This is a genomic window from Pedobacter petrophilus, assembly GCF_009674725.1.
Classification (GTDB): domain Bacteria; phylum Bacteroidota; class Bacteroidia; order Sphingobacteriales; family Sphingobacteriaceae; genus Pedobacter; species Pedobacter petrophilus.
In genome coordinates this window covers 1-57,671 of record NZ_WKKH01000030.1, presented here as the reverse complement: position 1 = coordinate 57,671, position 57,671 = coordinate 1, and the positions used below count along the sequence as shown (strand labels likewise).

Below are 57,671 nucleotides of genomic sequence, written 5' to 3'. Positions count from 1 at the left end.
CTGGGCATTCTTATTGTGCGGGGTTGCAAATGTAAAAAATGAATGCGTAAATCACAAGAATATTTTTACTTTCATTTAAAATATTCTATAACCTGCTTACAAACTGCTGTTTACAGTTCCAGGCCGTTCGTCTTTTAGTCTTCGATCAACAAGAAAAGGTGCAAATGGCAATAATGAAGCTAGAAAAATTAACACTGCCTTACCAAATTTCCACTTTTGCTCTTGCCAGGCCATAACTAAAGTCGCACCATATAGCACAAACAATAAACCATGAGCCCACCCGGTATACTTCACATACAATGGCAAATTAGCCCAGTATTTTAAAGGCATAGCTACAAATAATAACAGCAGGTAGGAGATTCCCTCAGCAACGGCAACTTTACGGAAAATAGATAGTGAACTCATGAAACTTCTTTTTTTCCGAAAGTAAATCAAAGTGTCTCAGAATCAAAAAGTAATAAATGATTTGACATTGCAGTGTTTTGTGTGAGTTTCGTTTACTGTTGCTCGTTTATTGTTTTAGCCATTCGCTTTAGTTTCTGGACCGTTGGTCGTTGCTCGTTTATCGTTTGTCATTGCTCGTTTATCGTTGCTCGTTGGTCGTTTATCGTTTATCGTTTCAACCCTTCGCTTTAGCCTTTCAGCTTTGCCCCTTCAACTCTACCCCACAAGCTTTTCCTTCAATCTCGCCACGTATTTCTGACGGTAAAAAATATCTTTTATCGCTGGGAACAATTCTTCAGATGATTCTGGATTTACATCAAACCGGTTAATCAATTCTTCGAGTTCATTAGTCAGTTGTTTTTCTATGGCACCTACCTCCTCAGCAACCTGTCTTAGTTTTTCAGCATCCGGATCGAATTCCAAATCCATCAAAGCCTCATTAACATCCATCATCTCCATCAAAAAAGCCTGAGGCAATTGATAACCTTCATCTGTTGCAACGATGCCTTTCAGTTCCAATACATATTTCAAACGCTTCCCGGCATTGCTTAGGATTTGATAGGCCTTATTATTCAAGGTAGATAATTCCAGCACTTCTTGTTGTTTCTCTTCGCTTTCATTGGCATAAAAATCCGGGTGAAACTTCTTACTGAAAGCGTAAAATTTAGATTTCACGATATTCTGATCAGGATTAAACTGAACAGGTAACTCGTAAAACTCAAAATAATCTGGTTGTTTTTGTGCTTCGCTCATGGTGGGTATTAAATTAAAAAGCCGCAGTTGTTCAGATTGATTATTCAAATCTGCGCAACTGCGGCAATAATATAAATTTGATTTTACTTACCGAAAGATTTTAATATATCATTACCGAAAGCAAACACCATTAAACAAATCAGGATGACAAAGCCAACAACCTGAGCCTTTTCCAATACTTTTTCGCTTACAGGCTTCCGTTGTACCATCTCAATCAATAAAAACACCACGTGGCCTCCGTCCAGTCCCGGAATTGGCAATAAATTCATAAAGGCCAGTGCCATGGAAATTAAACCGGTTAAGGTCCAGAATTTTACCCAATCAAAAGTACTTCCGTAAACTTTCGCAATCCCTATCGGACTACTGATATTTCGTGCACTCAGCTTGCCGGTAATCATTTTACCAATACCCTTCGCATTATCTACGAACGTACTCCAGGCCATCCCTGCGCCAACCGGCAGCGACTCTGCAAAACCAAAATCTACATGCGCCGTTTCCGGAAAAATGAAATTAGGTGCAATACCGATGGTTCCTTCTGGTCCCACTTTCAAATTAAAATCAACTGGCTTGCCTTTACGCAAAGCCTGAATAGAAATCTGTTTATTTTTATGGGCAGACACTTCATCTTTAAACTGGTCAAAGAATGTAATGGCCTTTCCGTTTACGGCTAAAATACTATCACCGGCTTTAATGCCTGCTGAATAAGCCGGGTAAACCGGCTTCACAAACTTACGTCCGAAAATCTTATCTAAGAATGACTGCTGATCAGCTTTTTCATCAGGTGAAAGCACCGTTGCCACACTTGCCATTCGGTAACGCGGACTAATAAAATTCTCCTTATCGTTTTTAGATAATTTATTTAAAATCGTATCCGGAACAGAAACGTATAAAGTCTGGCTCCCCCTTAAAATGGTAAGTTGTGCACCGTCGAACAGTACTTTGCTCGAAATAGCATCTTCAAAGCGAATCAATTTATTACCATTAATGGCCAGAATTCTATCACCATTTTTTAATCCGATTTCTTTACCAAGCGTACCTACTGAGATTCCATCAGTTAATTTTTCGTTTACGGTATAGCTTTTCCCAACATTGAAAGTGAGCATCCAAAAAATGAAAATACCCACAATTACATTTACAATAATACCGCCAAGCATTACAATTAAACGCTGCCAGGCTGGCTTAGAACGAAATTCCCAGGGTTGAGCGGGTTGAGACATCTGCTCGGTATCCATGCTCTCATCAATCATTCCGGCAATTTTTACGTAGCCACCAAGCGGTAACCATCCAACGCCATATTCTACATCTCCTCTTTTGAAACTAAAGAGTTTAAAACCCCATGCGTCAAAAAATAAATAAAACTTTTCCACTTTAATACCAAATGCCCTGGCTGCCAGAAAATGCCCTAATTCGTGTAATATTACCAATAAAGACAATCCGAGCAGCAGTTGCCCCGCCATAATCAATCCATTCATATGCTCTACTAAATATTTTTATATTAGATGTTAAATGCTACTTTTTGTTACTAATTCGCCGGCTAAGATACGGCTATGTTTGTCAGTTTCTAAATAATCGGTCAATTGTGGTTGATCAACAAAGGTAATTTCTGCCATACACTGCTCAATAACGTCGCTCATTTGCAGGAAACCGATTCTATCTTTCAGAAATGCTTCAACAACAATTTCATTTGCCGCATTCAAAATACAAGGCATGTTTCCTCCCTTTCTCAACGCTTTAAAAGCCAGATCCAGATTTCTGAATGTTTCCAGATCAGCTTTTTGAAAACTGAAATTTGGATAATCCAGAAAATTAAAACGTTTAAAATTGTTTTTTAGCCTGTCGGGATAATTTATTGCATACTGAATGGGCAATTTCATATCCGGAACGCCCATCTGGGCCTTCATAGAACCATCGGTAAATTGAACGATGGAATGAATAACCGACTGCGGATGCACAATCACGTCGATCTGATCTACATCGAGGTTAAATAACCATTTTGCCTCAATTACTTCCAGGCCTTTGTTCATTAAACTTGCAGAATCGATCGTTATTTTAGCGCCCATTACCCAATTTGGGTGCTTTAAAGCTTGTTCTTTTTTTACAGTAGCAAGAAAGTCTTTTTCTTTACCTAAAAAAGGGCCACCTGATGCAGTGAGGTAAATTTTTTCAATTTCATTTTGCTCCTCTCCTGCCAAACATTGAAAAATAGCCGAGTGCTCAGAATCAACTGGAAGAATTTTTACCTGATGTTCAGCAGCTAAAGCCGTAATGTATGCTCCGGCAACAACCAAAGTTTCTTTGTTTGCCAGCGCAATATTTTTTCCAGCTTTAATCGCCGCTACCGTAGGTTTTAACCCTACCGAACCCATTAATGCCGTTAACACTATATCACTTTTTGGATAGGCGGCGACTTCAGAAAGCGTAGCTTCCCCGGCCAATACCTCTATTGGTAAAGATGATAATGATTCTTTTACGTACAGATACTGACTTTCATCGCAGATCACTACGAGTTCAGGTTTAAATTCCCTGGCCTGCTGAATCAGCAGTTCCGAGTTTTTTAATGCAGATAAAACAGTTATGTTGAAAACATCAGGGTTATCCCGAACAACTTCAAGGGCCTGAGTTCCGATGCTTCCTGTAGAACCTAGTATGGTTATGTTTTTCAAATTTAATTCTTTTTTGTCCAATTCTTATAGACATCATTTATTATAATATTGCATTCCGCCCAGCTAGGCCTAAGCAATGTTTCTTCGTTCAGCTTTAATCCGGCCTAACAAATTTTTGGGAATGCACAATTTAAGCCCATGCAGAAACTTTAATACAAAAATTTTCAGCCGGTGTTTTTTGTTTCTTTTTGACATCAAAAAGAAAAAAGCCCGTCCGGCCAGGACAACCTTAATGAGATTGCCGCGTCGTGCCTCCTCGCAATGACGAATTAGTGAACGATATACCGTTCCAACCCATCCGCCAGCTTTCGGTCATTGCTTAGCCGTGGCACTTTATTCTGTCCGCCTAATTTTCCTTCACTTTTCATGTAATTTACAAAGGCATCTTTTTGCAACGTACGTATAATTAATGGCTGAAGGATGTTTCCTTCTATTAAATCAAAGTAATAAATATTTTTCTTCTGTAAGGCCTCATCCACCTTTTGACTAAATGCAGCTAAGTCTTCAGGTAACGTAGAGAACTCTACGAACCATTCGTGGTAAGGCAACAAACTGTCTGCAGGATTTACCTGTGGCGCAACGGTAAATTCCGTAATTTCTATCTTTTCCTCATTCGCCACACTTAACAAAGCCTGTTCTACCTCTTCGCCAATTACGTGTTCTCCAAATGCAGAGATAAAATGTTTTATTCGTCCGGTTACCACGATCTTGTATGGATCTCTGGAAACAAATTTCACCGTATCGCCAATGCTATAGCCCCATAAACCTGCGTTGGTGTTTAAAACCAATGCATAGTTAATATCTAATTCTACCTCTCCGAGTGATAATCTGGTTGGGTTTTCATTATGATATTCATCCGCCGGAATGAACTCGTAAAAGATCCCCGCATCAGCCAGCAACAACAAACCTTTATTACGTTGTGAATCCTGGTAAGCAATAAACCCCTCAGACGCCGGATAGGTTTCAATCGAATCAATTTTCCTGCCAATGCTTTGTTCGATTTTAGCCCGGTAAGGTTCAAAATTTACACCTCCATAGATAAACAAACTAAAATTTTTAAAAATCCCGCCAATTTTCTTTCCATTTGTCTTTTCAGAAAGCTTGTCGAAATACATTTGTACCCAGGGTGGAATTCCTGAAATGAGGCTCATGTCTTCATGCAAAGTTTCCCCTACAATTGCGTCCACCTTTTCTTCCCAATCTTCGATAATATTGGTTTCATAAGATGGCAAGCGGTTTTTCTGTAAATATGCAGGCACGTGATGGGCTACAATACCAGACAAACGACCTATATTAATGCCATTTTTTACGCTCAGCACAGGACTTCCCTGCAAAAAAATCATCTTTCCATTCACAAAATCAGCTTTACCTGTTTCGTTAATGTAGGTAAGAATCGCATTACGGGCAGCTTTAATGTGCTCAGGCATAGACTCTTTTGAAAGCGGAATATATTTTACACCAGAGGTAGTGCCCGAAGTTTTGGCAAAATAAAGTGGTTTGCCTTTCCAAAGTACATCAGCTTCGCCGGCTACTACACGATCTACATAAGGCTTTAATCCTTCATAATCCTGAACGGGAACATTTTTCTTAAAATCGCTGTAGTTTTTAATTTCAGAGAACTGATGGTCTTTCCCAAATGCGGTATGTTTTGCCTGGGCGATCAGATTTTGAAGAATTTTCTGTTGGGCGGCAACGGCATTCTTCTTCCATTTGTTGATTTGCCAAACTGCAAATGCTGCAAAGGGTTTACTTAGTGCTGCCTTGAATCCCATATCTAAATGACTAAATTTTGAATTATAGAATGAATTGGATCGTAAATTAAACGATATTATGTAAAATATCCGGGTGCTCATCACCCTTATATTCACCTGCGATTTTACGATAAGCCACGGTTAACGCTACGCTTGATAAAGGAACAATAATAAACGAACTTAAAATATTCACAACAAAAGCCACAAATGGCCAATGTAAAAAGTTAAATAAGAGATAGATCAGGTAACCACCACCCAAAACCAATAACAACAACAAAATTTTAGTGAAATTTCCTTTGGTAATGGCTAAACTAAGCTTGATGGATTCGAATGGGCCAACGTTTTTATCGATGATGAAAAACGGAAAAAAAGAAATTCTTAACCAGGTAATAAATAATGCCAGAATACCAATACCCACGGCTACTTGCGTAATAATAATCCCGGTGGCTTTAAAACTTTCTACCCATCCAATTCTAACCAGATATCTTAAAACGGGATCGAGCACATACAAAACCGGAAATAAAATAAGGCCAATAAATAAGATACAGCCAATAAAATAAAGGGTAGCAATTAAAAAGCGGATAATTTGTTGTCTCGTTGGCAATGTACCAACAATGGTAACATCTTCATCCTCATTATCAATAAGATGAAAAATATATTTAAATAAAGAAAGGTTGAGTGTAAAATAAAGCATGATGAAAATAATCACCATAAAAAAACTCAACACCCGACTTACATCCTTAATAAAAAAAGCCATCAGGCTGGATGCACTTGCGGTGATAAACATCAGAAAGCATAGCGTTGCAATCGAAAAATAATGTCTCGTCATGATGCTCCATGCTTTTCGGATAACATCATTAACAGCAAATGTACTTTCTTTTAAATAGTTGATCATTTTAATTTCCCGATTCGATGTTTATTTTATTCTCTGGTTCGTTCATGCTGCCGACATTTATTTTTTCACTCCCGATTCCTTACTTTTTATTTCCTTACTCTCTATTTCCTTACTTTCTATTTCCACCAAATACCACTCTTTTAAATAAATCCTGTATAAATCCTAAACCGTAGGCCGTTAACTGGATGAATGAAGATATAATGCTCAAAAATGCAACTTTTAAAAATTTATTTACAGACCAGGAGTGAAAAAATATCAACATAAAATACAATAACACCATGAAATCTAAAATATAAGCCAAAGGCGGATAGATAAAATTCATGAGTATTGTTCCAATCATGCCTACAGTAGCAATTGCAGGGAAGAAATGAACTAATTTCAATTCTTTTGGAAAATGTTTGTAAATATTAATTCTGGCCCTCCCAAAGAAATGCAGTTGCTTATAAAACTGGCTGAAACTTGTTCTTCTTTTGTGGTAAACTTTTGCTTCTGGAATTAAACCTATTTTAAATCCATTTTCGTGGATACGGATACTGTATTCAATATCCTCACCTAGCCTGGTTAAAATAAAACCTCCTACTTTCTCCCAGGCCTTACGTGAAACACCCATATTGAAGCTTCGGGGATGAAACTGACCAACATGCTTTTTATTCCCACGAATTCCGCCGGTAGTGAAAGGCGATGTCATGGCATAGCTGATTGCTTTTTGAACCGGTGTAAAACTTTCATGAGCAGCATCCGGACCTCCGTAGGCATCCAGCTGGTGTTCATGAAGATAATTCCTTACCGTCTCCAGGTAATCTGCCGGCACTAAAATATCCGAATCGAAAATGATAAAATAATCGCCCAAAGCCCGCTCAAAGGCATAATTCCTTGCGAAACCCTGCCCGGCATTCTCCTTAAAATAATATTTAATGTCTAGCCTGTCTGCATAAGTCTCCACTATAGCTTTTGCATCGTTAACAGAGCCGTCTTCGATTACCAAAACCTCAAACTGCGAATAAGTTTGCCTGGTTAAGGTATCTAAAAGCTCATCAATTTCTTGCGGGCGATTGTAAAGCGGAATGATGATGGAGAAAAACATGTCTTGGAGCTGAAAGCGGAAAGACTAAAGACCAAAGCGCTTTTTGCTTTAAGCTTTAGGCTTTCACCTTATTTAAGTTCTTTTTCGATTAAATACTGGTTTCTTTCTGGTGCATTTCTGGATAACAGCTCGGCGATAAAACCGGCCAGAAACATTTGCGACCCCACAACGATCGCTACCAATGATAGATAAAAAAGTGGCTGCTGGGTTACATCCCGATAGGCCAATCCATTCCAGATTAAATATTGCTTTTCGATTAAGGTATAAAGCGACATGATAATGCCTAAGAAGAAACTTAGCACCCCCAACGAACCAAAGAAGTGCATTGGCCGTTTACCAAACTTACCTACAAAGAAAATGGAAAGTAAATCTAAAAATCCGTTAATAAACCGGCTGAAACCAAATTTAGTGGTGCCATATTTTCTAGCCCTGTGCTCTACTACCTGTTCTGCGATTTTATTAAAACCTGCCCATTTAGCGATTACCGGGATGTAACGATGCATTTCACCATAAACCTCGATTGTTTTAATCACGTCGCTTCTGTAAGCTTTTAAGCCGCAATTAAAATCATTTAATTCTATTCCACTCATTTTCCGCGTAGCCGCATTAAATAATTTGGTAGGAACCGTTTTAGTAATGGGATCGTATCTTTTCTTTTTCCAGCCAGAAATCAGGTCTAATTTTTCTTCTTTTATTCTGCGGTAAAGTTCTGGTATTTCATCCGGGCTATCCTGTAAATCAGCATCCATGGTAATCACTACGTCGCCCTGAGTGGCCTCGAAACCTACATTTAATGCCGCAGATTTACCATAATTTCTTCTGAATTTTATCCCTTTTATGGCCGGGTTCTGTAACCTTAGTAATTCTATAACTTCCCAGGATTTATCGGTACTTCCATCATCAACCAGCACAATTTCATAACTGAACTGATTATCGGTCATTACTTGATCAATCCATGCCGTTAATTCTGGCAAAGATTCATCTTCATTAAATAAGGGTACTACAACTGATATATCCATTTATAAGTATCAAGAATTAAGTATCAAGTATCAAGACTTGAACTTGAACTTGCATTTAAAATAAAACGTGCAAATTTCATCAAATTAAATGATAAAACCTGCACGTTCAAAATATTATGAAGTGATTAAGCTTCTGTTGGAAATGTATTAAAAGTAACCGGCGGATTTTTTTTCAAAATCGCTGCTAAAATCAACGAGATTACACCATAAGAGGCGATTGAAACACCGAAACTGGTAAAAGTATTTTTGAAACTTGGTTCAAGTTTCTCCTGCATATTGCCCGCCTTGGCCATCGCTTCATCAATTTCATCATTTCCTAAACCAAATTTAGCCATCATTGCCCTCTGTGCATCTTCAATCGCTGCCGCAGCCTTAGCCGGAAGATCGGGATCGATAAATTTCATTAATATAAAATTGTAAAGTGTTGCGGTTATTGCCAGGATTAAAGAGATGATAAGAAAAGCTTTAAAAGCTTCACCAAATGTCCAGAAACCTCCTATTTCTTTACGAATATTAATACCCGAAACCACTAAAAGGGCAATAAAAACAACAAAGATGCCGATTGATGCTGCTACATTGGTGTAAATTAAAACCGGATTGATGAAATGCATGGTTAGCGAGATGGCCACTGAAATAGCGGCTAATATAAAACCATACTTAAGGGATAACTGGGAGATGTGAGCACTTTTGTCCATAATAATGAAGGTTTAATTTAGCTATTAATTGTTGTGATTAATATATAAGTCGCAGAATCGAAAGATTTGTTACTGCTAAATTGAATTATTTCTTTTGTTGTGGTTGCACTTCCTTCTACATCAAGGAAAAATATCATAAAAGGAACGAATAAATCCTGCATTTCTTCGCTGATGTTCAAAGTTGGTGCGGTGTTACAAATTTCTTCTACACTGCTTTCAGCCAGTTGCTGGTTGCTGATCATTTCTTCATAGATTTCGAATTCATCCTGAAATTCATCGTCCTCTACCAGTAAAAATTCTTTTAGGAAATCACCCAATTCAGGGTCAATATCTTCATCCTTACATTCTTTAATATAAAGTAAAAGGTTCAATAACTCGGTTCCGCGGTCGATTGTTTCTTCCTCAATGTTTGCCCATTCATCGCTCTCCAGGTAATCATCTTCCAGTTTCTGAACGTCACTGCTGAAGAAATTCACCATTAGTAAATCGAAAAATACTTCGCGTAATTCTTCAAATTTTGGATGCGAATCGAAAACGACATCAAATGCAGTCGCTTTATCTAAAAAATTGGTATCCAGTTCGAATGCTGCCAATAATTCCTTTTCGAAACCTTCAACATTGATTGCCGCAACTTCTGCGTATTTATTTAACGATGCGACCAGCGCTTTTTTTACTCTGTTATCCATATTGTTAGTATCAAGTATTTAGTATCAAGTATCAAGCCCTGGAAAATTGCTTAACCTTTTTATTTTAATCTTTTTAGCTTTAGTCTTTTAGCTTTAACCTTTCAGCTCTCTTTAAACTGATTATTATTATATATCAAAACCACTTTTCCTGTAAGCTCAGTCCCTAAAAGCGGACTATTAGCAGATTTTGAAAAATTAGTTTTCGCATTGTAAAGCCATTTCTCTGTTGGGTTAATCACGGTAAAGTTAGCTTTTTCACCTTCAGCGATAACCGGAACGGCTAAATTTAGTAATTTACGCGGATTAATGGATAATTTCTCTGCGATTAAACTGGCATCTAATCCTGCCCTGAGCAATAGCGGAAGAACGGTTTGTAAGGCGATGATTCCGTAGTGAGCAATCTCAAATTCTACATTTTTAAATTCAATTTCTTCCGGACGGTGTTGCGAAGTAATCGCATCAACTGTTCCATCTTTTAACCCGGCAATAAGTGCCTTTATATCAGCTTTGCTGCGTAGCGGTGGTTTAACCTTATAATTGCTATCAAAATCGACCAGCAGTTCTTCTGTAAAAACCAGGTGATGCGCAGTCACATCACAAGAAACCTGCACGCCATCTTTCTTTGCTTTTCGAATTAAAGCCACCGAACCAGCGGTAGAAATATTGCTGATGTGGATTTTAGTTTCATTATAGGTAGCCAGAAAGAGATCGCGGGCAATGTGCATTTCTTCTGCTAAAGCTGGTAAACCCTTCATGCCCAGCAGCACAGAATTTTTACTTTCATTAATCTGAGATTTCCCGGCGATGGATTTATTTTCAGGATAAACCATTAATAGGGCATCGAAACCTTTGGCATACTGAAGTGCCCGACTCATAAAACCATCATCTTGCAGTGCCCTGTCGCCATCAGAAAAGGCAACCGCACCTGCCTGTTGCATATCAAACAGTTCCGCAAGTTCTTTTGCTTCCCTATTCTGGCTAATTGCACCCACAGGCAAAACATCAACAAGGTTATTTTTGGCCTTATTGATAATATATTCTACCTGAGATTTTGACTGCACCACCGGATTTGCTTGTGGCAATAAGGCTAAACCGGTAAATCCGCCTGCTTTTGCGGCGTTGGTTAGCGTTTGAATGTCTTCTTTTGTTTCGAAGCCCGGATCACCAGCCACACAGTTCAAATCAAAAAAACCAGGTGTTAAGAAAGCGCCATCTGCTTTAAAAACGGTTTCATCTTGATTAGCTGTTAATTTACCTATGTTTTGAATTTGACCATCAACTACCCTGACATCGCATTCTTGTTTGTTGAAACTGCTTTGCGGATCGGCAATGATTACATTTTTAACCAGGAGATTCATATTGTTTTTTTATTGTTGTTAAAAAATCGGATGAGCAGGATTTCTGCGGCAATAAAAATCAGCGACAAAACTAAGCAAAGTTTCCATAAGGTTTGTCCGATTTTATCTGCACCAGCAGTGAGCTTTACAGCATCTTGATCTGTATCAAATACTTTAAAATTACTTTTTTCGGCCAGGTTATCTAACTCGGTCTTGCTTAGATAATGCATATCCGATTCTGTTCGGCCGCTGTTAAAAGCGTAAACAGCAAGCGTAGTGTCTGCCAGATTGAGGTTGTAGAAACCGGCATTTTTAACCTGATCTGCAGTGTAAATCAATGTTTTTCCATCAGCCTGACGGATTTCAGGAATACTTTCGAAGTTATTCGCCGTTAGTTTTAATGTTTGATTTTTACCTAAGGTGATTTTCTTTCCTGATAAAACATTTTCACTACCTAAATAGTAATATAGCGAACTTTCTGTACCACCACTCAACGCCATACGATACATCAAAGGTACAAAAACCGGATGACGGGCAAAGTTTCCATCGGTTGCATTTAAGCCTGCAGCAGATAAAAACACCGATCCATTGCCTACGCCATACTTGGCGAAGAAAAGTTTTCTGCCAGGAAGCGATAAAATGTTTTCCTTACTGGCCGCATTGCTTTCAGTGAAAGAAAAGTAGCGACTCACTGCTGGCAAATCCAGATTTTTAGGGATTTCCTCAAAAACCGTTTTGAAAATTGGATTTTGAAAATCGATCTGATCAACTTTGGTTTCTTCTTTATTTAAACCCTGGATAGCTGGTAAGGATAAAGCTGCTAAAAATGAATTGTAAACTTTAATATCTGCATCCAAATCTGGAAATACAACCACGGTACCACCAGCATTTAAATAGGTTTTTATTTGCTGTGCTAAACCTGTAGATGGATTTTGTAATCCGTTAAGCACAATCAGACCATAATTTGAGAACCCATTGTAATTAATATTCTGTTCTGAATTCTCGGTGAGCACATAATAACCATCGGCTCCAAAAAGTGCTTTGATGTAGTTCCCTGCAGTTAAACCATTAATACTGAGCACAGGCAAACTTTTATCAACTTTAAAACTGAAAGACAAAGTATCATCAAATGTTACCGGAAAATCTTTAATGCTGATAATTCCTTTCTGCCAGCCAGCCGTTAAACCAGAAAAGTTCAAGGTATCGCGAACGCTCTTTTCTGCCGGAATTGAAACTGCTCCCAAGCCTTTTTGCTGATTGTTAATGGTTAATTTCAGTGGAACATTATCAGCGGCTTCCTGCGAATAATTTTTAAGCTGAACCACTAATCTTTCGTTTGCTCCAGGCTGATGATTTGGCGATAACATCCACACGCTATCTACGGCAATATTAGCCAGTGCAGTTGCATTTAATTTAAGAAAAGAATACTGAATATCAGGATCTGTGGTGAGCTTTTTAGCTGAAGCGATATTTTTTTGAAAGTCTGATATAATGAAACTGTATTTATTGGCTGGTCCACTCAACACGTTTCCCTGCCTGTTTAAAATTTGCTGGAGATTCCGCGCAGTGGCCGAGATCTTCACATCATCAAGCGCTTTCAGAAATTCTTCTTCATTCAACAGGCGCTGATGTTTTCCTTCAAAATCATTGGTCAGTAGCTGGAAACGATCATTTATCCCGAAACCTTTAACCAGTTCTTTTGCATTCCGCTTCGCTTCATCCAACAGACTGCCGTCTTTGTTCACGGCTTCCATGCTGTAAGAATTGTCGATATAAATACTTACTGCATTATTGAGCAAACTTGTTTTTTTCGAACTCACCGGGATATAAGGCTGTGCAAAAGCCAATACCAGGAAGATAATTGCCAGCATCCTGGCGAAAAGAATGAGTAAATTTTTTAGCTTTTCTCTGGATGAATTTTGCTGTTCTACTTCTTTTAAGAACTGAACATTGGAAAAATAAACCTTTTTAAATTTTCGAAAATTGAATAAATGAATGATGACCGGAATTGCAACCGATAATAGTGCGAAAAGAAAGCCCGGGTAAAGGAAATTCATTAAAAACCAAAGATAGAAAAATTATGGAAGCGGGTGTAAAATTCCCTATTTATTTTATCAATGTTACTTGTGGTGATTACATTTTAATAAGCAAAGCCCGGAAACTCGATATTTACAATTTTCCAATGGCCGTTTTGCAATGCAAAGTACAATTTGAACGGACCGCTTACGATTTTTGATTCTTTCTTTAGCACCGCCCTGAAACCTGCCACCCCCTCTACAAAACCCATTCCCTTTCCGCCACTAAGCAATTCGAAATGCGTATCGATAATATCATATCTACCGCCCACATATTCATCAGACTGCCCAAAAATACCTTTAAGCCTGGAAATGATCACCTGTTTCTCCACTATCTTTCCTCCCGGAAGAATGAAAAAATCACTCAGTTCTTCTATAATCGCTTTAGATTGCTTAAACCATGCGCTAGTAAATCTTATCGCACTGCTTACGATATCGGCTCCATGGTTGAAAGTTGAGTTTTCCTGCATTTTTAAAAGGTGTCGTCCATAAGTTAACCGGTCAACACCAATGCTGACCGGTTAAAAACTTGGCGAAGTTAACTATTCTTTAGCCTTTCTCTAACTTCAGCAAGAGAATAATCGATCAATAAATTACCATCTCTAAAAACTTCTTTTAATTCGCCCTGCGCTTCTTCTTCCCAGCTACACTGATCTTTCAATTCATATTCGCCACTGGCATTTTTAAAGATTTGCAATAAACCTTTTGCAGATTTTTTGGTACCATCATCTGTAATCGGATCTTTAAAAATTTCCCGGCCAACACCAGCCACTTCGCCATAGGTAGCTTTCATTGCAAAACCGAAGGTGTCGCGGGTATTGTATTGGTAGGTGAAAGAACCGACGCCGAAAACCACATTGGTAGAGGCAAAACCTTTCGCTTTTAATCGTTCACAAATCTGAGTTGCACGTTCAGTTGTAATGCTATCACCGTAAATGGCACCTATCTGCGGAACCAGTTCTTTATAACCTTTATCGTTCGTTTTTCCGCCGAAAACGTCCCAAAGCAACTCAATTACCCCTTTTTTCTCATTTTCATCTTTTCCATCAGGGTTACCACAGATGATATCTACCGGGTCTCCGGAATCTGGCCTGATTACCACCTTTCCTTCCCTTGCAATAATATCATCTTTCAATGCTGGTAAATAAACGGTGAGTACTTTCCATAAATCCCAGGTATCTGATACGATTGAGACGATCCCTTTTGGATAAACTTCTACAATTAATCTTTTAAAGGTCTCCAGTTCACCGGTATTCGTACCCATACACATTACAGAGTGCTCGGTAGCGGCAACTGAGCCGCCAATTAATTCCTGATCTGAATCTGCATTGTAATATTCTTCGAGAAAATCGATTGCCGGGATCGTATCCGTTCCGGTGAAACTTAATAAGTGGCCAGCTGCTGAGGTTACCGCGGCTTCAATTCCGCCCATTCCGCGCATCGAAAAATCGTGTCCCTGCCAATCTACAAATTCTGGCACAGAGGAAGTTTCTGCAGCATATTTATCCATAATTGCCCGATATTGTTTGGCAATGGTAGCAGAATTACATGGCAACCACACCACGGCTGATAATAGGGTTTCAAAATAATTGGTCAGCCAGAAAAACTCTGGTAACGTATTGTACATGGTAAACATTGGCACACGAAGTGGCACTTCGGCGCCTTCCGGTAATGACTTAAAGACCATCGGGATATAACCAAGGTCGTGCAAATCTGCAATATGCTGCGTACCAACTAAATTTTCACCCAGATAATTGTTGATCCTGCGGGCATATTTTTTCAAAATCTCATCTTTCGGTTGTCCGAAGAAATTCTGATTAAAATCTTCAATAATGTATTTTTTGATGAAGTACTGTAAACCGAAAAGAACAACATGGCTTACATTATCCAGCCTGCTTTTCCTTGGTGTCCAGTTTGAATAAACCAGTGTGGTATCATCAGGGTATTGCCTGCGGTGGTCTACTTTGTATCCGTCTGTTAATAATAATGGGTTCATGATATTTTTATATTTATGGTTTAATTGTATAATGGTTAATTTTTATTTCTTCCTTTTTCATTTGGATAGAGGGATGGCAATGAATCACTTTGCCAAAAATTTTTGGTTTGAAGATCCAGACAGGAAAGTTTACCAGTAAAAGCGGCACCAGTGTCTATATTCCAAACATTGCAGCCCTGCATGGGCACATCAAAACCGTAATAAAGTGTTGGCGTATGGCCGATGTATATTTCGTGGTAAAGCAATAACCGTTTTGGATAGCGAAGCGAATCCTTTTCAATCTTGCTGTCTACCGTTAACGCCATTTCCCAAAGCGTTCTATCCCAAGAATAATTTGAAGAATAACGTTCTTTCTCCGGACCATGCATAGACGAAAATCCGGCGTGAATAAATAAGTTAGCCTGTTCATCTACGTAATAATCATGCATTTTTTCGAAAAAATCTAAATGCTTTTGTTTGGTAGATTCGTGCATTCCGCTATAACTTTCCATTGTTGATTTTCCGCCGTGCGCAAACCAGACTTTATCAACAATTCCTTCCGAAAGCCAATCGATACACCATGCATCGTGGTTTCCTTTGATGAAAACACAGGAATGAGTGTCATTCAACTGCATCAGATACTCAATTACCTGCGCAGATTCACTCCATCCATCCACATAATCACCCAGAAAAATCAGTTGATCATCTGTTGATACTTCAGCACGTTCGAATAACTGAATTAAGGCTTTTAATCCGCCGTGTATATCTCCTATCACCAATATTCTGTTCATTTTTTTATTCTATATTTTGAAGGCTAATCCTCAACAACAAACGTTCTATCTCAATTGCTTTAAAATTGATCAATTAAAATCTAACTGACCCCGCACTTCCATTAATGCGAAACCGAGAAGATTTAATCCCTTCCACTTATCAAAGTTTCTGACCTCAGGATCATCTTCGGATAAACCTATGCCCCATATGTTATCCACAGGACTCGCCTCTGCCAAAATTTTATTGCCCGTATTAATTAAAAATTCCCTTAGCGCTTTATGCTGGCTAAATTTATGAAAATTACCTTCCCGCACTATTTCATATCTGTTTTCCGACCAAACCGCTTCGTTATAATTCTTTACTTGTCTGCCCAGGCTTTTGACTTCCTCTGGTAAGGTAGCGGCCAAAATCTTCATCAATATTTCCTGATCATTAAACAACTCTGCCTTCTTACTCATCATCCAATGTTCGGCGGTTTTATATTCAATTTGATTGACAATAAAGGGAGCATCCCACCACTGGGTTAAACAAGATTTAGTGAGCACTCCGCCATCTGTAGCCTGATGTTCCCAAAAGAAAAAGAATTCGTCGGTTTCTTTAATCGCTGAAATATTGTATTTCTGCTTCTTCACAAACTTTGCCTCCATTTGTGCACAAAGCTTTTCAATTTCTGTTCTTTTCACCAGTACGTTTACCCATGTTGCCGGAATAGATTCAAATCCGTAAATCAAACCAGCTAACCCGCCAGCGATAGCAGCTGTTGTATCGGTGTCTTCACCCAGGTTAACGGCTTTCAGAACTGCATCTGCGTATGATTGAGTGGTGAGAACAGACCAGAGGCTTGCTTCCAGACTATGCAATACGTAACCGGATGAATAAATTTCATCTTCAGAAACTGTTGAAATATCACTTTCCAGAACTCGTTTAAAAAGATTTGTTTCGCTGCTTTCGAAGGTATTGCTTGCAATAAACTTTTTCACCGCAACCTGCATATTTAGATAAGCCGCCTTTTTATCGCTACCCTTCAAAAGTTCCAGGCCATAAACGATATAAATAAAGCAGGCAAAAACAGAACGGAAATGTGCGTGCGTAATGGACGAAACTTCTTTAATCCTGTCAAATATCACCTGATGATTTGTTTCATGCTGAAGATAAAATATCATCGGTAAAATCCGCATCAATGATCCGTTTCCATTATCTGCTTCGCGATTACCACCACAAAGAACAGGATCAGTTCCCTTTGCAATTTCATTGATCGCCTTACTGGTTGCAATTCCAATATCAAACACTTTGCCATGCGGTGTCCAGGTCTCAGCATTATACCATTTCAGAAATTTTTGAGCAATATCTTCAAGACTATAGCCATTACAAAGGCTTTCTGCCAAACAAAAGGTGAGTGAACTATCATCACTCCAGGTTCCAACCGGTTGATTGTGGGTTCCATAACCTTCCATCTCTTTTACAGGATTTTGCTTTAAATAAGTTCTTGATTTAAATTCAGCAGATACACCTAATGCATCACCAACGGCTAAACCCAACAAGGCACTATGAACATTTTTATTTTTCATTTTTATAAGGCTTTAACTTCCGGGCAATTCAGCTTAGCAGATATCGCGTAATTTTATTTGGGTAACGCCGCTATGCTCCACTTCTTTGATTGCGTCTGTGGTAAAAATCTGTTCAAAATATTTACTTAAGTCGTCAAATCCTTTACTAAAAATACCATGACTGATGGCCAGGTAAAGTTTACCTGCATTTTTAGCTTTAAGTGCTTCGGCTAAACCATTAAATGTTCCCCCACCATCACAAATATCATCTACAATTAAACAATCAGCACCACCGAGATCCTCAGCATACACCTTAAAACCAGACAGTCTTCCGGTTTTAACATCCCGGCTTTTTGAACACTCTACTACTTCAGCACCGCCTAAAAATTCAGAAACTTTATAAATTTTCTTCAAGGCTCCACCATCCGGAGAAATGAGTTTTACATCTGTTCCGATTTTAGCCATAACCTGTTTTATAAATTCGTGATTGGAAATGGTAACGCAGTTGTTAAGCAATGCAGGTGTTACTTCGCTATGTGGATCGAAAACGGTAACACTTGCTAAGTTCATGGCATTAATGATATCTGCATATACCTTTACGGATAAAGGCTCTCCGGGAATCATCACCCGATCTTGCCTGGCCGCCGGGAAATATGGAATAAAAAGGTTAATTTCCTTTACGCCCATTCTTTTTAAGGCATCAACAGTGATGCAGATTAATCCTAAATCGTTAAAAGAATTTATTCTTTGCGTAACGGTTACAGGTTCATCCTTATCAAAATCAGCCTGTATTTTGATATGCGGCTCGCCACCTGCGAATAAGAAAGACTGGTGTGCTATTGAGTTATTTTCGCCTAGCGGAGTAAAACTCGGATCTAAATTCAACATATATTTGCGTATTATTTACACAAATATAGAAATGATTTTTAAAATTCAAAAAATAATTTGTGTTTATTTTACGCAAACCTAATCTCAAACTGGAAATTCTCCTTCAAAAGCTGTTGGTATTTTGGCTTATCAAACATAAAAAGCTTTCCTGGTCTGCCGCTAGCCCCTATTTTAACTACCTTATTGGTTTCTTTCACAATCTCAAAACTTAAAATTTTTTTTCTGAAATTTCTTCTGTCAATATCTCTTTCGAGGATGGAACAATATAAATTTTCGAGATCTGAGAATAAAAACTCCTGGTCGAGTAAATCAAAACCGATGGGTTGATAAGTGAGTTTACTCTTTAAGCGTTGGTGTGCCAGGTTAACCATTTCGTTATGATCGTAACCTAACTGCGGCACTTCCCTTACCGGGAACCACCGGGCATCTTTCGCATCGGTATCGGCTTTTAACACAAAATTTTGGGGGTTAACCAATGCAAAATAAGCTACCGAAATAACCCTGAATCTTTCATCTCGATTTACATCATCTCCAAAAGTACCTAGCTGCTCCAAATAGTTTACCGTTATGCCGGCTTCTTCTTTAAGCTCGCGCTCCACAGCAGTTAATAAGGGCTCATCATCTTTTATGAAACCACCAGGCAAAACCCATCGATCGGCCAGTTCACCAAAGCGCTGCTGTACAGCCAGCACATAAAGCGTTCCTTTTTCATAACCGAAAACAATGGCATCAACAGCGATTTTGATATTTTGATTGATCATTCTTAGTTTGTGTAAAAACAACACAAAGTTAAGAAAATTCTTTATTTTGAATCATAAGCAACAACACTAACTATTGTTGGTGACAAAACTGCTATGGCTTTTAGTGAGATTCTTGCTGTAAAGATCCTGAATCAAGTTCAGTAAAAATGATTCTCTGAGCGTATCTTATCTGAATTTCTTCATCGCCACCCAAAGCTTTTCATCCATCTGGTAAACATCAGGGCGATACTCAATTTTATCATTTTGTGCCCAGGCAGTAAAATAAGTGATCAATAAAGGCACTGCTTTTTTTGGCCCGAACCAGGCTGGCTTTAACTGAAATGCTTTGGTAGTATCCGCCTTTGCAGCAAGTCTTTTTTTGTACCATTTAACATGTGCACTGTCGATAGGAGGCAAGTCAACTTCAGCTCTTAATTTATCATAAGTATAACTATCTCCCACTAACTTTTCTGCAAATTCTAACGGCTTTTCTATTCGCACACAACCATGACTAATTGCCCGGTTACTTAAGTTAAAACCGTTCTTATTATTGGTATCATGAAGGTAAATACTGGAGCCATTATCGAAGATAAATTTGAACTTTCCAAGTGCGTTTCCATTACCCGATCCCTGCTTAAATTTAAAGGGTAATTTATCTCTGGAATACCGGTTCCAATTGATGGTATCAGGCTCACCAATCAACCTGTCTTTATAGTAAACTTTAATGTTGCTATTTGATAAATAATAGGGATCCTTTCTAGCCATCCAATAGATCTCACTTTGCGCAATACTTACCGGAATATTCCATACCGGATTGGCCTGAATTGAGTTAATTTTACTGAACAATAAAGGCGTCTCATGGTTCTTTGGCTTATCATCTAAATTACCCGATTTTGCAAATGCTTTTAGCTTATCTTCATAACCATTTTCACGCTTTCCACCAACACAAACTTTCATGCTGATTACGGTATCGGTTTTATCAAACCAGGTAAGTTTAAAATCAGGGATATTCACCTGAACGTAATTTGATCCTGTTTCGGGCATTTTCCATCGAAAACGCTCCATATTTAACAGTAAGATCCGCTTTTCGCTTTCTGTGCTGGCATTTAAATAAGCCCGCTGCAAGCCTTTATATTGTGCAGAATTTGGCTGAACGGCTTTTAAGGTATCCAGCATACTTTCAGAAGCCAATAATTTAATCATCCCTGTACTATCCGGACGTTTAACCTTAATATAATAGCGTGAAAAGATGTTCCGAGGATTGACTACTCCATATTTAAGAAAATTGTTGTAATTTAAATAAGCATTGGCAGAAAGTGCTTCAAGCCTGGCAATTACAGGGTATGTCTCTTCCACTTTCTTAAATTGATTATCAGAAAGTTCTTTCAACAGGGATTTAAGCTGCTCAACTTTAAATATTTCGGGATTAAAACCATGCACTTTGCTATTTTGCAGATAGGTAATTAGTGAATCTAATTCCCCGTTAGTGTAGAATTTTGTAACCAACCTGGGCTCGCGACCGTTTTCCTCATAAAAAGCCTTCACCGTTTTGGGATTAATAAATCCTGATGATAAACTGTCTAATGTTTTTACGAAAACACTGTCGTAGGCAACAGTATCGAAATCTTTGTAAATCTTGTTCTTAAAGTGCTCTGAGAGTACTTTTCCAATTTCAGGTGGCGATTTAAACCAGTTACAAGCTGAAACACATATAATAAAAGGAATAATAAGAAAGCGAAAGTTTTTCAACACGTTATTTTTAGGCAAAAATAGATTTAATTATCTAACGAAATATAAATGGCAAATTAAGTGCCATTATTTTTTGATTTACGGTTTCAAACACTATATTTGCCAGCGCTAGTCAGCTAAAGCATTGATATTGGCAGAAATATATTTATGAACTTAACTTTGAACCATCACTTACATTTACATCATCGCCGTTAGGCGATATGATATGTTTGTTTTGTACTTCAAAACTTTTTTTCCGTAAAATACTTTCTTGTTCACTCTATATTCAATACTTTGAAAACACTTAAAATTGCTATCCAGAAATCGGGTAGGTTAAACGAAAAATCCGTTGAAATCTTAAAAAACTGTGGTCTTTCATTCGAAAACTACAAAAGCTCACTAATCTCAACGGTGACCAACTTCCCTTTAGAAATCCTTTTCCTTCGTGATGATGATATTCCCGAATATGTACAAGATGGCATCGCCGATCTGGGTATTGTAGGTGAAAATGTAATCGTAGAAACCAAGGCAGAAGTAAGCTATTTACAAAAACTAGGCTTTGGAAAATGTACACTTAAAATTGCTGTTCAGGCCACAAGTAATATTCAAAATCTGGAAGAACTAAACGGCAAAGCTATTGCCACTTCTTATCCGGTTATTCTGGAAAACTTCTTACAGGAAAAAGGAATAAAATCCGATGTGAGAACCATTTCCGGTTCGGTAGAAATTGGTCCGGGTTTAGGCTTAAGCGATGCGATTTTTGACATCGTTTCTACAGGCGGAACATTGAAAAGCAATGGACTAAAACCCTTCGCAGATGTAATGCAATCTGAAGCCATTTTAATTGGTAATAAATCAATCGCTGACAATCCTGAGGTGGCAGAATTGCTGCAAAGAATCCGCTCCGTACTGAGTGCAAAATCGAATAAATATGTGGTACTAAACGTATCAAAAGATAACCTCCAAAAAGTTGTTGATTTGTTGCCAGGTGTTAAAAGTCCAACCATAGTTCCGTTGTTTGAACCTGATTGGGTTGCCGTTCATTCTGTAATTGCCGAAGAAGATTTTTGGGACAAAATTAACAGTCTGAAAGCGGCAGGTGCCGAAGGTATTTTAGTGATGCCAATTGAAAAAATAATCACCTAAAATCGGTCGAAATTACATTAATCAACATTAACTAATAGTTAATTTAAAATGATAAGCAATTGAAAGTCTACAACTACCAGGATTTATCTAATCAAAACATTAAATCACTCTGTTCGCGACAAATTGAGGATGATAAATTGATCGAAGACCGCGTTATTAACATCATAGAAACGGTAAAAAAAGAAGGAGATAAAGCGCTGTTAGATTTTGCAAAAGCATTTGACAAAGTCGATCTAACCAGACTGTTTCTGGATGCTGAAGAAATAAAAACTATTGCATCCACTATTCCGGCTGATGCGAAAAGTGCGATCGATACCGCACATCAAAACATCTTGAAATTTCACCAGTCGCAGGTTAAAAATGAAGAGAAAATAGAAACAATGCCCGGTGTGGTTTGCTGGAGAGAATCCAGGGCAATTGAAAAAGTTGGTTTATATATCCCTGGTGGAACCGCAGTGTTACCCAGCACCTTTTTAATGCTTGCAACCCCGGCAATTATTGCAGGCTGTAAAGAGATCGTAATATGTTCGCCACCGCAAGCCGATGGTAAAACAAACTGCTATCTTGCTTACTGTGCTATTCTTTTGGGGATAGATAAAATCTATCTGGTGGGAGGCGCTCAGGCCGTTGCCGCAATGGCCTTCGGAACAGAAACCGTACCGCAGGTTTATAAGATTTTTGGTCCTGGCAATCGCTATGTAACAATAGCAAAAACGATGGTGCAAAATAAAGTAGCTATTGATATGCCAGCTGGTCCTTCCGAGGTTTTAGTGATTGCCGATGAGACTGCCAATCCGTCATTTGTAGCTGCAGATCTACTTGCACAGGCTGAGCATGGTATTGATAGTCAGGCTATTTTAGTTTCCACATCTAATCATATCATAGCTGAGACACTAAAAGAAGTTGAAAATCAACTTAGTATCTTGCCTAGAAGGAAGATTGCAGCCAAAGCGATCAAAAATTCTTATACTATTTTGGTGGATAATTTGACCCAGGCAATGGATTTTTCAAATGAATATGCCCCTGAACACCTGATATTGGCTACGGAACATTTCGAAAACCTTATCCCGCTGATTATCAATGTAGGATCTGTATTCTTAGGTAACCTTACGCCAGAAAGTGCAGGCGATTATGCCTCAGGAACGAACCATACATTACCTACGAGTGGGTTTGCAAAGGCTTATTCGGGCGTATCATTAGATGCGTTCATTAAAAAAATCACCTTTCAGCATTTATCAAGAGCTGGTTTATCGAATATTGGCCCAACCGTTGAAACGCTGGCAGCAACTGAAGGTTTGGAAGCACACAAGAATGCAATTACTGTTAGATTAAAAACCGTAGAAGATGTAAAATAGAAGGTTTTAGGCAACATGCCAATCCCTTTTACCTTTTACCTTTTACCTTTTACCTTAAAAAATGGACATTAACGAATTAGTAAGAGAAAATATAAGAAACCTTAAACCCTATTCTACCGCCAGAGATGAGTTTAAAGGTCAGGCATCAATATTCTTAGATGCCAATGAGAACAGTTATGGTTCTCCCCTACCCGCAAATTACAACCGCTATCCTGATCCATTACAACTGGATCTGAAAGATGCCATCAGCAAAATCAAAGGTGTGCCTATCGAAAATACTTTCCTTGGAAACGGAAGTGATGAAGCCATCGACTTATTGTATCGCGCCTTCTGTAATCCGGGAAAAGATAACGTGATTATTTTGCCACCCACCTATGGAATGTATGAAGTTTCTGCTAACATTAATGATGTAGAAATCCGCAAAGTAAATCTGTTGCCAAACTTCCAATTGGATTTAGAAAAGATTGCAGAAACGATTGATAAAAACACCAAAATAATTTTCATTTGTTCGCCAAACAATCCGACAGGAAACTCAATAAACCGAACGGATATTGAAACGATCTTAGCCAACTTTAAAGGTATCGTGGTGATCGACGAAGCATACATTAATTATGCAAAACAAAAGACCTTTATTCAGGAGTTAACCGAGTATGGAAACCTGGTTGTTTTGCAAACTTTTTCAAAGGCCTGGGGGCTCGCAGCTTTGCGTTTGGGAATGGCATTTTCATCGACAAAAGTAATCGATGTTTTAAACAAAATTAAGCCACCTTATAACATCAATCAGGCAACACAAGATTTAGCTTTCGAAGCAGTAAAAAATATTGCAAAAGTGAACGATTGGATCAGAGAATCTGTCGCAGAAAGAGCACGACTTTCCACCGAACTAAACACGCTAAATATTGTTACAAAAGTTTACCCATCTGACGCGAATTTTATCTTAGTAGCGGTAACAGATGCAAACAAAATTTATGACACTTTAGTAGGTGATGGAATCATCGTTCGGGATCGTTCTAAAGTTACTTTATGTGAGGGATGTTTAAGGATTACTGTTGGCACAAAAGAAGAGAATGACAAACTGTTAAATGTTCTAAAAAATCTATCATGAAAAAAGTATTATTTATAGACCGGGATGGCACGTTGAACATTGAGCCGGATGATGAACAGGTAGACAGTTTTGCCAAACTAAAATTCTATCCACGTTCGATTTATTACCTTTCGAAAATTGCGAGCGAAATGGATTACGAACTGGTAATGGTAACGAATCAGGATGGATTGGGAACCCCATCGAATCCTGAAGAAAATTTCTGGCCTATCCATAATTTCATGTTAGATACTTTTGCTGGCGAAGGTGTGAAATTTAGTGAAATCATCATCGACAAAACTTTTGCAAAAGACAATGCCCCTACCCGTAAACCAGGAACAGGCTTATTGACAAAATATTTAACTGGTGATTACGATTTGAAAAACTCTTACGTAATCGGAGATCGGTTGAATGATGTAGTGTTGGCAAAGAATTTAGGTGCAAAGGCAATCTTCCTTCGCCAGAATGATGCACTTGGTTCTACTGAAGCATTAGACAAGCATGAAACTTTATTAGATATTATTATCTTAGAGACGCAGAAATGGGAAGACATTTATAACCTGCTTAAGGCCGGAAGCAGAAAAATTAACCATGTCCGGAAAACCAATGAAACAGATATTACCATTAACCTCGACTTAGATGGAACGGGAAAAGCTAAAATTGAAACGGGATTAAACTTTTTCGATCACATGCTAGACCAGATAGCCAGACATGGAAGTGTAGATCTGGAAGTAATTGCCAAGGGCGACCTTCATATTGATGAGCACCATACGATTGAAGATACTGGAATTGCGCTTGGGGAAGCTTTTGCAAAAGGTTTAGGGAACAAATTAGGCATTGAACGTTATGGCTTTTGCCTGCCAATGGATGATTGTTTAGCACAGGTTGCCATTGACTTTGGTGGCAGGAACTGGATTGTTTGGGATGCTGAGTTTAAACGTGAAAAAGTTGGAGATATGCCTACAGAAATGTTTTATCACTTCTTTAAATCCTTCAGTGATGCAGCAAAATGCAATTTAAACGTAAAAGCAGAAGGCGAAAACGAACACCATAAAATTGAAGCCATCTTTAAAGCTTTTGCAAAAGCCATTAAAATGGCGATAAAGCGCGATGCAGAGAAAATGGTTTTACCGAGCACGAAAGGAATGTTATAAATGAAAAAAGAGCAAGGATTAAGGATCAAAGATTTGGTTTCACATCTTTGATCCTTGCTCTTTTTTCTTTAATCTACAAGAAATGATTGGAATAGTGAATTACGGGGCTGGCAATATTTTTTCCCTTACCGCAGCTTTAGCGCGTTTAAACGTTGAATACGGCATGGTAAATACTGAAGCCGATTTGGAGAAATATAGCCATATTATCATTCCAGGTGTTGGCCATGCAGGCACTGCGATGGAAAAACTAAAGCATACTGGATTAGTCGCCGCCATAAAAGCATTAACAAAACCAGTTTTGGGTATTTGCGTGGGCATGCAGTTGATTACCGAGCATTCTGAAGAGGGTGATGCAGAACTGTTATCCATCGTTCCGGTGAAGACCAAAAAATTTGATAAGTCATTGAATATCAAAATCCCTCACATGGGCTGGAATGCGGTAAATCCTCAAAACAATCCTTTATTTGAGGGTGTTGAAGATAATACACAATTTTACTTCGTGCATTCGTACTTTATTGAATATAACCCTACTTTTGACATTGCGTCGGCGGGATACGGATTAAAGTTCTCAGCGGCAGTGCAAAAAGATAACTTTTATGGCGTTCAGTTTCACCCGGAGAAATCTGGCAAGGCTGGCGAACAGATATTAAAAAATTTTTCAAACTTAAGTTTATAAAATGTACATAATTCCTGCTATTGATATATTGGATGGTAAAGTAGTCCGTCTCCGCGAAGGCGATTACAACCAGAAAACTGAGTACGATGTTTCTATCGCCGAAATGATTGAAAAATACCGTTCTAACGGAACAGACTTTATTCACATCATTGATTTAAATGGTGCAAAAGGCGATTTCAGTAATCAGAAATCTCTTTTCGAAATCATTAAAAAAACCGAGATGAAGGTACAGTATGGTGGAGGCATCCGTACAATTGAGCAAGTAACCAATTTGCTTGATGCAGGAATTCAACGGGTAATTGTAGGTACCCAGGCCATTACTAACCCTGATTTTCTGCAACAACTGAGTGAGGCTTTTGCTAAAAAAGACGATTATGCAAACCGCATTATAATTGCCATAGACGTATTGGATGAAGTAATCAAATATTCGGGCTGGATGGAAAGTTCGCCAATCAAATTAATGGATTATGTAGATAAATGCCTTTCATTAGGCTTTTTCCGCTTCTTATGTACTGACATTAGTAAAGATGGAAAGTTAGGAGGCGCAGCTGTTGAGTTATATAAAAAACTGCTTGAGCATTCTCCGATGATTAAACTGATCGCCTCAGGCGGCGTAAGCTCAATGGAAGACATTCATGATCTTGCCAAATACCCGATTAGAAGTGTGGTGGTTGGAAAGGCGATTTACGAAGACAGGATTACAATCGAAGAAATTAAAGACTGGAATTTGAAGGCTTTGACCTCAATCTAGCGCAAACTTTAAAAAAGTCGTCATTGCGAGGCACGAAGCAATCTATTTTGCAAGAAAGATTGCTTCGTGCCTCGCAATGACGAAAACCGAAATTAAATGCTTAGCAAAAGAATTATCCCTTGCCTGGATGTAAAAGACGGTCGTACCGTAAAAGGCGTAAACTTTGTTGATTTACGAGATGCAGGTGACCCGGTAGAATTAGCAGCCCAATATGCACAACAGGGTGCAGACGAACTGGTTTTCCTGGATATTACAGCCACTCATGAACGTCGTAAAACGATGATTGAGATGGTAAAATCCGTTGCCCGTCAGCTGAATATCCCCTTTACCATTGGGGGCGGAATTACGGAACTTGCCGATGCCGAAGCGTTGCTGAATGCTGGTGCAGATAAAATCAGCATTAATTCTGCAGCTGTAAGGAATCCAAAACTCATTGAAGAACTGGCGAGAGCCTTCGGTGTTCAGTTTGTGGTTTTAGCGGTAGATACAAAATATGTTGATGGCAAAAACAGGGTTCATTTGAACGGTGGCCGTTTAATCACCGAACTGGAAACGGAGAACTGGATTAAACAGGCGGAAGATTTAGGAGCCGGAGAAATCCTCCTAACCTCAATGGATCACGATGGCACTAAAGCGGGCTTCGATTGTGGATTACTTGGTAAAATCAACCAAATGATCAACATTCCGATTATCGCTTCTGGCGGTGCCGGAAGCATGGAACATTTTACAGAGGTTTTCCAAAAGGCCAACGTTGATGCTGCACTCGCTGCATCAGTTTTTCACTATGGTGAGATCCTGATACCAGATTTAAAACAAGAATTAAAAAGAAATCATATTCCGGTAAGGATATAATTAAATGTGGAGTCGGCAGTCTTTAGTCATGAGCCGACTTTGCGAAATAAAAAAATAAAATGAATATCGATACATCATCTCTTGATTGGGAAAAAACGGCTGGCTTACTTCCTGTAATTATTCAGGATTATAAAACACTGGAAGTATTAATGCTGGGGTATATGAATGCTGAAGCTTTAGAAAAAACCCAAGAAGAGGGCAAGGTAACTTTCTTTTCGCGTTCTAAAAACCGCCTTTGGACTAAAGGTGAAACCAGCAATAATTTCCTTTACGTAAAAGAACTTTTTGTTGATTGCGACAATGATACCATCTTGATAAAGGCAGATGCAGTAGGTCCAACCTGCCACACCGGGAGCCGCAGCTGTTTCAAGACTGATTTTAACCAGAACTTCATTTTTGAGCTGGAAAACATCATTAATGACAGGTATGAAAACCCTGTAGAAGGCTCTTACATCAACAAAATGCGAAGCAAAGGTTTAAACAAAATTGCTCAAAAAGTTGGTGAAGAAGGTGTAGAAACTGTTATTGCTGCATTAGCGGAGAGTGAAGAAGAACTAATCGGAGAAGCATCTGATCTGGTTTTTCACTTACTATTCTTATTAAAAGAAAAAGGTTTGTCCATTCAGGATATTGCAAAAAATTTAGAGAAAAGACACAAATAAGGTAAAGGGTTGGAAGGTTTAAGGCGATTTGCCAAACCTTAGCCCTAAATCTTAAAATCTTAAACATGCTTAAACACCTAAAAACCTTTTCCGGCCATCAAAATCCTGTTTATGCACTTGCTCATTCAGATAAAGATGAAATTTTCTTTAGCGCCGGGAACGACAAAGGCATTGTAGAGTGGTCATTATCAGAAATGGCTTTTGTTAAGATAAAAATGCCCGTTCAAAGCTCTGTTTATTACCTGCACTATTTCAATAATCTTTTATTTATTGGAGAACGTAGCGGTGCATTTAGCGTTTACGATTTAACACAAAACAAAGTAGTTGAAAGAATTAACGCCCATACCAAACCAATCTTCAATATTCAGACGGTTAAAAGTAAAAACGAATTGTTAACCACTGGCGAAGACGGCTCTGTTGCAGTTTGGTCGCTTAAAGATTTCTCGGAAATTTATCGCTTTCAGGCCGCTTACGATACCGTTAGGGCGATCTCAATCTCGCCAGATGAAACTGAAATTGCTTTTGGATGTAAAGACCATTTAATCAAAATCTATAATCTGGCCGACTACAGTTTAAAGCAAAATCTGGAAGGTCATTCTTTGCCCGTAACCGCGTTAGCTTATCATCCCACAGGAAAATATTTGATTTCTGGCAGCAGAGATGCGCAATTAAAAATATGGAATTTGCCCGGCTATGACCTCAGAGAAACCATTCCAGCACACCTGTTTACGGTTTACGATATTGCTTTCCATCCTACCCTGCCCTACTTCGCAACGAGCAGTCAGGATAAAAGCATTAAACTTTGGGATGCAGAAAACTTTAAACTATATAAGATTTTAAGCCTGGAAAAAGCCGGAATTGGTCATACACATTCCATCAATAAAATCATCTGGAGCAATGATGGAAAGTTTTTAATTTCAACAGGAGATGATCGGAAAGTGATGGTTTGGGAAATGGGAGGTTAAGACTTTTTTGTTTTCAAAGCAGCAATCAACACTATATGCATTTAAGAGTTCAATAAAATCTTGCTCAAACATTATAGTTTCCTTCTATTTACAGCCTTAACTATCTTGTCTGGGAAAGAGCCATTAAGCCATGTAAAGTAATTTTTACGCAATGAAACTACAGTCTCCAGACGTGCTAAAACAGGTTGATTCAACCAAAAGAGAACATCAAGTTCATCTTCATCTTCCATTTTAACTCTATTGACAACCATTGCCATTTTTCTAACTTTAGGCTCCATAATCTAAAATTGATACTAACAAATATAACGAAATTTACAAAGATTTTTCTACAGTTTAGGTTCAAAAAGCTATTCCACAAACCTTTTAATAATCCTTAACTTATGGCTATAAACACCTAATTCTCTGTTAAAAATCCCCTGGTCATCAATTGGATCGATCTTTACCTTTGCTGATGCATGGATGATTTCATTCGGGTTTAACATGATCCCAACATGCGTAATCTTTCCTTCTTCATTATCGAAAAAAGCCACATCTCCAGGCTTGCATTCCGCTAAAAAGCCCACCAGTTCACCTTGTTCTGCCTGCTGCGAAGCATCTCTGTTTAATTTAATATTCAGCATTTTGAAAATCGTTTGCGTAAAGCCAGAGCAATCCATGCCGAACAAATGTCTTCCTCCCCACAAATAAGGAACATTCTGAAAGAATTTCGCAGTTGCTTCCACCTGCTGAACGAAATCGCTCTTCGAACTATCGTGAGGTTCAAAGTTCAACCTGAACTTTTCTTTACCAACAGAGCAGTGTCCGTCAGCGAAGTAAGGAATATTACTTCCCGGACTCAAGTGATAAAGACTGCCATCGGCCGCCAGAAGTTCATTATTAATACTGAGCGGAGACAATAATTTACAATCCTGCAGTTCTACAAATTGATCTTGAGTGATGGCTGCCAGCTGCCTGAAATCCATCCAACCCTGATAGCCATCGTAACCGTTTTGAATTAACCACCAACGCTCATCTTTCTGAAGAATCTCCACATGTTCGCCAAATAAAAGTTGCGAAACTATTTCTGCCCGATCTGAAGGTTCTGCTCTTAAAGGTGCCACGGCAATCCTGCAAATCCCGTATTGATTTTCCATCTGATTATGCTCGTTAAAGATTGAGTAAAACTAATAAATTACATCTATTGCATAACATTTTGAGTGTAAAATTGTTATTTTTATGATGATCATTTAAACTACCCATTATGCATTTTAAGAAAATATTAATTGCCGTTGATAACAGTACCTGCTCAGAAAAAGCAGCAAAAACAGGTTACGACATGGCTGAAAAATTTCAGGCAGAGGTAGCACTTGTGAATATTATTGAACCTGTTCCGGCAAATGTAAATCCCGACCTGACGCTGGCACCTGTGTTTTTAGAAACTTACGATAACAGCGAAGAAAACAGCCACGTTCTCTTAAAAGAAATTGAAAATAAATATGGTAATGGTATTCCGACAACCTACCTGAGTGTAGTTGATACTGCAGCTCACGGCATTATTCAGCAGTCTGATGAATGGGGTTCTGACCTCATTGTAATTGGAACTTACGGAAGAACAGGCTTATACCACTTTTTAATGGGAAGTGTTGCAGAACACGTGGCAAGAAAATCTGCCTGCCCGGTATTGATTATTCCGAACAAATGGGATATAGCCGAATAAATAAATTTAAATGAAAAAACTACTTCTCTTGCCGGTATTGTTTGTCTTATTGACAAGCAGTGTATCATATGCACAAATCAGCAGCAATCAGGTTTCCCTTACCGACGAGAAATTCAATAAGATAGATTCGCTCTTTAAAAAATACCTGGATAGCGGCTGGATAAAAGGTATAACAGCCAATATCTCCATCAATGGAAAAACCGTTTACGATAAGGCTTTCGGCAATCAGGTTGGCCGGCCATTTAAAACAAGCGATATTTTAAGAATCGCTTCACAAACTAAGGCCGTAACGAGTGTTGCTGTAATGATGCTTTATGAAGAAGGGAAATTCAAATTAGACGATCCCATTTCAAAATACATTCCGGCCTTTAAAAACCCGAAAGTTTTAGATAAATTCAATCCAAAAGACGGCACTTATACCACTAAACCTGCTCATCGGGAAATTACCATTCATGATTTACTTACCCATACCTCCGGACTCGGCTATGCACAAATCGGATCCGGTGAAATGAATCTGATTTATGCAAATGCAGGCATCGAGGCCGGTTTTGTGATCAATAAGAAAAATTTAGAGACCGAAATTAATAAACTAGGAAAACTGCCTTTGGCCTTGCAACCTGGTCAAAAATGGTCGTATAGCTTAAGCGTAGATGTTTTGGGGCGTTTGGTGGAAATTGCATCGGGCTTAAACCTAGATCAATTTTTCAGGCAAAAGATTTTCATCCCATTGGGGATGAATGATACTTATTTTGCATTACCTAAAGCGAAACAAGATAGGTTAGCCTCAGTATATACAGAAGACCCAAAAACGCATGAAGTCAGGCCATGGGAAGATGGTGGTTTTCCCGGTGCAACGGTAAATTATCCGATAAATGGCAACGGTTATTTTGCTGGCGGAGCGGGATTGGTATCAACTTCTAAAGATTATGGAATCTTTCTACAAATGCTTTTAAACGCAGGGGAGTATAACGGAAAAAGAATTCTCAAGAAAACCACGGTAGACACTATGACTGTAAATCAAATCGGCAATTTATCGCTTGGCGACAATAAGTTCGGATTAGGCTTTGAAATTGTAACCGAAAAAGGAAGTAAAAAAGTTGGACAAACAGCAGGTTCTTATGGCTGGGGAGGATTTTTCGGTTCTACCTATTGGGTAGACCCACAAAAGAAACTTACGGCGCAAATTTATATTCAACAATGGCCATTCTCTCACGGTGCGTTAAATGATCAATTTAAATCGGCAGTTTATCAGGCGTTAAAATAATAGCGAAAAAAAAATCCCGATCAAATCGGGATTTCTTAATTAAATATTTTTAAGACTATCCTTCCTGGTGCAACCAGGTTTTTTTAGCCAATAATTCTTCTTCTGTTTCACGGATATCTTCATCATCTACACAACAATCTACCGGGCAAACAGCAGCACACTGAGGCTCATCATGAAATCCTTTACACTCTGTACATTTATCCGATACAATGTAATATACCTCATCAGAAACTGCCTCTTGAGTAGCGTCAGCTTCAATTTGTTGATTACCGAAATCAATGATGCCTTCCAGGTTTGTACCGTCAGAAAAACGCCATGCAGTACCGGCATCGTAAATTGCGTTATTAGGGCATTCCGGTTCACAAGCCCCACAATTTATACACTCATCTGTTATTTTAATCGCCATGTCTTCGTCTAATTCTTTTGCTTAAGTTACCTTTGCGCTTGCAAATATAAGATTTAATCAATTAATAATAATTCTAAATATGTCAGCGTTAACTCAGGAAAAAGCAATAATTGCATTTAAAGCACTCGGCAAAAAGCTCGCTCATCCTACTGACGTTTTGGAAGATCAGATTTACCAGGTACAAAACAGTAATGCATGGTTCACATTAGAGAATATTGAACGATCAATTTTATCATTTTCTGAGATGCTCAACGATGCAGATCTAGCACAATGGTTTAAAACAGCCAGTTTCACTTCATCACCAAAAAAAGTGGGCCTTATCCTCGCAGGAAATATCCCGATGGTTGGTTTCCACGATGTTTTATGCGTATTGGCAACCGGAAATATTGCCTTAATTAAATTATCTTCATCTGATGATCAGCTGATTAAAATTATTATTGCAGCGCTGATTAATATTGAGCCGGCATTTGAAAATAGAATAGAATATGTAGAAAGGCTGAAAGATTTTGATGCGGTAATTGCCACCGGAAGTAATAATTCTTCGAGGTATTTCGATTACTATTTCGGCAAGGTGCCCAACATCATCAGAAAAAACAGAAACAGTGTAGCCGTTTTAGATGGTACTGAAACTCCTGAAGAAATAAAAAACCTAGGCGCCGATATTTTTGATTATTTCGGTTTAGGCTGCAGAAACGTTTCAAAGATTTTTTATCCTAAAGGATATGATATCGCTAACTTTTATGAAGGCATTGAAGGTTACAGCGATATCATTAACCATTTTAAATATCAGAATAATTACGATTATAACAAATCTATTTACCTGGTAAATGCAGCTAAACACTTCGATAACGGGTTTTTATTACTCAAGGAAGATGAGCATTTAACCTCTCCCCTGGCGGTATTATTTTACCAGGAGTATGAAGAGCTATCAAAAGTTGAAGATCAGTTGAAAGCCAGTGCCGGGCAGATTCAGTGTATCATCACCAAAACACAGCTAAGTGTTCAAACCTTTAATTTTGGCGAAAGTCAGCACCCAAAACTTTGGGATTACGCAGATAATGTAAATACCATCGAATTTTTAAATTCCCTTTCATAACAATTTTTGGATGGTTTGAATCAGCTAAGCAAGCAGCATAGCCTATTCGTCTTTTGCCTTTCAGCTTTCAGCTTAAATAGCTATTTTTGGACACAATGTATATCGTAAAAGTTAAAGGCATCGCCAAAATTCCTGATTATGTGCAGTTGAGAGATGAAAAATTTACGCTCCTGGCTTATTTTCGGGTAGACAGACCAGATAAATCCTTAGAAAAATTAGGTCTGGCAGAAAAACAAGATTACATTATGGAAATGATTAAAAACTTGCCTTTCGGGCAAATTGCTAAATTAGAAATATAGAATGGCAGGAAACGCAGTAATTCACTTAAGCAATGTTGATGTTTTTCAACAGAAACACTTAGTACTTTCAAACGTAAATTTACATATCGAAAAGGATGAGTTTATCTTTTTAATTGGTCAGACTGGTTCGGGTAAAAGCAGCTTACTAAAGATCTTATATGGCGATTTACACATTGGAAACGGTGAAGGAAACATCGCTGGTTTTAATTTAAAAAATTTAAAGGAAAGCCAGGTGCCTTTTTTACGGCGTAAGTTGGGGGTAGTTTTTCAGGATTTCCAACTACTTACTGACCGTACCATTGAGAAGAACCTGGAGTTTGTATTACGGGCAACAGGCTGGAATGACCAAAAACTAATTAGCGAGCGCATTAAAGATGTGCTGGATAAAGTTGGTTTACGCTCTAAAATCAGAAAAATGCCTCATGAGATCTCTGGTGGAGAACAACAAAGAATTGTAATTGCCAGGGCTTTATTAAATGATCCGGAAATTATCCTTGCGGATGAACCAACGGGAAATTTAGACCCCGAAACATCAGAAGAAATTGTAACGCTGTTGAAGCAGATTAGCCAGGCCGGAACCGCGGTTTTAATGGCCACTCACGATTACCACATCATCCGCACTTTTCCGTCCCGCATTATAAAATGTGAAAACGGAGTAATATTAGAAGGTGCCCAAATAGCATAGTGATGTAAACATAATATTTACGATGACCGCAGTGCGGAATTGTAAATAGTTATCCTCCGATCACCAATTAAATGTCAGTCGATCAGCCAATCTGTTCAGATAACTACAAATAAATCTGACAGCTTGGCTGATTTACGTTAATGGCAAAATAGTTGACGTTAACAGAAAAAATTCAGCCTAGTATTATGTTTAATAAGAAGAAAAACAACGACAAAGAAGAAAATATAATGAATCCTGAAAATACATCAGAAAATGCTGCTGAAAATGTAGAGAATGCTGATGCTACTGTCAATGAGACAGAACAAGCGCCGGAATTATCCGCAGAAGAAAAATTACAAGCTGAAGTTCAACAGCTCAATGATAAATATTTACGCTTATACGCAGAGTTTGATAATTACAAACGCCGTACGCAAAAAGAGCGTGTAGAGTTATTGCAAACTGCTGGTAAAGATGTAATTGTATCTTTATTGCCAGTATTGGATGATTTTGACCGTGCCTTAAAAGCAATGGAAACTGCAGTTGAAGTAGCCCCTGTTAAAGAAGGAATTCTTCTGGTGAGCACCAAATTAAAAAACACACTTGCACAGAAAGGTTTAAAGGATGTAGAAAGCATCAATGAACCATTTAACACAGATTACCATGAGGCAATTACCAACATCCCTGCACCTACAGAGGATTTAAAAGGAAAAGTAATTGATGAAGTGGAAAAAGGCTATACCCTTAACGATAATGTAATCCGCTTTGCTAAAGTTGTAGTTGGAGCATAAAAACATAATTATTGGATGCCAGAATGAGTGAGTGATGGAATGGCTTATACATTCTCTGATTCAATCCTTTAAAATTCAATCATTTTAAAATAAAGATGAGTAAAAGAGATTATTACGACGTACTAGGCGTTAGCAAGAGTGCCGCAGCCGATGAGATCAAGAAAGCCTATCGCAAGATGGCGATTAAATATCATCCGGATAAAAACCCTGGCGATAAAGCTGCAGAAGACAACTTTAAGGAAGCTGCGGAAGCTTATGAAGTGTTAAGTAATGCCGAAAAGAAACAACGTTATGATCAGTTTGGTCATGCTGGTGTTGGCAGTAGCGCATCTGGTGGTTATGGCGGTGGCGGTAATATGAACATGGATGATATCTTCAGTAACTTTGGAGATATTTTTGGTGGACATAATCCTTTCGAAAGCTTTTTTGGTGGCGGAGGCGGTGGTGGCCAGCAACGTGGCGGCCGCAGAGTAGCTAAAGGCACCAATTTGCGTATTAAAGTAAAGCTAACCCTTGAAGAAATTGCTCACGGTGCAGAGAAAAAAATTAAGGTTAATAAGTTAATCGTTTGTAAAACCTGCGATGGTTCCGGAGCGAAAGATAAATCATCGGTAAGCACTTGTGGTACTTGTGGTGGCAGCGGACAGGTAAGACGCGTTACCAATACCATTTTAGGCCAGATGCAAACTGCATCTACCTGCCCTACTTGTAACGGCAGCGGTCAGCAAATTACTTCTAAATGTACAGTTTGCCATGGAGATGGCGTGGTACGTGGCGAAGAAACCATCACCATTAATATTCCTGCAGGCGTAAGTGAAGGCATGCAGTTAAGCATGAGTGGAAAAGGGAATGCAGCACCAAATGGAGGCATCCCAGGCGATTTAATTATCCTGGTAGAAGAAACGCCACATGAAGCTTTAAAACGCGAAGGAAACAATATCGTTTACGATCTGCATTTAAGTTTTGCTGATGCTGCATTAGGCATTAGTCTTGAAGTACCCACTATAGATGGTAAGGCGAAAATTAAAATCGAGCCGGGTACACAAAGCGGAAAACTATTGCGCCTTAAAGGAAAAGGTTTACCAGAAGTAAATTCTTACCAAAGAGGTGATGAGATCATCCACATTAACATCTGGACACCGAAAGCATTAAGTAGTGAGGAACGTACGCTGTTAGAGAAATTGCGTGAATCTCCAAACTTTAAACCGCAACCGGGTAAAAATGACAAAAGTTTCTTCGAAAGAATGAAAGAATATTTTGAGTAATTAATTTCGATATATAATTAAACCGATGGCTTTCACCATCGGTTTTTTTTGTTTATTACTTTTAAGAATTTAGGCAGCCAGCTATTTCTACGTTTTTCTATCTGACACCGGGATAAACATTAATTTATTTTAGGGAAACTGCCTTTGCAGGCGGCATCAATATCACCTTCTTTTATGAAGATTATTGGAGTCGGATTAATTCAATAGATTAACTTAAGCATTCAATCACTAAACTAAGTTAACTGGTTATTAATCTACGAAATAGTTATAGGTAGTACGCATATACTCGTACTTTCCAATCAAATCTTCCGCATGACCCTGGGTTAATTTGCCATCTACAGACGCATCTCTGATGGCTTTTTTAGCCTCAATCAGGTAATCTTTAAAACTATCGTTGAAGGTTTTAAATGCACCGTCTTTACTTGGAAATTTTGTTGCATCAGGCGCTGACATTTCTATATGCTTAGTGTTTTGTGCGGCAAGGGTTTCGTAAGCTGACTTTATTTTTGCCTCATTTGCTTTAAAATCTTTCGTTTCGATAAGCAATTTATTAAATTCTCCTACTGCTTTTCTATCGTCCTTCATGGCAAAAATATATTCTTTTAACGGATGAGTTTTCAAAATAACCCGCTCTGCATCATCACCAATCACTTCCAGCCTTGCTAAAAGATTTTCGTCATATTTATAGTACGTTTTATTCATCGAATAAATAGAATCTATTAATTTATTTCCTTTAGCACTTTTATCATCCTTCCAATCTTCAGCTTTGATATAATCATCCAAAGCTTTATACGTATCCTTAATTTTTGCAAGCGTTTCGTTCAAACCGGCTACATTCTCTTTGAAATACTTCTGGTCTGCGTTGCTTAGTGATGATGGCGGCGTTTCAGGTTTAAGTTCCGAATGGCTGAAACCCGACGAAGAGAAAGGTGAAACGATTCCGATAAATGCAAATCGGTCATTTGGATTTGCTAATCCCTTAGCTAACTTCTGTAAATTCTCGCCCACCCTTTTCAGGTAAGCATTGTTCTGATCAGTTAAACTAACCAAAACATTATTATATTCTACAATTTGATTGGCATCATCATTACCGGCAGCAGCATACTCGGTCTTAGCGGCGGTTTCTTTTTTATCGCCGCCTTTGCAGGCTGTAAATGAGATTGCTACAGCTATAGCTAATAATTTAATTGGAAACTTCATTTTTTAAGGGTTTTTTTAGATGTTTGATTAATTAGCGCTTAAAACTTATAGGTTTAAGAATAATTTAAACAACATAAAGCAAAAGATGTTTGAAAAGGAAGTATATATTTTATGTGCGCTATCATCTATCTTTCCGCTATCGTTTAGTTTATTGAAGGAGTAAACAATCAGATCCGTTCAGACTGATATTTATGAAAAACAAATCATGAAGATTTGGATCTGATAAATGAATGCGAAACTTTGCAACCGTTGATAAATTATAAATTTGCCTGATTAATTTAAATTGTCATTTATGGAAAACCTCTTCCTAATCTGCCTCATTCCGCCTGCTTCGATTGTTGAGGATGTTGATAAAATCAGAAACTACATTGCCGATGAGTTTAAAGTTTACGAATCCTTAAAAAGACCTGCACACATTACGCTTATAGCTCCCCTTAAAATTACTTCGGGAGCTACCGAGAAACGGTTTTTTAGTGCCTTATCAACTGCAGTCTTTTCAGATGCTTTTACACAGGTGCTCTCCCATTTCAATGCTTTTCCTCCACATACTTTCTACCTGAATGTAGAACAGAATCGGGGTATTATGAGTCTTCAATCGGAAATTAAGAAAGCCTTAAATCCGTTGAAACTTGATTCGCAAAGGGATAATTTTAAATTTACCCCTCATTTAACTTTAGCTTTCAAAGATGTGAAACCGCCTGTATTCGAATCAATTATTAAGGCTTTTAAGGATAGAAAATTCAAAAGAGCCTTTACCGTTTCGGGGTTTTCTGTTTATAAACACATTGATAAAAAGTGGCAACCGTATAAGGAATTTCAATTTCGAAACCCCCAGGAAAATCCGTCTAAAAGAGATCTTTTTAATAGTTAATATGCTTAGAATGGCATTCCAATTCCGAAATTATACTGTACAAAACGATAGGTATCAGGGCCATGCGATGCATTATAATCATCCTTAAATGCTTTGGTACCTGAGAAGAGCTTGCTGATCACCCATTGATCTGAACCCGAGAACTGAGGATCTTTCAACTTCAAACCCACATCAAATCTGAATACAAAATACTGAACATCATACCTAAAGCCAACGCCGGTTCCAATGGCCAACTGTTGTGCGAGTTTGCTGAATTTAAATAACGTCTTTTCGCGGGTTGCATCATCCACATTAAAAATAAAGCTGGAGTTATTCAGGTTCCAGATATTTCCTGCATCCACAAAAGCAGCACCCTTTAATGTTGCACCAAAAAATTTCTTTACCAGTGTACAGCGGTATTCAAAGTTAGTTTCGATTTTCATCTCACCCAACTGATCCAGACCAAAGAATGCTTTACGGGCTTCCGGTGTTGGAATTACCTCACGATTGTAGTTTCCAGGGCCTAAAGTTCGCGCCTGCCATGCACGAATTCCGCTTGATCCTCCGGCAAAGAAAAGTTTTTCGAACGGGATTCCATAATTGGCTGCATTACCATACGCATACCCTACACCTGCATTTACACGGGCAATAAACTGTCTTTCTCCCCCTAAATGTTTATACCACCTCAAATCTACTTCCGGCCTGACATATTGGTTAAATGGTAAACCTAAAATTTTAGCCGTATTCCCTCTTGATGGATCGCGTTCTGCACCGGTAAGACTTGTAATGGCCTGAAGCAGGTTACCGGCAATGTCTATTCCGCCCCGCAAGTACACAAACGTGCGATATTGATTTAGCTTGTCGTTATTTAATGTATAAACATATTTCATACCGAGGGTAAAATCTTTCCGATTCAGTAAGGCAGCATAGTAAATATTATTATTTAATGTAGTAGAATCTACTCCCGACTCCACATTTCCAAAACGGTACTCAAAGTTAAGAGGCGTAAAAGAGTGAAGCTTAGATTTCGTTTCAAACCAGTCGTAAGTCACTGAATTAATAAAAATATTCCTCACTGAAATATCTTTCTGCAAGGCATAAATATAGCTCGACGAAAAAGTAGTATGAGGCATTCCATTTCCACCAAGTTCCGGGTTATAAAATGGGATAATCAGTCGCGGCACCGAGATACTTGCACTTACAGAAAAATCGCGTTGATAGATATCCTTAAAAGGTTTCGAACCATTTCCTATCCTGGACTGTAATCCACCTTTAATCTGCAACTCAAATCGTTCAGCCCCCCTAAAAAAGTTGTTGTTGGTGTAGGTATTACTTAAATTAAAGCCTACTGTACCTGCATTAAAAGGAATTTCGCCTTCAACCCGGTTACTCATCACCTTCTGTGGTGTTAATAAAATAATCGGAATAAGTTTGTTTGATGTACTGTCCTTATTGTAATAATCAATTTTTACATTCTTGAAAATATTCAGTTCATAAAGACGGTCGAATGTTAAATTCTCGTTTCTGATATCAAACATATCTCCCCTTTTAAGAAAATCGTACCTCACTATCGGGTTTTTTCTATAGCGTTTAGAGAAATCGGTAAAAATGATTCCCCCCACAGTATCTTTACTGAGTTTGCTTCTTACCGAATCCGGGAAACCATCCGGACTAGGCGCAATAATCATGTGCGTATAATCAATGTTGTATTGCTTATGCGGTCCGGCTGGTGGATTGGTAATGTTTAATCTTAGGTTAACTTTATCTGGCTTTTCAGTTTCAATAACATCGAAATTTACATAAGGTCTTAAAAAATAGAAATAACCATTTTCTTTCATCACACGGTAAATCTGTTCTCTTTCGTACGTAAGCGAGTCTACATCGTACTGCATTCCTTTACGCAGCCGTGTAAAAGTTGGTTTAACGCTTTCATAAACATTTTTTACATTTTCAGTAAAAATTGAATCTGATATTTTATCAATATAAGATGCTTTACCTTGATTGGCGATAAATTTGATCTCTGCTTTTTTATTTTCTACTTTAATTTTTGCAGCAACTTTTGCATTAAAATAACCTTTACCAACCAGAAATTTTTGAATCTGATTTCGGGAAATTTCAACCAGAGTACTGTCTAATATTGCTGGTGGAGTACCGAACGGCTTGATGTTGTTCGTTTTATATCTTCCATCTTTAGTATTAAAAAAATTATATAACGGCACGTTGATACTAAAAGCAGATGGCGGCTTAATATCCTTTTGAACATAATTGTATGCCTGCTCTTCAAATCGTTCGTCAACGCTATCAATAGTAACCTTCTTAACAATTGATTGATAATCTGCAATGTATTTTGTGGATGAACAGGCTTGAATTAAAACAATAAATAATAGTAATATTGCAAGACTTTTCAGTTTAGAATATATAAAGGGTTGGTATGCTTTCAAAATCTCAGATTAGTTTTATTAAATCATTACATCAAAAAAAGTTCCGTAAAGAAAGTGGCTTGTTTCTGGTTGAAGGCATAAAATCTATTAAAGAGTTTATCACATCAAACTACCAGATCGACACTATTTATTACGTTAGTGAGCAATATCAACTTTTACCCAAATTACCCGCAAATATAACTTTATTTGAAGTAAACAACGCTGAATTAAGCAAGATTAGTACTTTACAAATGCCGCAAGGATTTTTAGCATTAGTGAAAACGCCAGAAACTAAACCAGTAAGCAAAAAAGCATTAAAAAATAAGTTTACGCTTGTGTTGGATGGGATTCAGGATCCGGGTAATATGGGTACCATTATCAGAACGGCCGACTGGTTTGGATTTGAGAACATTATTTGTTCTTTGGATACCGTTGAAGCTTACAACCCTAAAACCGTGCAAGCCACCATGGGATCTTTAGCACGGGTTAATATTTTTTATGAGGAATTACCTACCTTCTTAGCGAACATTGACATTCCGGTTTTTGGCGCGTTGTTAGATGGACAATCAATTTACAAAACCCAATGGGGTGATGAAGGTCTGATAATTTTAGGCAATGAGGGAAAAGGAATTTCAGCAGAAGTGATCGAAAAAATTAATCAACCGGTAACAATTCCTCGGGTTGGCCGGGCCGAATCATTAAACGTCGCCGTAAGCGCGGCTATTTTTTGCACTGAAATAGTGAGAGTTAAAAATTAAAAAGATATTTATTGAGATATTATTTGCGAAGTAAGTTATAATTGTTATTTTTGCAACCTTGAATTTCAAGGTCGAGTGGCCGAGTGGCTAGGCAGAGGTCTGCAAAACCTTCTACAGCGGTTCGAATCCGCTCTCGACCTCCATTTGTACAAATAAAATAATTAAAAGGTTATTACCATGGCAGTTACCAGATTAAAAAGAAAAGACAGAAGAAATAAAAATACAGCTCACCAAGAGGTAGCATTTTTAAAAAGAGCAACTAACATCGAGTTAGGAAGCCGTTCTGCACAACCTAAAAACGATCAATTAGCTAAAAACAACGCTGTTTTAGCTGGTTTAACAAGATAGTTTTTAGAAAAAATTTTCTAAAAAAATTAAAGCATCCTTCTGATCAAAGGATGCTTTTTTTATGCCCTGTTTTTTAGGCAAATGCTCTTTACCCAGGCATACCCTGCACTTTCATATTATAATGATAAATCCCAGGTCCATTTGGACTTTTGAATGAAGATTTATATCTTACATAATAATCATTACCAAACCTGAAAGACGCCTCAATGAATAAGCAAGAGAACAAACCGGACGAAATAACTATCGACGAACTTATAATAAAAAGGAAAAAAATAATTGGTGCGGGCATAGGCTTAGGGATTGTTGCAATTATTGCCTTTGCGATTATCTTCTACATTGCTATAACAAAAAAGAATTACGCTTTAATGGGTCTCACCGGAGGCATTACCATTCCTTTTCTACCTATTCTTATCTATTTGAAGCAGCTTGATAAGGAAATTAGTTTACGTAACGCAAATCGGATCAGTTAACTGATATTTTAACGAAATTCAAATGAATACAGGAAAAACGAACTTAGCAAGTCTAAGCATAGACGAACTTTATTTTAAAAAAAAGGAATATAAAAATGACGTACTTGGTCTCGGGCTTTTGATGTTAGCTGTAGGATTAACAACTATTATTCTTTCGATAATAGCTAAAAATTACGCATTAATAGCAGTAGGTGTTTTGGGGCTGGAACCAGGAGTTCGTAATTTAACACGCCTGAACCAGGTAAATAAAGCAATCAAATCCCGTTACGCAGCCTAATATTTCCAATAAATGTTAGGGCCTGACCAGGCGATATTAACCGCTAAATTATAGGCAGGAATAAATGGTATTTTCCCAACGAATCATATACTTTTGCCAAATGGCAAGTGCTATCAAAAGGACATTGATTAACTTGCACACATGGAAGATTTTATCTCATACATCTTACAATTCGGGAATTTAAACCAGCAGCAGATTGCCCTTATTTCGAAGAAGGCAACGCAGCTCACCCTCCAAAAAGATGAATTTTATTTAGAGGCCGGGAAGATTTCTAAACAATTTGGCTTCGTTACCGACGGTATTCTGCGGGTCTCTTACTTTAACAACAAGGGCGAAGAAATTACCAAATACTTCATCGATGAAAACAATATTGTGGTCGATTTAGAAAGTTTCGATAATGAAATTCCTTCAATTGCTTATGTGCAAGCTATGACGGATTGCAAAATTATTGCTTTCTCGAAAAGGGATTGGCATGAACTGCTGGATACCATTATCGGCTGGGATGCGATTGTTCGGAAAATCGTTTCAAAAGCATTGCTTCAAAAAGTAGAACGGATTAGCGCTATCGTAGCACAAGATGCAACTACAGGCTATTTAACATTTTTACAGAAATTTCCAAACCTGGCCAACCGGATTCCGCTCTCCTACCTGGCCTCCTATCTTGGCATCACACAATCGTCATTGAGCAGAATCAGGAAAAAAATCAGATAAATTGCTTTTTGCCAAATGGCAAGTGGTTTCCTTTTAAAACGGTGCAACTTTACATCATCACTAAAAACAATAAAAATGAAATCAGTATTAATTACAGGCGCCAATAGAAGTATTGGTTTAGAAACTGCAAAGCAACTTTCTCAAAAAGGATTATTTGTATATTTAGGAACCCGAAACCTGGAGAAAGGCCGGGCCGTGGTTGAAGAATTGAAGAAGGAAGGTTTTCAAAACATCAAAGCAATCGAGCTTGATGTAACCAAACCTGATTCCGTTTTGGAAGCTAAAAAAATTGTAGAAGAAGAGCAAGGTCAGTTAGACATCCTTATTAACAATGCCGGGATGAGTAAAGGATTTCCGGAAAGTGCTTTGACTACTTCCATTACAGATATTCAAGAGGTATTTGAAACGAATTATTATGGAGCGATCAGGGTTACGCAGGCTTTTATGGAGCTGCTTCGCAAATCGGCACAGCCAAGAATTAGTAATATAACTTCAGGATTAGGTTCTCTCAATTTACACAGCGATCCGAGCTGGAAGTATTACAATGTTAAACTGGCCAGCTATTTTCCTTCAAAGGCCCTGGTCAATACCTATACCATTCTATTGGCTTATGAACTTCAGGACTCACCTTTTAAGGTAAATGCGATTGATCCGGGCTACACGGCAACAGATTTCAATCACCACAGTGGCCCGGGGACAGTTGAAGATGCTGCAGCCTTCATTATTAAACATACACTCACACCGGATGATGCCCCGACAGGAAAGTTTTTTAGCAAGGATATAGAAGATGGTACCGAGGTAAGCCCCTGGTAAAAGATCAACCCTGTGTGCAATTGCGATTTTTACACGTTTAGTAATTTCTGTTTGATAAATTCTGACGAGTGGAATTTCGCAATTGTTTTTTAATTGAATTTTTAAGATCAGGATCCGGAAGTTTAGATATCCTGGATGTTAGGTAGAAACTTCAACTTAACCGACTGAAAAGAGTTATAATAAATCAACTAAGAAGCTAAATTACAGAAGAAGATTTGTAGTTATCTAATTAACGATTTACAAATCGACTTGATTAAACCTGGTCCTTCATAGATAAAACCTGTGTACAATTGAACCAGACAGGCACCCGCATCTAATTTTTGTTGTGCATCTTTTGCGGAATGAATTCCACCAACGCCGATAATCGGGAAAGCTTTGCCTGATTTCTCTGAAAGATATTTAATCACTTCCGTAGAACGCTCTTTAACAGGTTTTCCACTCAAGCCGCCCATCTCTCCTGCCAAAACTTTTTCCGTAGCAAGGTTTTCTCTACTGATGGTGGTGTTGGTGGCTATAATGCCGGCAATTTTCGTTTCTGCTACAATCTCGATAATATCATCCAATTGAGCATCCGTTAAATCAGGCGCAATTTTTAACAAAATGGGGCGGGAAATATCGTTTTTCCGATTTCGTTGCTGAAGGGTATTCAGAATTTTTTTAAGCGGTGCTTTCTCTTGTAGTTCTCGAAGGCCCGGTGTATTCGGAGAACTCACATTCACCACAAAGTAATCAACAACATCAAAAAGCCTGTCAAAACATTTGATGTAATCGCTCACCGCATCTTCATTTGGAGTAGCTTTATTTTTGCCAATGTTTCCACCCACAACAATTTCAGGGTGTCTGTCTTTTAGCAAACGTAAACGTTCGGCCATCACGTCGACCCCTTTATTATTAAAGCCCATGCGGTTAATCAAGGCTTCATCGTTTGGCAACCGGAACATTCTGGGTTTATCATTCCCCGGCTGTGGCATCGGTGTAACGGTACCAACCTCTACAAAACCAAATCCTAAATTGCTGAGTGCTTCAACGTATTCGCCATTTTTATCAAAACCAGCGGCTAATCCCACCGGATTTCTAAATTTAATGCCGAAAACTTCTCTTTCTAAACCTTTAATATTGATATCAAAACTACTTCGAATAATCGTTTTACCTAACGGAAACTTATCATTAAACCATTGGAGCCGCTTAACAACAAAGTAGTGTACGTTTTCGGGATCAAATTTGAAGAATATTGGTTTAATAAGGCGATACATGCAACGAAGATAAATAAAATATGGAAAAAATGTAAGATGGAAGGTGGAAAATGACTGATCGGTAAATCCTTTATATATCTTTTATATGCTACTATCGAAGCTTGTCTGGTTTAATGATTAAATTTTATTTAGTAATGGTGTACAATGAAAGGTGATATTACCACCCCCGCCTTTGGGCACCCCTCCTCAAAGAAAGGAGGGGAGTATTTTAATTTTATGATAATTTCAAGAACTTAATATGCTGCTGTAAACTGCTCCTGGTGATGTGCATTATTTTCCAATTCATCAGCAATAACGATAGATAAATCTTCTACAGATAAAATAGAACGACCTTCTTCATTAAAAACAGGAGATGTTTTTCCTAAACGGTATTTACCTGTACGACCAATTGTAATCCCTTGATGCATCTCAATTGCCGGACTAAAAAACACCCAGTCTAATTCCTTTTCCTGTTTCAACGTATTAAAATAATCTCTTACTGCAGTTGCTCCTGGTTTAATTTCAGCCGGAAAATCAGGTCCGTCTACCAATTGATGTCCGTCGATTTGTAAAGTCCCGGCGCCGCCAATAAAAATATAACGTTTAACCCCTGAAGCTTTTACAGCTGCCTGAATGGCTTCTGCACCTGCAACCGTATCGTTATAAAGATTTGGGTTTGTCCATCCTGGATTAAACGCACTTACCACTGCATCTGCACCGTTCAAAGCCGCAGCCAATTCTTCCGTATTCAATACATCAACCGCTACTTTTGTTACTTTCCCGTCTGTACTTTCAATTTTGTCCGTGTCGCGGGCAATTGCAACTACCTCGTTTCCGCGACTTACTAATTCGTTTAAAAGGGCTTTACCTACAAAGCCTGATGCTCCAATTAATGCTACTTTCATGATGTTTAAATTTATGTGAATTTATGTTCAATATATTGTAATAATTTTTATTACAGTTTAAGTTAAAAAAAAGCTATTTAAATTTCAAGGCAAAATCGGCTAAGGTTTGTTTAGATAAATTATCGATCAAGGCATTTTCTGCATCAGTATATAAGCCCAGTAAATGTTCGTTAATTTGCCTTCCAATCGGACATTTCGGATTGGGTTCATTCTTATTCTGTCCCAATATATAATCTGACTTTACCGCTTTGTAAACCTCGCCAAGGTTAATTTCCGTTGCATTCTTTGCTAAAAAAGATCCACCGCCTTTCCCTTCTTTACTATCTACGAAACCATATTTGCGCAGGTTTGCAATCTCCTTCCTTACTAAAACCGGATTGATGTTGATACTACCTGCCAGGTAATCAGAACTTACCACCTCCCCCTTCGCATCATCAAGCAAAGTAAGGATATGGAGAGAAACCGGAAACCTGTTATTCATTCTGTAATTATTTTTATTACAGACAAAGGTAATTGGATTTTTTGTAATTGCAAATTTTGGGGCAGTTTTTTGGGGGCCGCGGACTTCAGTCCACAGCAATGATCCATAGCGATGAGTGTATAGCAATGTTAGAAAGAAGGTTCCTTGGTCATAAATGGCTATGGACAGAAGAGGTTCTTGTTTTAAGCCGCGGACTGAAGTCCACGGCAATGATCTCATAGCGGTGAGTCAATAGCAATGTTAGAAAAGAAGATTTCCTAGGCCATAAATGGCTATTGATTGAATAGGTTCTTGTTTTTAAGCCGTAGACTTCAGTCCGCGGCAATGATTCATAGCGATGTTAGAAAAGAAGATTTCATAGGCCATAAATGGCTATTGATTGAATAGGTTCTTGTTTATGCCGTGGACTTCAGTCCACGGCAATGATCTCATAGCGGTGAGTCAATAGCAATGTTAGAAAAGAAGATTTCATAGGCCATAAATGGCTATTGACAGCAGAGGTTCTTGTTTTTAAGCCGCGGACTGAAGTCCACGGCAATGATCTCATAGCGGTGAGTCAATAGCAATGTTAGAAAAGAAGATTTCTTAGGCCATAAATGGCTATGGACAGAAGAGGTTCTTGTTTTAAGCCGTGGACTTCAGTCCACGGCAATGATCCATAGCGATGAGTGCATAGCAATGTTAGAAAAGAAGATTTCATAGGCCATAAATGGCTATGGACAAAAGAGGTTCTTGTTTATGCCGTGGACTGAAGTCCACGGCAATGATCTCATAGCGATGAGTTGATAGCAATGTTAGAAAAGAAGATTCCTAGGCCATAAATGGCTATTGATTGAATAGGTTATGGAGTTGAGCATATTGCAATAACATAATGGTCTTGCCATCCTTAATCTCGCCGGTAGAAATCATTGTAACAGCGTCAGCAAATGGCGTTTCCAAAACTTCAATATTTTCCTGTTCATTATGATGTCCGCCTCCTTCGCTCACTTTCATCTCTTTAGCATATTCAGCAACAAAGAAGTATAGCATTTCAGTAACAGAGCCAGGCGACATATATGCTTCGAAAACCTTTTTCACGTCTGTAATCTTATAACCCGTTTCTTCTTCAGTTTCACGCTTAATGGCCGTTTCTGCATTATCTTTATCCAGCAAACCAGCACAAGTTTCAATCAGCATACCCGTTTCATTTCCATTAATATAAGTTGGCAGGCGAAATTGTCTGGTTAAAATAACCGTTTGCAAAGCCTTATTATAAAGCAAAATGGTAGCGCCATTGCCGCGGTCGTAGGCTTCACGACTTAGCGTTTCTACTGTACCATCTCTTTTATGGTATTGAAAAGTAATTTTATTTAAGGTATACCAGTTGTCTGAAAGGATTTCTTTACTAATGATCTTAATATTTTCGTTATTCATGTAGTTATGATTATAGACTAAATTATATTTTATATTCGAATGTTGACATTGATACATCTTAAACGCCGGATAAGTTAGTCGATCTCCCTGCGTAAATCATCAATAAAACGTCAGGAAATTTGAGTTCGCTCCTATTTCATTTTGAAACTGAAAAAAGCCTTTAAAATTCGTACTTTTGCAGCCGAAATGATTTCAATAAATAATTTAACATTCCTGATTGGCTCAAGAGCCTTATACGAAGAAGCAAACTGGCATATTAAACCGGGCGATAGGGCCGGATTAATTGGTGCGAACGGAACGGGAAAATCGACACTTTTAAAAATAATTGTAGGTGAATACGCTCCGACCTCGGGAACGGTTTCTATGTCTAAAGACTTAAAAATCGGCTACTTGAACCAGGATTTACTTTCGTACGAATCTCATCATAGCATTTTGCATGTGGCCATGGAAGCTTTTGAGCGCCAGAATCAGCTACACGATGAAATCGAAGAATTGCTTAAGAAAATTGAAACCGATTACAGCGAAGAGGTTTTATATAAACTGAGTGATAAACAACAAGAGTTTGAAGCTTTGGATGGTTACAACATCGAGTACCGGGCAAACGAAATTTTGGCAGGTTTAGGTTTTAGCACAGCGGATCAGTTACGCCCGTTAAATACCTTCTCAGGAGGCTGGAGAATGCGGGTAATGTTAGCCAAGATCCTGTTACAGACCCCGGATATTTTATTGCTGGATGAGCCAACCAACCACATGGATTTACCATCCATTAAATGGCTTGAAACCTACTTAATGGGCTTTGAAGGTGCAATTGTAATTGTATCTCACGATAGGTATTTCTTAGATAAGATTGTAAACCGTACGGTAGAATCGCGCAAAGGCAAGTTAAATGTTTATGCCGGAAATTACAGTTTCTACGTAGAAGAGAAAGCTTTACGCGGTGAAATTCAAAAGGGAGAATTTAAAAATCAGCAGGCTAAAATTAAACAGGAAGAGCGTTTAATTGAACGTTTCAAAGCCAAAGCATCAAAAGCTAAAATGGCGCAGTCGCGGATGAAAGCGCTTGATAAAATGGAGCGTGTAGATGATGTTGATGATGATAATCCAACGGTAAACTTCAGTTTCAAATTCACCAAACCATCTGGCCGTCACGTGGTACGGATTGAACACGCTACTAAACATTATCCAAATGTTCACATTTTGGAAGATGCCGAAGCGGTGATTGAAAAAGGTGATAAAATTGCGTTAATCGGTGCAAACGGAAAGGGTAAATCTACCTTGTTAAGAATGATTGCCGGTGCAGAAAAATTTGAGGGTTTTTGCGAAACAGGCCATAATGTAACCACAACATTTTTTGCGCAGCACCAGCTGGAATCGCTTCACCTGGACAATGCCATTTTAGAAGAATTACAGGCCTTCGCGCCAAAACATACCGATACAGAATTGCGTGGTATTTTAGGTTGCTTCCTTTTTACTGGTGATGATGTATTTAAGAAAATTAAAGTATTATCCGGAGGAGAAAAATCTCGTGTGGCTTTAGCAAAATCTTTAACCACAGATTCGAACTTCCTGATTTTGGATGAGCCAACCAATCACCTGGATATCCAGTCGGTTAACATTCTGATCCAGGCTTTACATCAATTTGAAGGTACTTTCATTGCCGTTTCCCATGATAGGTATTTCCTGGATAACGTGGCCAACAAAATCTGGTTTATCGAAGGAGAAAAAATTAAACAATATCCCGGAACCTATGCGGAATATGAAGAATGGAACAGCAAACGCGAGATTCCGATTTCTAAACCGATCCCGGTGAAGATGCCTGAAAAGCAAAAAGAAGAACCGAAACCTGTCACTCCAAATTCGGCTAATCAGCTAAAAAAACTGAATGATGAATTGAAGAAAATCGAAACTTCCATCTCTGAATTAGAAGCATCAGTTAAAAAAATTGAGGCAGAACTGGCCGACGAGAATGTTTATGGCAAAGCCGATAAATTAGCTGAAGCAAATAAACGTTACTTAGCAGCCAAAAAAGATTTAGATCAGCACCAGGCTAAATGGGAAACTTTAGCTGCCGAGATTATGGAGCTGGAAGGTTAATTCAAACACAAATTTATAGCAATATTTAGCCGCAGATTAAAATCTGCGGCTTTTTTTTTTGCTTTGAAAAACTGGTTGCCGTAGGTTAATATTTTAACCACAGATTGACACGGATAAATAGCACATAAAAAGAGATTTCGTTATACTGAATTCATTCAGAACAGCACCTTTAGTGCAAAGATCCTGAAACAAGTTCAGGAGGACGATTTTTTCGTTTTCATTTCTTAACCCCTAAACCTCTAACCCATCTAACCCCTTTCAGAAACAAGTTCAGAAAGACGCTTTTTTCTAAAGCAATCCTTTTCATCTCTGCCGAATACTATGTAGCTTTAACCATGCATAAAACAATCGCTGTATTATTCCTTCTTTTGCCTACATTACTATTTGCACAAAACGATAAATCTTTCACCAACGAGAACAGCATTTATCTTCCCAATATTAAAACGGTTCTCTGCTACAATAGTACTAAAGAGCAAAGTATACCGCTCATTACGCTCAACTCACAAGAGAAAATTGTGTTGTCTTTTGATGATTTGTTAGGTGGAACCAAGAACTATTGGTATACCGTTGAACATTGCACATCAGACTGGAAATCCTCAAGAATTTCCACTACAGATTATCTGGATGGATTTAATGACGACCGGATTATTGATTACCGCTATTCCTCCAACACCACCAGAAAATATACCCATTATGAAGTGAGCCTGCCCAATACGCAGATTCAGCCTAAAATTAGCGGCAATTATATATTGAAAGTTTACCTGGATAGCGACAAAAACAAACCCGTGATCTCACAGCGCTTTTACATTCTGGATAGTCAGGTGGCGGTGACCGCAGAAATTACCAACCCTTTGCAGGTTACGGATAGAAATGCGAAGCAGAAAATAAACTTCAGCATTAACCACAGCATGCCGATCGCCAATCCTTACCAAGACATCAAGGCGGTGGTGATGCAAAACTTTGATGCGAATACCGCTACCCTAAATACCCGGCCTGCTTTTGTTCGTCCGAATCAATTGGTTTACAATGACATCAATGCCAACAATTTTCCAGGAAATAATGAGTTTAGAAAGTTCGATACCAGAAGCCTGCGTTATAAAGCAGAAAACGTAAAAGATATTTACAGGGATAATCAAACTGTTAATGTAATGCTCTTTCAGGATGCTCCAAGAAGCAGTGGCGCTTTCGGAAACCAGTTTGACGAAAATGGAAATTTCTACATCAGAAATACAGAGGGAAGAGATGATAAAACCGAAGCTGATTACACAGATATACTTTTTACACTCAACGCTGCCTCACCGGGCACAAATGGCGAAGCTTATGTAGTTGGCCGGTTTAACAATTTCATATTAAACAAAGACAGCAAATTACTTTACGATGCCAACCGGAAACAGTTTTATGCCACTATTTTGTTGAAACAAGGCTTATATGATTACGAGTATGTGTGGTTGAACAATGATACGAAAACTGTAGAAGCTCAACCTTTCGAAGGTTCATTTTTTCAGACAGAAAACAGCTATCAAATTTTTGTTTATTACCGAAGGCCTGGCGCCCGTTGGGATACGCTTGTGGGCTATAGTAATATGAACAACAATTCAACGGAGCGCAAATAAACTTTTAGCCTAATTAATAATTGTCATTTATACTTTTATTGTTACATAAATTTTCTTCATTTTAAGATTGGATAATTACTTTAGTAATCAGATTACTGAGTAACCAAACACCTGCCCGCAGGTATATCTAACCAATTTTTATGTTGAAGAGAATTTTTGCATTTGCATTAATCATCACCGCACCTGCGCAAAACTTTGCTCAGGATTCGAAAGCTTATACACAATCTATTAACGGAACCAAACTGAATTTTGAGATGCAGGCTATTCCGGCTGGTACTTTCAACATGGGCAATAAAAACGGCAAAGCAGATGAACAGCCAGTTCACGAAGTTAAGCTTGATGCCTTCTGGATGGGCAAACATGAAGTAACCTGGGATATTTTCGAACCCTTTCTTTACCGAGATTATGAAAAGCAGGCCAGCATTGCACCCATCCCTGCAGCGGTAGATGCCGTTACCAGACCTACCAAACCCTATTTAGATATGACATTCGGCATGGGTAAGGAACACCAGCCTGCCGTAGCCATGACGCAATACAACGCCATCCAATTCTGTAAATGGCTTTATGTTCGTACCGGAATTTTCTACCGTTTACCAACTGAAGCCGAGTGGGAATACGCCTGTAAAGCCGGAACAACTACCAGTTATTCGTTCGGAAATGATGCTGTCAGTCTGAAAGATTATGCCTGGTATAAAGACAACAGTGCGAACAAGACGCATCCGGTAGGCGAAAAGAAACCCAACGCCTGGGGATTATTTGATATGCATGGGAACGTAAGCGAATGGACATATGATCAGTATTTTGCTGATTTTTATTCCAGAGATCAATCCAAACTGGCCGTAAATCCGGTGGCCATTCCAGATAAATTATACCCAAATGCCGTTCGTGGCGGATCTTTTGATGAAACCCCGGACAACCTCACTTCAACTGTAAGGCTGGCTTCTGATCCATCATGGAAACAGCTCGATCCACAAATCCCGAAAAGCAACTGGTGGTTTCCGGAGGCACCGTTTGTAGGCATGCGCCTGGTTCGACCGGTAAAAACACCCTCAAAAGAAGAAATTGATGCTTACTACAACAAACAGCCGATAAAGGATTTTTAATGCACTAACCTATTGAACCCTATATAAACCGACAATGAAAAACGAACCAAACGCAAACGAAAGACGCGAATTTCTAAAAGCCTCTGCCTTATTGGCTGGTGGCGCAATTTTAAGTAGCATTCCGCTTGCCGGTGCTTATGCATCTGGCACCGATACCATCAAAATTGCCTTAATTGGCTGTGGCGACCGCGGAACCGGCGCAGCATTTCAAGCACTAAGCACAAAATTCAATTTAAAACTGGTTGCAATGGCCGATGCTTTTCAGGATCGGCTCGATAGCAGTTATCAATCATTAAGCACCAGGTTTGCAGCCAAAATGGATGTTCCGAAAGAGCGCCAGTTTGTGGGGTTTGATGCTTATTTAAAAGCCATTCCACTTGCAGATGTGGTTTTGCTGGTTACGCCCCCGGGCTTCAGGCCCATTCACTTTGAAGAAGCCGTAAAACAAGGCAAACATGTATTTATGGAAAAACCGGTAGCCGTAGATGCTCCTGGAATTAGAAAGGTGTTGGCCGCGGCAGAAGAAGCCAAAAAGAAAAAGCTAAACGTGGTGGTAGGTTTGCAACGAAGATACCAGAGCAATTACCGTGAAGCCATGAAACGGATTCAGGATGGAGCAATTGGCGATATTGTTTCTGGTCAGGTGTATTGGAACAGCGGTGGCGTTTGGGTTCGCCCGCGTACGGCCAACCAAACTGAAATGGAATATCAAATGCGGAACTGGTATTATTTTAACTGGTTATGTGGCGATCATATTGTAGAACAACACGTTCACAACATCGATATTGCCAACTGGATTACCGGAGCAAGCCCCCTTTCGGTACAGGGAACGGGAAGCCGGGCCTGGCGCACGGGAAAAGATTATGGCGAAATTTATGATAACCACGCCAATGAATTTACCTACCCGAATGGCATAGTGGTATATAGCCAGTGCAGGCATTTTGAGGGCACCACAAACCGGGTTGATGAAACATTCCAGGGTACAAAAGGCCGGGTTTACCTCTCGGGCGGAAACCAGGCCATTATTTACGATTCGAAAGGAAAAGAGATTTACAACCACAACACCAAGGGCAACGTAAATCCATATCAAACCGAGCATGATGAATTGTTCGATGCCATATCAAAAGGCGAATATAAATTTACCAATGCAGATTATGGCGCAACCACCACATTTTCGGGCAAACCATAAAATGGGATGAAGCGCTGGCAGCCAATAACAGCCTGATGCCCGAGCGTTTCGCCTGGGATGCCAATCCGAAATTGATGCCAGATCAAAACGGCCTTTACCCTATCCCAATGCCCGGCAAAACCAAAGTTTTATAAACGATTATGTATAAAATCCTGTTCCTTTGCCTGCCTTTAATTTTTATTTTCTTCCCCGGGGAGGAAATGAAACCATTTAAGCTAAAAGGGCTCGCACAGGGAACAGATTATACCATTATGTATTATGCGAAGGATAGCGTAGCAACGAAAAGCGGCATTGATAGTCTTTTAGCAATCATTGATCAGTCGATGTCGTTGTACCGAAAAGGTTCACTCATCAACCAGTTTAATGCAGCTGAAAAGCAAATTAAAACCGATCGCTTTTTAAACGATGTGCTGAAAAGAAGTTTCGAGATTAATGCAGATACAAGAGGTATCTTTGATATCACTGTTGCGCCGCTGGTTCAGGCCTGGGGTTTCGGCCCGAAAGCAACGACAACCGAACCAGGCGAGACCGAAATTAAATCTATTTTAAAATGTGTAGGCATGCAAAACCTGGAACTAAAAAAAGGCATAATCCGCAAAACCAAACCCGGCATTCAGATTGATTTAAACGGCATTGCACAAGGTTACAGTGTTGATTTAATTGCAGATTACCTCACCAAAAAAGGCATTAAAAGTTACGTTGCAGAATTGGGCGGAGAGATCAGAATTGCAGGCCCGAAGCCAGACGGAACGCCAATGAAAATCGGCATTGAAGGACCTGATGAACACGACGAACCAGCCATCAGGCATATTGCGGTTTTAAATCAGGGAGCCATCACCACGTCAGGCAATTACAGAAAGTTTCACCAGAGTGGGAAGAAAAGAATTGCGCACCTGATTAATGCACAAACAGGTTATCCTTTGGAGAATGAGATGATTAGTGTTACGGTTTACGCCGCAGATGCCATTACGGCTGATGGTTACGATAATGCCCTGATGGGTATGCACCTTAACGAAGCCTTAAAATTTGTAGAAGTGCGCAAAAATCTCGAAGCTTATTTTGTGTACCATAGAAAAGATGGCAGCATCGCCGATACCCTGAGTACAGGATTCAGAAAAATATTAAAGAATTAAAACTGGTTTTTACATTTCAAAAAACTGATCAATGAAAAGAAGTGAATTTATAAGAAATAGCCTGCTTACTGCGGGTGCAATTACAACTGGTGCAGGCATCACCAATACCTTTGCTGCAGATAAAGCCTACCCGGCCTTAGCAGATAAAGTTTTTAATATGGATTATGCACCCCACCAGGGCATGTTTGAAAACCATGCCGGCAAAAATTTCCTCGATCAGATTCAATTCATGTACGATAAAGGTTTTCGATCAATCGAGGATAACGGGTACCTGAACAGATCGGTAGCAGAACAGGAGAAAATTGGAAAACTATTGGCAAAACTTGGCATGAGAATGGGCGTTTTTGTGGTAGATGGCGGCGATAACTGGAAAACCTCTCTCGCCACCGGAAAAAAAGAATTTAAAGACAAGTTTATAGACACCTGCAAAAAAGCTGTTGAGGCGGCCAAACGCTGCAATGCCAAATGGCTTACCGTAGTTCCTGGTTTTTATGAACGCAATTTGCCTTATGGCAATCAGTTCGCAAACATTATTGATGCCATGCGGGCCGGAGCAGAAATTTTCGAACCACACGGACTAATTATGGTACTGGAAACCTTAAGCGATACGCCAGAATTATTTCTGCAGAAAACCAACGAAACCTATGCAGTTTGTAAAGCAGTTCAAAGTCCGGCATGCAAAATTCTGTACGACATTTACCACATGCAGCGTACCGAAGGCGACTTAATAAAAACCATAGACCGGTGCTGGGATGAGATTGCCTACATCCAGATTGGCGACAATCCCGGTAGGAAAGAACCCACCACAGGAGAAATCAATTATAAAAACCTGTTCAAATACCTCCACAAAAAAGGCTATAAAGGCGTAATGGGAATGGAACACGGAAATTCAAAAGCAGGCAAAGAAGGCGAACTGGCGGTTATCGCAGCCTATCGGGAAGAAGATAATTTCTTGTAGGTTTGGGGATACCCTTCGAAAAATTGTCATTGCGAACTGAAGCGGAGGTTGAGTGAGGGCGTGAAGCAATCTATCTTGTTGTGTGGCTTATCAATCATTTTTCCGCTGCGCTGGCTTGCCTCGGCTGGCCGCCGAGGGGCTTTTCTCTTTTCCTTGATGAAAAGAGACAAAAATCAAGGCTTGGACCTGATGTTGGATTAGCGCGTGGAAATTTGAGGAGCGGTAGCACAAGGGCTCGATTTTATTTTAAATGAGGATTTATCTCAAAGAGCCGTTCGCGCTACCTTGGGTTGTGGGGGATTTGAACGGAGTTGCAAAAATTTCAACGGCTTCTCCTTCCATCATCTCCTAGGCCGGGGAGCAGGGTGGAAATAGCAAGGTTCAACTTTGGATTTATACGGTTCTTGATGTTAGTAGCTATATAGCAATAGTATGAACGGTGGGTTATCACGGCCGTCATCGTAAGTTTGTATAAATAGGTTTTGAGAATTGCTGACAGGATATAATTTTGTTCAGCATAAAAGATCCAGCA

General features: G+C 38.7%; 57 protein-coding genes and 2 tRNA genes (1 of these 59 running past the window's edge). 30 read left to right on the top strand and 29 right to left on the bottom strand.

Features of this window, described 5'->3' with window-relative positions; genetic code table 11:
- From GJU39_RS16905 to GJU39_RS16810, 20 genes are all read right to left on the bottom strand, one after another.
- Positions 1-6: transfer RNA gene (locus tag GJU39_RS16905), tRNA-Leu, on the bottom strand (it extends 74 nt beyond the left edge of the window).
- Positions 7-96: 90 nt separating this feature from the next.
- Positions 97-405: a DUF3817 domain-containing protein gene (locus GJU39_RS16900; protein ID WP_154282181.1), complete on the bottom strand. Its 309-nt coding sequence runs from the start codon at positions 403-405 to the stop codon at positions 97-99.
- A 255-nt stretch (positions 406-660) separates the two neighbouring features.
- On the bottom strand, positions 661-1,197 hold the full coding sequence (hscB, locus tag GJU39_RS16895; RefSeq protein ID WP_154282180.1) for a Fe-S protein assembly co-chaperone HscB: 537 nt from the start codon (positions 1,195-1,197) through the stop codon (positions 661-663).
- Between the two features lie 83 nt (positions 1,198-1,280).
- Entirely contained in the window at positions 1,281-2,669 is a 1,389-nt protein-coding gene (gene rseP, locus GJU39_RS16890) for an RIP metalloprotease RseP (protein WP_154282179.1), read from the bottom strand.
- Positions 2,670-2,699: 30 nt separating this feature from the next.
- Entirely contained in the window at positions 2,700-3,860 is a 1,161-nt protein-coding gene (locus tag GJU39_RS16885; RefSeq protein WP_154282178.1) for a 1-deoxy-D-xylulose-5-phosphate reductoisomerase, read from the bottom strand.
- A 269-nt stretch (positions 3,861-4,129) separates the two neighbouring features.
- The gene (locus tag GJU39_RS16880; protein ID WP_154282177.1) at positions 4,130-5,632 is read right to left on the bottom strand and encodes a GH3 auxin-responsive promoter family protein; all 1,503 of its coding nucleotides are present in this window, start codon (positions 5,630-5,632) and stop codon (positions 4,130-4,132) included.
- Positions 5,633-5,678: 46 nt separating this feature from the next.
- A complete protein-coding gene (locus GJU39_RS16875) occupies positions 5,679-6,506 on the bottom strand; it encodes a hypothetical protein (RefSeq protein WP_154282176.1) in 828 nt (275 codons plus the stop codon).
- A 109-nt stretch (positions 6,507-6,615) separates the two neighbouring features.
- Positions 6,616-7,590: a glycosyltransferase gene (locus GJU39_RS16870; RefSeq protein WP_154282175.1), complete on the bottom strand. Its 975-nt coding sequence runs from the start codon at positions 7,588-7,590 to the stop codon at positions 6,616-6,618.
- A 68-nt stretch (positions 7,591-7,658) separates the two neighbouring features.
- The gene (locus GJU39_RS16865; RefSeq protein ID WP_154282174.1) at positions 7,659-8,609 is read right to left on the bottom strand and encodes a glycosyltransferase family 2 protein; all 951 of its coding nucleotides are present in this window, start codon (positions 8,607-8,609) and stop codon (positions 7,659-7,661) included.
- Positions 8,610-8,734: 125 nt separating this feature from the next.
- The gene (locus GJU39_RS16860) at positions 8,735-9,304 is read right to left on the bottom strand and encodes a DUF4199 domain-containing protein (protein ID WP_154282173.1); all 570 of its coding nucleotides are present in this window, start codon (positions 9,302-9,304) and stop codon (positions 8,735-8,737) included.
- 17 nt (positions 9,305-9,321) lie between these two features.
- Entirely contained in the window at positions 9,322-9,990 is a 669-nt protein-coding gene (locus GJU39_RS16855; RefSeq protein ID WP_154282172.1) for a hypothetical protein, read from the bottom strand.
- Positions 9,991-10,091: 101 nt separating this feature from the next.
- Positions 10,092-11,348, bottom strand: a complete 1,257-nt coding sequence (locus GJU39_RS16850; protein ID WP_154282171.1) for a dihydroorotase — start codon at positions 11,346-11,348, stop codon at positions 10,092-10,094.
- Positions 11,345-13,384 carry a BatA domain-containing protein gene (locus tag GJU39_RS16845; protein WP_154282170.1) on the bottom strand — a complete coding sequence of 680 codons (2,040 nt, stop codon included), beginning with the start codon at positions 13,382-13,384 and terminating at the stop codon, positions 11,345-11,347. Before GJU39_RS16845 ends, GJU39_RS16850 begins: the two co-directional genes overlap by 4 nt.
- 83 nt (positions 13,385-13,467) lie before the next feature.
- Entirely contained in the window at positions 13,468-13,872 is a 405-nt protein-coding gene (locus GJU39_RS16840; RefSeq protein ID WP_154282169.1) for a hypothetical protein, read from the bottom strand.
- Positions 13,873-13,940: 68 nt separating this feature from the next.
- The gene (locus GJU39_RS16835; protein WP_154282168.1) at positions 13,941-15,398 is read right to left on the bottom strand and encodes a nicotinate phosphoribosyltransferase; all 1,458 of its coding nucleotides are present in this window, start codon (positions 15,396-15,398) and stop codon (positions 13,941-13,943) included.
- A 35-nt stretch (positions 15,399-15,433) separates the two neighbouring features.
- Positions 15,434-16,168: a metallophosphoesterase family protein gene (locus GJU39_RS16830; RefSeq protein WP_154282167.1), complete on the bottom strand. Its 735-nt coding sequence runs from the start codon at positions 16,166-16,168 to the stop codon at positions 15,434-15,436.
- A 69-nt stretch (positions 16,169-16,237) separates the two neighbouring features.
- Entirely contained in the window at positions 16,238-17,716 is a 1,479-nt protein-coding gene (locus GJU39_RS23950) for an ADP-ribosylglycohydrolase family protein (protein WP_167515708.1), read from the bottom strand.
- Between the two features lie 33 nt (positions 17,717-17,749).
- Complete coding sequence (prs, locus tag GJU39_RS16820) at positions 17,750-18,583, bottom strand: ribose-phosphate diphosphokinase (protein ID WP_154282166.1); 834 nt, start codon at positions 18,581-18,583, stop codon at positions 17,750-17,752.
- Positions 18,584-18,651: 68 nt separating this feature from the next.
- Positions 18,652-19,344 (bottom strand): NUDIX hydrolase, encoded by a 693-nt coding sequence (locus tag GJU39_RS16815; protein ID WP_154282165.1) that lies wholly within the window; start codon positions 19,342-19,344, stop codon positions 18,652-18,654.
- A gap of 165 nt (positions 19,345-19,509) precedes the next feature.
- Positions 19,510-21,075 carry a L,D-transpeptidase family protein gene (locus GJU39_RS16810; protein ID WP_342448220.1) on the bottom strand — a complete coding sequence of 522 codons (1,566 nt, stop codon included), beginning with the start codon at positions 21,073-21,075 and terminating at the stop codon, positions 19,510-19,512.
- Positions 21,076-21,345: 270 nt separating this feature from the next.
- On the opposite strand from GJU39_RS16810, the gene hisG reads away from it, so the two are divergent.
- The 9 genes from hisG to GJU39_RS16765 all read left to right on the top strand — a co-directional run bounded on the left by hisG (position 21,346) and on the right by GJU39_RS16765 (position 29,693).
- On the top strand, positions 21,346-22,197 hold the full coding sequence (gene hisG / locus GJU39_RS16805; protein ID WP_154282163.1) for an ATP phosphoribosyltransferase: 852 nt from the start codon (positions 21,346-21,348) through the stop codon (positions 22,195-22,197).
- A gap of 59 nt (positions 22,198-22,256) precedes the next feature.
- Complete coding sequence (gene hisD, locus GJU39_RS16800) at positions 22,257-23,552, top strand: histidinol dehydrogenase (protein ID WP_154282162.1); 1,296 nt, start codon at positions 22,257-22,259, stop codon at positions 23,550-23,552.
- Between the two features lie 61 nt (positions 23,553-23,613).
- Positions 23,614-24,657 (top strand): histidinol-phosphate transaminase, encoded by a 1,044-nt coding sequence (hisC, locus tag GJU39_RS16795; RefSeq protein ID WP_154282161.1) that lies wholly within the window; start codon positions 23,614-23,616, stop codon positions 24,655-24,657.
- The gene (hisB, locus tag GJU39_RS16790; RefSeq protein ID WP_154282160.1) at positions 24,654-25,787 is read left to right on the top strand and encodes a bifunctional histidinol-phosphatase/imidazoleglycerol-phosphate dehydratase HisB; all 1,134 of its coding nucleotides are present in this window, start codon (positions 24,654-24,656) and stop codon (positions 25,785-25,787) included. Before hisC ends, hisB begins: the two co-directional genes overlap by 4 nt.
- A gap of 82 nt (positions 25,788-25,869) precedes the next feature.
- Positions 25,870-26,463, top strand: coding sequence for an imidazole glycerol phosphate synthase subunit HisH (gene hisH, locus GJU39_RS16785; protein WP_154282159.1), 594 nt, complete (start codon positions 25,870-25,872; stop codon positions 26,461-26,463).
- 1 nt (position 26,464) lies between these two features.
- Entirely contained in the window at positions 26,465-27,214 is a 750-nt protein-coding gene (gene hisA / locus GJU39_RS16780; RefSeq protein WP_154282158.1) for a 1-(5-phosphoribosyl)-5-[(5-phosphoribosylamino)methylideneamino]imidazole-4-carboxamide isomerase, read from the top strand.
- Positions 27,215-27,310: 96 nt separating this feature from the next.
- Positions 27,311-28,066: an imidazole glycerol phosphate synthase subunit HisF gene (gene hisF / locus GJU39_RS16775; RefSeq protein ID WP_154282157.1), complete on the top strand. Its 756-nt coding sequence runs from the start codon at positions 27,311-27,313 to the stop codon at positions 28,064-28,066.
- A gap of 59 nt (positions 28,067-28,125) precedes the next feature.
- A complete protein-coding gene (hisIE, locus tag GJU39_RS16770; protein ID WP_154282156.1) occupies positions 28,126-28,728 on the top strand; it encodes a bifunctional phosphoribosyl-AMP cyclohydrolase/phosphoribosyl-ATP diphosphatase HisIE in 603 nt (200 codons plus the stop codon).
- Between the two features lie 65 nt (positions 28,729-28,793).
- Positions 28,794-29,693, top strand: coding sequence for a WD40 repeat domain-containing protein (locus GJU39_RS16765; protein ID WP_154282155.1), 900 nt, complete (start codon positions 28,794-28,796; stop codon positions 29,691-29,693).
- A 71-nt stretch (positions 29,694-29,764) separates the two neighbouring features.
- Here GJU39_RS16765 and GJU39_RS16760 read toward each other — a convergent pair whose 3' ends face one another.
- Both GJU39_RS16760 and GJU39_RS16755 read right to left on the bottom strand, forming a co-directional pair.
- On the bottom strand, positions 29,765-29,971 hold the full coding sequence (locus GJU39_RS16760; RefSeq protein WP_154282154.1) for a hypothetical protein: 207 nt from the start codon (positions 29,969-29,971) through the stop codon (positions 29,765-29,767).
- A gap of 69 nt (positions 29,972-30,040) precedes the next feature.
- Positions 30,041-30,826 (bottom strand): C40 family peptidase, encoded by a 786-nt coding sequence (locus tag GJU39_RS16755; protein ID WP_154282153.1) that lies wholly within the window; start codon positions 30,824-30,826, stop codon positions 30,041-30,043.
- A 107-nt stretch (positions 30,827-30,933) separates the two neighbouring features.
- Between GJU39_RS16755 and GJU39_RS16750 the strand changes: the two genes are divergently transcribed.
- Complete coding sequence (locus GJU39_RS16750) at positions 30,934-31,389, top strand: universal stress protein (RefSeq protein WP_154282152.1); 456 nt, start codon at positions 30,934-30,936, stop codon at positions 31,387-31,389.
- Between the two features lie 10 nt (positions 31,390-31,399).
- Positions 31,400-32,653 carry a serine hydrolase domain-containing protein gene (locus GJU39_RS16745; protein WP_154282151.1) on the top strand — a complete coding sequence of 418 codons (1,254 nt, stop codon included), beginning with the start codon at positions 31,400-31,402 and terminating at the stop codon, positions 32,651-32,653.
- A gap of 55 nt (positions 32,654-32,708) precedes the next feature.
- On the opposite strand, the gene GJU39_RS16740 is transcribed toward GJU39_RS16745, so the two are convergent.
- Entirely contained in the window at positions 32,709-33,059 is a 351-nt protein-coding gene (locus tag GJU39_RS16740) for a 4Fe-4S dicluster domain-containing protein (RefSeq protein ID WP_154282150.1), read from the bottom strand.
- 79 nt (positions 33,060-33,138) lie between these two features.
- On the opposite strand from GJU39_RS16740, the gene GJU39_RS16735 reads away from it, so the two are divergent.
- From GJU39_RS16735 to dnaJ, 5 genes are all read left to right on the top strand, one after another.
- A complete protein-coding gene (locus GJU39_RS16735) occupies positions 33,139-34,155 on the top strand; it encodes an acyl-CoA reductase (protein WP_154282149.1) in 1,017 nt (338 codons plus the stop codon).
- 95 nt (positions 34,156-34,250) lie between these two features.
- Positions 34,251-34,454, top strand: a complete 204-nt coding sequence (locus GJU39_RS16730) for a fructose-6-phosphate aldolase (RefSeq protein ID WP_154282148.1) — start codon at positions 34,251-34,253, stop codon at positions 34,452-34,454.
- A 1-nt stretch (position 34,455) separates the two neighbouring features.
- Entirely contained in the window at positions 34,456-35,139 is a 684-nt protein-coding gene (locus tag GJU39_RS16725; protein ID WP_154282147.1) for a cell division ATP-binding protein FtsE, read from the top strand.
- 185 nt (positions 35,140-35,324) lie between these two features.
- Entirely contained in the window at positions 35,325-35,906 is a 582-nt protein-coding gene (locus tag GJU39_RS16720) for a nucleotide exchange factor GrpE (RefSeq protein WP_154282146.1), read from the top strand.
- Between the two features lie 95 nt (positions 35,907-36,001).
- Positions 36,002-37,171 (top strand): molecular chaperone DnaJ, encoded by a 1,170-nt coding sequence (gene dnaJ, locus GJU39_RS16715; protein WP_154282145.1) that lies wholly within the window; start codon positions 36,002-36,004, stop codon positions 37,169-37,171.
- A 249-nt stretch (positions 37,172-37,420) separates the two neighbouring features.
- Here the strand turns inward: dnaJ and GJU39_RS16710 are convergent, their stop codons facing one another.
- Complete coding sequence (locus GJU39_RS16710; RefSeq protein WP_154282144.1) at positions 37,421-38,371, bottom strand: DUF3829 domain-containing protein; 951 nt, start codon at positions 38,369-38,371, stop codon at positions 37,421-37,423.
- Between the two features lie 292 nt (positions 38,372-38,663).
- Between GJU39_RS16710 and GJU39_RS16705 the strand changes: the two genes are divergently transcribed.
- On the top strand, positions 38,664-39,242 hold the full coding sequence (locus GJU39_RS16705) for a 2'-5' RNA ligase family protein (protein ID WP_154282143.1): 579 nt from the start codon (positions 38,664-38,666) through the stop codon (positions 39,240-39,242).
- Between the two features lie 5 nt (positions 39,243-39,247).
- On the opposite strand, the gene tamL is transcribed toward GJU39_RS16705, so the two are convergent.
- Positions 39,248-41,662 carry a translocation and assembly module lipoprotein TamL gene (gene tamL / locus GJU39_RS16700; RefSeq protein WP_154282142.1) on the bottom strand — a complete coding sequence of 805 codons (2,415 nt, stop codon included), beginning with the start codon at positions 41,660-41,662 and terminating at the stop codon, positions 39,248-39,250.
- Between tamL and GJU39_RS16695 the strand changes: the two genes are divergently transcribed.
- The 7 genes from GJU39_RS16695 to GJU39_RS16665 all read left to right on the top strand — a co-directional run bounded on the left by GJU39_RS16695 (position 41,653) and on the right by GJU39_RS16665 (position 45,018).
- Positions 41,653-42,399, top strand: coding sequence for a TrmH family RNA methyltransferase (locus tag GJU39_RS16695; protein WP_154282141.1), 747 nt, complete (start codon positions 41,653-41,655; stop codon positions 42,397-42,399). The two genes, tamL and GJU39_RS16695, sit on opposite strands and share 10 nt — an antisense overlap.
- 69 nt (positions 42,400-42,468) lie before the next feature.
- Positions 42,469-42,542 (top strand) — tRNA-Cys (locus GJU39_RS16690).
- Positions 42,543-42,576: 34 nt separating this feature from the next.
- A complete protein-coding gene (locus GJU39_RS16685) occupies positions 42,577-42,747 on the top strand; it encodes a spore protein (RefSeq protein ID WP_154282140.1) in 171 nt (56 codons plus the stop codon).
- A 206-nt stretch (positions 42,748-42,953) separates the two neighbouring features.
- Positions 42,954-43,217, top strand: coding sequence for a hypothetical protein (locus GJU39_RS16680; RefSeq protein ID WP_154282139.1), 264 nt, complete (start codon positions 42,954-42,956; stop codon positions 43,215-43,217).
- A gap of 22 nt (positions 43,218-43,239) precedes the next feature.
- On the top strand, positions 43,240-43,494 hold the full coding sequence (locus GJU39_RS16675; protein WP_154282138.1) for a hypothetical protein: 255 nt from the start codon (positions 43,240-43,242) through the stop codon (positions 43,492-43,494).
- A gap of 141 nt (positions 43,495-43,635) precedes the next feature.
- The gene (locus GJU39_RS16670; protein WP_154282137.1) at positions 43,636-44,205 is read left to right on the top strand and encodes a Crp/Fnr family transcriptional regulator; all 570 of its coding nucleotides are present in this window, start codon (positions 43,636-43,638) and stop codon (positions 44,203-44,205) included.
- A 75-nt stretch (positions 44,206-44,280) separates the two neighbouring features.
- On the top strand, positions 44,281-45,018 hold the full coding sequence (locus tag GJU39_RS16665) for an SDR family NAD(P)-dependent oxidoreductase (RefSeq protein WP_154282136.1): 738 nt from the start codon (positions 44,281-44,283) through the stop codon (positions 45,016-45,018).
- A gap of 221 nt (positions 45,019-45,239) precedes the next feature.
- On the opposite strand, the gene GJU39_RS16660 is transcribed toward GJU39_RS16665, so the two are convergent.
- The 4 genes from GJU39_RS16660 to nudK form a co-directional block, all read right to left on the bottom strand.
- Entirely contained in the window at positions 45,240-46,271 is a 1,032-nt protein-coding gene (locus GJU39_RS16660) for a quinone-dependent dihydroorotate dehydrogenase (RefSeq protein WP_154282135.1), read from the bottom strand.
- A gap of 233 nt (positions 46,272-46,504) precedes the next feature.
- Complete coding sequence (locus GJU39_RS16655) at positions 46,505-47,155, bottom strand: NAD(P)-dependent oxidoreductase (protein WP_154282134.1); 651 nt, start codon at positions 47,153-47,155, stop codon at positions 46,505-46,507.
- Between the two features lie 73 nt (positions 47,156-47,228).
- Positions 47,229-47,636: an Rrf2 family transcriptional regulator gene (locus tag GJU39_RS16650; protein ID WP_154282133.1), complete on the bottom strand. Its 408-nt coding sequence runs from the start codon at positions 47,634-47,636 to the stop codon at positions 47,229-47,231.
- An 825-nt stretch (positions 47,637-48,461) separates the two neighbouring features.
- Positions 48,462-49,049 carry a GDP-mannose pyrophosphatase NudK gene (nudK, locus tag GJU39_RS16645; RefSeq protein ID WP_154282132.1) on the bottom strand — a complete coding sequence of 196 codons (588 nt, stop codon included), beginning with the start codon at positions 49,047-49,049 and terminating at the stop codon, positions 48,462-48,464.
- A gap of 186 nt (positions 49,050-49,235) precedes the next feature.
- Between nudK and GJU39_RS16640 the strand changes: the two genes are divergently transcribed.
- From GJU39_RS16640 to GJU39_RS16615, 6 genes are all read left to right on the top strand, one after another.
- Positions 49,236-51,143, top strand: a complete 1,908-nt coding sequence (locus GJU39_RS16640; protein WP_154282187.1) for an ABC-F family ATP-binding cassette domain-containing protein — start codon at positions 49,236-49,238, stop codon at positions 51,141-51,143.
- A gap of 335 nt (positions 51,144-51,478) precedes the next feature.
- Complete coding sequence (locus GJU39_RS16635) at positions 51,479-52,756, top strand: type IX secretion system plug protein (RefSeq protein WP_154282131.1); 1,278 nt, start codon at positions 51,479-51,481, stop codon at positions 52,754-52,756.
- 140 nt (positions 52,757-52,896) lie between these two features.
- The gene (locus GJU39_RS16630; RefSeq protein WP_154282130.1) at positions 52,897-53,859 is read left to right on the top strand and encodes a formylglycine-generating enzyme family protein; all 963 of its coding nucleotides are present in this window, start codon (positions 52,897-52,899) and stop codon (positions 53,857-53,859) included.
- A 34-nt stretch (positions 53,860-53,893) separates the two neighbouring features.
- Positions 53,894-55,048 (top strand): Gfo/Idh/MocA family protein, encoded by a 1,155-nt coding sequence (locus GJU39_RS16625; RefSeq protein WP_245227977.1) that lies wholly within the window; start codon positions 53,894-53,896, stop codon positions 55,046-55,048.
- Between the two features lie 140 nt (positions 55,049-55,188).
- Positions 55,189-56,181 (top strand): FAD:protein FMN transferase, encoded by a 993-nt coding sequence (locus tag GJU39_RS16620; RefSeq protein WP_154282129.1) that lies wholly within the window; start codon positions 55,189-55,191, stop codon positions 56,179-56,181.
- 31 nt (positions 56,182-56,212) lie between these two features.
- Positions 56,213-57,139, top strand: coding sequence for a hydroxypyruvate isomerase family protein (locus GJU39_RS16615; protein ID WP_154282128.1), 927 nt, complete (start codon positions 56,213-56,215; stop codon positions 57,137-57,139).
- The last annotated feature ends 532 nt before the right edge of the window (positions 57,140-57,671 follow it).

Excerpts from the sequence above, each read along its gene's own strand:
- GJU39_RS16900 (WP_154282181.1), bottom strand. The coding sequence starts at position 405 with ATGAGTTCACTATCTATTTTCCGTAAAGTTGCCGTTGCTGAGGGAATC.
- hscB (WP_154282180.1), bottom strand. The coding sequence starts at position 1,197 with ATGAGCGAAGCACAAAAACAACCAGATTATTTTGAGTTTTACGAGTTA.
- rseP (WP_154282179.1), bottom strand. The coding sequence starts at position 2,669 with ATGAATGGATTGATTATGGCGGGGCAACTGCTGCTCGGATTGTCTTTA.
- GJU39_RS16880 (WP_154282177.1), bottom strand. The coding sequence starts at position 5,632 with ATGGGATTCAAGGCAGCACTAAGTAAACCCTTTGCAGCATTTGCAGTT.
- GJU39_RS16875 (WP_154282176.1), bottom strand. The coding sequence starts at position 6,506 with ATGATCAACTATTTAAAAGAAAGTACATTTGCTGTTAATGATGTTATC.
- GJU39_RS16870 (WP_154282175.1), bottom strand. The coding sequence starts at position 7,590 with ATGTTTTTCTCCATCATCATTCCGCTTTACAATCGCCCGCAAGAAATT.
- GJU39_RS16865 (WP_154282174.1), bottom strand. The coding sequence starts at position 8,609 with ATGGATATATCAGTTGTAGTACCCTTATTTAATGAAGATGAATCTTTG.
- GJU39_RS16860 (WP_154282173.1), bottom strand. The coding sequence starts at position 9,304 with ATGGACAAAAGTGCTCACATCTCCCAGTTATCCCTTAAGTATGGTTTT.
- GJU39_RS16855 (WP_154282172.1), bottom strand. The coding sequence starts at position 9,990 with ATGGATAACAGAGTAAAAAAAGCGCTGGTCGCATCGTTAAATAAATAC.
- GJU39_RS16850 (WP_154282171.1), bottom strand. The coding sequence starts at position 11,348 with ATGAATCTCCTGGTTAAAAATGTAATCATTGCCGATCCGCAAAGCAGT.
- GJU39_RS16845 (WP_154282170.1), bottom strand. The coding sequence starts at position 13,384 with ATGAATTTCCTTTACCCGGGCTTTCTTTTCGCACTATTATCGGTTGCA.
- GJU39_RS16840 (WP_154282169.1), bottom strand. The coding sequence starts at position 13,872 with ATGCAGGAAAACTCAACTTTCAACCATGGAGCCGATATCGTAAGCAGT.
- GJU39_RS16835 (WP_154282168.1), bottom strand. The coding sequence starts at position 15,398 with ATGAACCCATTATTATTAACAGACGGATACAAAGTAGACCACCGCAGG.
- GJU39_RS16830 (WP_154282167.1), bottom strand. The coding sequence starts at position 16,168 with ATGAACAGAATATTGGTGATAGGAGATATACACGGCGGATTAAAAGCC.
- GJU39_RS23950 (WP_167515708.1), bottom strand. The coding sequence starts at position 17,716 with ATGAAAAATAAAAATGTTCATAGTGCCTTGTTGGGTTTAGCCGTTGGT.
- prs (WP_154282166.1), bottom strand. The coding sequence starts at position 18,583 with ATGTTGAATTTAGATCCGAGTTTTACTCCGCTAGGCGAAAATAACTCA.
- GJU39_RS16815 (WP_154282165.1), bottom strand. The coding sequence starts at position 19,344 with ATGATCAATCAAAATATCAAAATCGCTGTTGATGCCATTGTTTTCGGT.
- hisC (WP_154282161.1), top strand. The coding sequence starts at position 23,614 with ATGGACATTAACGAATTAGTAAGAGAAAATATAAGAAACCTTAAACCC.
- hisB (WP_154282160.1), top strand. The coding sequence starts at position 24,654 with ATGAAAAAAGTATTATTTATAGACCGGGATGGCACGTTGAACATTGAG.
- hisH (WP_154282159.1), top strand. The coding sequence starts at position 25,870 with ATGATTGGAATAGTGAATTACGGGGCTGGCAATATTTTTTCCCTTACC.
- hisA (WP_154282158.1), top strand. The coding sequence starts at position 26,465 with ATGTACATAATTCCTGCTATTGATATATTGGATGGTAAAGTAGTCCGT.
- hisF (WP_154282157.1), top strand. The coding sequence starts at position 27,311 with ATGCTTAGCAAAAGAATTATCCCTTGCCTGGATGTAAAAGACGGTCGT.
- hisIE (WP_154282156.1), top strand. The coding sequence starts at position 28,126 with ATGAATATCGATACATCATCTCTTGATTGGGAAAAAACGGCTGGCTTA.
- GJU39_RS16765 (WP_154282155.1), top strand. The coding sequence starts at position 28,794 with ATGCTTAAACACCTAAAAACCTTTTCCGGCCATCAAAATCCTGTTTAT.
- GJU39_RS16760 (WP_154282154.1), bottom strand. The coding sequence starts at position 29,971 with ATGGAGCCTAAAGTTAGAAAAATGGCAATGGTTGTCAATAGAGTTAAA.
- GJU39_RS16755 (WP_154282153.1), bottom strand. The coding sequence starts at position 30,826 with ATGGAAAATCAATACGGGATTTGCAGGATTGCCGTGGCACCTTTAAGA.
- GJU39_RS16750 (WP_154282152.1), top strand. The coding sequence starts at position 30,934 with ATGCATTTTAAGAAAATATTAATTGCCGTTGATAACAGTACCTGCTCA.
- GJU39_RS16745 (WP_154282151.1), top strand. The coding sequence starts at position 31,400 with ATGAAAAAACTACTTCTCTTGCCGGTATTGTTTGTCTTATTGACAAGC.
- GJU39_RS16740 (WP_154282150.1), bottom strand. The coding sequence starts at position 33,059 with ATGGCGATTAAAATAACAGATGAGTGTATAAATTGTGGGGCTTGTGAA.
- GJU39_RS16735 (WP_154282149.1), top strand. The coding sequence starts at position 33,139 with ATGTCAGCGTTAACTCAGGAAAAAGCAATAATTGCATTTAAAGCACTC.
- GJU39_RS16730 (WP_154282148.1), top strand. The coding sequence starts at position 34,251 with ATGTATATCGTAAAAGTTAAAGGCATCGCCAAAATTCCTGATTATGTG.
- GJU39_RS16725 (WP_154282147.1), top strand. The coding sequence starts at position 34,456 with ATGGCAGGAAACGCAGTAATTCACTTAAGCAATGTTGATGTTTTTCAA.
- GJU39_RS16720 (WP_154282146.1), top strand. The coding sequence starts at position 35,325 with ATGTTTAATAAGAAGAAAAACAACGACAAAGAAGAAAATATAATGAAT.
- dnaJ (WP_154282145.1), top strand. The coding sequence starts at position 36,002 with ATGAGTAAAAGAGATTATTACGACGTACTAGGCGTTAGCAAGAGTGCC.
- GJU39_RS16710 (WP_154282144.1), bottom strand. The coding sequence starts at position 38,371 with ATGAAGTTTCCAATTAAATTATTAGCTATAGCTGTAGCAATCTCATTT.
- GJU39_RS16705 (WP_154282143.1), top strand. The coding sequence starts at position 38,664 with ATGGAAAACCTCTTCCTAATCTGCCTCATTCCGCCTGCTTCGATTGTT.
- GJU39_RS16695 (WP_154282141.1), top strand. The coding sequence starts at position 41,653 with ATGCTTTCAAAATCTCAGATTAGTTTTATTAAATCATTACATCAAAAA.
- GJU39_RS16685 (WP_154282140.1), top strand. The coding sequence starts at position 42,577 with ATGGCAGTTACCAGATTAAAAAGAAAAGACAGAAGAAATAAAAATACA.
- GJU39_RS16680 (WP_154282139.1), top strand. The coding sequence starts at position 42,954 with ATGAATAAGCAAGAGAACAAACCGGACGAAATAACTATCGACGAACTT.
- GJU39_RS16675 (WP_154282138.1), top strand. The coding sequence starts at position 43,240 with ATGAATACAGGAAAAACGAACTTAGCAAGTCTAAGCATAGACGAACTT.
- GJU39_RS16670 (WP_154282137.1), top strand. The coding sequence starts at position 43,636 with ATGGAAGATTTTATCTCATACATCTTACAATTCGGGAATTTAAACCAG.
- GJU39_RS16665 (WP_154282136.1), top strand. The coding sequence starts at position 44,281 with ATGAAATCAGTATTAATTACAGGCGCCAATAGAAGTATTGGTTTAGAA.
- GJU39_RS16660 (WP_154282135.1), bottom strand. The coding sequence starts at position 46,271 with ATGTATCGCCTTATTAAACCAATATTCTTCAAATTTGATCCCGAAAAC.
- GJU39_RS16655 (WP_154282134.1), bottom strand. The coding sequence starts at position 47,155 with ATGAAAGTAGCATTAATTGGAGCATCAGGCTTTGTAGGTAAAGCCCTT.
- GJU39_RS16650 (WP_154282133.1), bottom strand. The coding sequence starts at position 47,636 with ATGAATAACAGGTTTCCGGTTTCTCTCCATATCCTTACTTTGCTTGAT.
- nudK (WP_154282132.1), bottom strand. The coding sequence starts at position 49,049 with ATGAATAACGAAAATATTAAGATCATTAGTAAAGAAATCCTTTCAGAC.
- GJU39_RS16640 (WP_154282187.1), top strand. The coding sequence starts at position 49,236 with ATGATTTCAATAAATAATTTAACATTCCTGATTGGCTCAAGAGCCTTA.
- GJU39_RS16635 (WP_154282131.1), top strand. The coding sequence starts at position 51,479 with ATGCATAAAACAATCGCTGTATTATTCCTTCTTTTGCCTACATTACTA.
- GJU39_RS16630 (WP_154282130.1), top strand. The coding sequence starts at position 52,897 with ATGTTGAAGAGAATTTTTGCATTTGCATTAATCATCACCGCACCTGCG.
- GJU39_RS16625 (WP_245227977.1), top strand. The coding sequence starts at position 53,894 with ATGAAAAACGAACCAAACGCAAACGAAAGACGCGAATTTCTAAAAGCC.
- GJU39_RS16620 (WP_154282129.1), top strand. The coding sequence starts at position 55,189 with ATGTATAAAATCCTGTTCCTTTGCCTGCCTTTAATTTTTATTTTCTTC.
- GJU39_RS16615 (WP_154282128.1), top strand. The coding sequence starts at position 56,213 with ATGAAAAGAAGTGAATTTATAAGAAATAGCCTGCTTACTGCGGGTGCA.